The 54,046-nt window shown below is 71.5% G+C and carries 63 protein-coding genes and 1 pseudogene (2 of these 64 running past the window's edge); 40 read left to right on the forward strand and 24 right to left on the reverse strand.

The window, feature by feature from the left end; genetic code table 11:
- Positions 1–355, reverse strand: the 5' end (the start) of a protein-coding gene (locus tag L1857_RS09435) for a M16 family metallopeptidase (protein WP_249464863.1). Its footprint begins 1,151 nt before the window's first position; the window shows 355 of its 1,506 coding nt (coding positions 1–355); the start codon lies at positions 353–355; the stop codon falls past the left edge of the window.
- A gap of 152 nt (positions 356–507) precedes the next feature.
- Here L1857_RS09435 and murA point away from each other — a divergent pair, with 152 nt between their 5' ends.
- Together murA and L1857_RS09445 are read left to right on the forward strand one after the other, a co-directional pair.
- The gene (gene murA / locus L1857_RS09440; protein ID WP_094006637.1) at positions 508–1,782 is read left to right on the forward strand and encodes a UDP-N-acetylglucosamine 1-carboxyvinyltransferase; all 1,275 of its coding nucleotides are present in this window, start codon (positions 508–510) and stop codon (positions 1,780–1,782) included.
- A 74-nt stretch (positions 1,783–1,856) separates the two neighbouring features.
- Positions 1,857–2,432: a Uma2 family endonuclease gene (locus tag L1857_RS09445; RefSeq protein ID WP_094006573.1), complete on the forward strand. Its 576-nt coding sequence runs from the start codon at positions 1,857–1,859 to the stop codon at positions 2,430–2,432.
- Between the two features lies 1 nt (position 2,433).
- Here the strand turns inward: L1857_RS09445 and L1857_RS09450 are convergent, their stop codons facing one another.
- Positions 2,434–3,057 carry a LysE family translocator gene (locus L1857_RS09450; protein WP_167481468.1) on the reverse strand — a complete coding sequence of 208 codons (624 nt, stop codon included), beginning with the start codon at positions 3,055–3,057 and terminating at the stop codon, positions 2,434–2,436.
- 132 nt (positions 3,058–3,189) lie between these two features.
- Between L1857_RS09450 and L1857_RS09455 the strand changes: the two genes are divergently transcribed.
- From L1857_RS09455 to ehuA, 5 genes are all read left to right on the forward strand, one after another.
- A complete protein-coding gene (locus L1857_RS09455; RefSeq protein ID WP_094006571.1) occupies positions 3,190–5,211 on the forward strand; it encodes a protein meaA in 2,022 nt (673 codons plus the stop codon).
- A 154-nt stretch (positions 5,212–5,365) separates the two neighbouring features.
- Positions 5,366–6,259 carry an ectoine/hydroxyectoine ABC transporter substrate-binding protein EhuB gene (gene ehuB, locus L1857_RS09460; RefSeq protein ID WP_116112709.1) on the forward strand — a complete coding sequence of 298 codons (894 nt, stop codon included), beginning with the start codon at positions 5,366–5,368 and terminating at the stop codon, positions 6,257–6,259.
- Between the two features lie 22 nt (positions 6,260–6,281).
- Positions 6,282–6,989 carry an ectoine/hydroxyectoine ABC transporter permease subunit EhuC gene (gene ehuC / locus L1857_RS09465; RefSeq protein WP_094006569.1) on the forward strand — a complete coding sequence of 236 codons (708 nt, stop codon included), beginning with the start codon at positions 6,282–6,284 and terminating at the stop codon, positions 6,987–6,989.
- A complete protein-coding gene (ehuD, locus tag L1857_RS09470) occupies positions 6,989–7,645 on the forward strand; it encodes an ectoine/hydroxyectoine ABC transporter permease subunit EhuD (protein ID WP_094006568.1) in 657 nt (218 codons plus the stop codon). The genes ehuC and ehuD overlap by 1 nt, the downstream gene beginning before the upstream one ends.
- 1 nt (position 7,646) lies before the next feature.
- Entirely contained in the window at positions 7,647–8,411 is a 765-nt protein-coding gene (gene ehuA, locus L1857_RS09475; RefSeq protein ID WP_094006567.1) for an ectoine/hydroxyectoine ABC transporter ATP-binding protein EhuA, read from the forward strand.
- On the opposite strand, the gene L1857_RS09480 is transcribed toward ehuA, so the two are convergent.
- Positions 8,350–8,763, reverse strand: a complete 414-nt coding sequence (locus L1857_RS09480; protein ID WP_116112712.1) for a hypothetical protein — start codon at positions 8,761–8,763, stop codon at positions 8,350–8,352. The two genes, ehuA and L1857_RS09480, sit on opposite strands and share 62 nt — an antisense overlap.
- A 217-nt stretch (positions 8,764–8,980) precedes the next feature.
- Here L1857_RS09480 and L1857_RS09485 point away from each other — a divergent pair, with 217 nt between their 5' ends.
- Both L1857_RS09485 and L1857_RS09490 read left to right on the forward strand, forming a co-directional pair.
- On the forward strand, positions 8,981–9,754 hold the full coding sequence (locus tag L1857_RS09485; protein ID WP_249464865.1) for an enoyl-CoA hydratase-related protein: 774 nt from the start codon (positions 8,981–8,983) through the stop codon (positions 9,752–9,754).
- Positions 9,755–9,983: 229 nt separating this feature from the next.
- Complete coding sequence (locus tag L1857_RS09490) at positions 9,984–10,601, forward strand: DUF4190 domain-containing protein (protein ID WP_116112718.1); 618 nt, start codon at positions 9,984–9,986, stop codon at positions 10,599–10,601.
- A gap of 64 nt (positions 10,602–10,665) precedes the next feature.
- Here the strand turns inward: L1857_RS09490 and L1857_RS09495 are convergent, their stop codons facing one another.
- On the reverse strand, positions 10,666–11,202 hold the full coding sequence (locus tag L1857_RS09495) for an NUDIX domain-containing protein (RefSeq protein WP_094006563.1): 537 nt from the start codon (positions 11,200–11,202) through the stop codon (positions 10,666–10,668).
- Between the two features lie 37 nt (positions 11,203–11,239).
- Here L1857_RS09495 and nucS point away from each other — a divergent pair, with 37 nt between their 5' ends.
- The 7 genes from nucS (at position 11,240) to dhaM (ending at position 17,495) form a co-directional block, all read left to right on the forward strand.
- A complete protein-coding gene (nucS, locus tag L1857_RS09500; RefSeq protein WP_162830523.1) occupies positions 11,240–11,899 on the forward strand; it encodes an endonuclease NucS in 660 nt (219 codons plus the stop codon).
- A gap of 234 nt (positions 11,900–12,133) precedes the next feature.
- A complete protein-coding gene (locus L1857_RS09505) occupies positions 12,134–13,834 on the forward strand; it encodes a sodium:solute symporter family protein (RefSeq protein WP_094006561.1) in 1,701 nt (566 codons plus the stop codon).
- A gap of 13 nt (positions 13,835–13,847) precedes the next feature.
- The gene (locus L1857_RS09510) at positions 13,848–14,120 is read left to right on the forward strand and encodes a hypothetical protein (protein ID WP_094006560.1); all 273 of its coding nucleotides are present in this window, start codon (positions 13,848–13,850) and stop codon (positions 14,118–14,120) included.
- A 47-nt stretch (positions 14,121–14,167) separates the two neighbouring features.
- The gene (locus tag L1857_RS09515) at positions 14,168–15,160 is read left to right on the forward strand and encodes a DUF3558 domain-containing protein (protein ID WP_249464867.1); all 993 of its coding nucleotides are present in this window, start codon (positions 14,168–14,170) and stop codon (positions 15,158–15,160) included.
- Between the two features lie 34 nt (positions 15,161–15,194).
- Positions 15,195–16,196, forward strand: coding sequence for a dihydroxyacetone kinase subunit DhaK (dhaK, locus tag L1857_RS09520; RefSeq protein ID WP_249464870.1), 1,002 nt, complete (start codon positions 15,195–15,197; stop codon positions 16,194–16,196).
- Between the two features lie 4 nt (positions 16,197–16,200).
- Entirely contained in the window at positions 16,201–16,824 is a 624-nt protein-coding gene (gene dhaL, locus L1857_RS09525) for a dihydroxyacetone kinase subunit DhaL (protein WP_094006557.1), read from the forward strand.
- Complete coding sequence (gene dhaM / locus L1857_RS09530) at positions 16,821–17,495, forward strand: dihydroxyacetone kinase phosphoryl donor subunit DhaM (protein WP_094006556.1); 675 nt, start codon at positions 16,821–16,823, stop codon at positions 17,493–17,495. The genes dhaL and dhaM overlap by 4 nt, the downstream gene beginning before the upstream one ends.
- Before the next feature lie 444 nt (positions 17,496–17,939).
- Here the strand turns inward: dhaM and L1857_RS09535 are convergent, their stop codons facing one another.
- Positions 17,940–18,146 carry an FmdB family zinc ribbon protein gene (locus L1857_RS09535; protein WP_017987344.1) on the reverse strand — a complete coding sequence of 69 codons (207 nt, stop codon included), beginning with the start codon at positions 18,144–18,146 and terminating at the stop codon, positions 17,940–17,942.
- A 57-nt stretch (positions 18,147–18,203) separates the two neighbouring features.
- Here L1857_RS09535 and L1857_RS09540 point away from each other — a divergent pair, with 57 nt between their 5' ends.
- Entirely contained in the window at positions 18,204–19,328 is a 1,125-nt protein-coding gene (locus L1857_RS09540; RefSeq protein WP_116112728.1) for an alkaline phosphatase family protein, read from the forward strand.
- A 303-nt stretch (positions 19,329–19,631) separates the two neighbouring features.
- Here L1857_RS09540 and L1857_RS09545 read toward each other — a convergent pair whose 3' ends face one another.
- Positions 19,632–20,195, reverse strand: a complete 564-nt coding sequence (locus L1857_RS09545) for a TetR/AcrR family transcriptional regulator (RefSeq protein WP_094006554.1) — start codon at positions 20,193–20,195, stop codon at positions 19,632–19,634.
- Positions 20,196–20,322: 127 nt separating this feature from the next.
- Between L1857_RS09545 and L1857_RS09550 the strand changes: the two genes are divergently transcribed.
- Positions 20,323–21,756 carry an MFS transporter gene (locus tag L1857_RS09550; protein WP_233157352.1) on the forward strand — a complete coding sequence of 478 codons (1,434 nt, stop codon included), beginning with the start codon at positions 20,323–20,325 and terminating at the stop codon, positions 21,754–21,756.
- A 16-nt stretch (positions 21,757–21,772) separates the two neighbouring features.
- Positions 21,773–22,072: a hypothetical protein gene (locus L1857_RS09555; protein WP_094006552.1), complete on the forward strand. Its 300-nt coding sequence runs from the start codon at positions 21,773–21,775 to the stop codon at positions 22,070–22,072.
- 13 nt (positions 22,073–22,085) lie between these two features.
- Here L1857_RS09555 and L1857_RS09560 read toward each other — a convergent pair whose 3' ends face one another.
- The gene (locus L1857_RS09560; RefSeq protein ID WP_094009241.1) at positions 22,086–23,042 is read right to left on the reverse strand and encodes an IS481 family transposase; all 957 of its coding nucleotides are present in this window, start codon (positions 23,040–23,042) and stop codon (positions 22,086–22,088) included.
- A gap of 104 nt (positions 23,043–23,146) precedes the next feature.
- Entirely contained in the window at positions 23,147–23,656 is a 510-nt protein-coding gene (locus L1857_RS09565) for a GNAT family N-acetyltransferase (protein WP_094006551.1), read from the reverse strand.
- A 39-nt stretch (positions 23,657–23,695) separates the two neighbouring features.
- Here L1857_RS09565 and L1857_RS09570 point away from each other — a divergent pair, with 39 nt between their 5' ends.
- Positions 23,696–24,448 (forward strand): alpha/beta fold hydrolase, encoded by a 753-nt coding sequence (locus L1857_RS09570; RefSeq protein ID WP_116113520.1) that lies wholly within the window; start codon positions 23,696–23,698, stop codon positions 24,446–24,448.
- A 578-nt stretch (positions 24,449–25,026) separates the two neighbouring features.
- On the opposite strand, the gene L1857_RS09575 is transcribed toward L1857_RS09570, so the two are convergent.
- Together L1857_RS09575 and L1857_RS09580 are read right to left on the reverse strand one after the other, a co-directional pair.
- Entirely contained in the window at positions 25,027–25,737 is a 711-nt protein-coding gene (locus L1857_RS09575; RefSeq protein ID WP_116113517.1) for a maleylpyruvate isomerase family mycothiol-dependent enzyme, read from the reverse strand.
- Between the two features lie 10 nt (positions 25,738–25,747).
- Positions 25,748–26,581 (reverse strand): phosphotransferase, encoded by an 834-nt coding sequence (locus L1857_RS09580; RefSeq protein ID WP_162831203.1) that lies wholly within the window; start codon positions 26,579–26,581, stop codon positions 25,748–25,750.
- A gap of 110 nt (positions 26,582–26,691) precedes the next feature.
- On the opposite strand from L1857_RS09580, the gene ctaD reads away from it, so the two are divergent.
- The 4 genes from ctaD to L1857_RS09600 are packed head-to-tail and all read left to right on the forward strand — an operon-like array spanning position 26,692 to position 30,892.
- Positions 26,692–28,473, forward strand: a complete 1,782-nt coding sequence (gene ctaD / locus L1857_RS09585; RefSeq protein ID WP_116113512.1) for an aa3-type cytochrome oxidase subunit I — start codon at positions 26,692–26,694, stop codon at positions 28,471–28,473.
- A 28-nt stretch (positions 28,474–28,501) separates the two neighbouring features.
- On the forward strand, positions 28,502–29,725 hold the full coding sequence (serB, locus tag L1857_RS09590) for a phosphoserine phosphatase SerB (RefSeq protein WP_094008972.1): 1,224 nt from the start codon (positions 28,502–28,504) through the stop codon (positions 29,723–29,725).
- Positions 29,722–30,477, forward strand: coding sequence for a peptidyl-tRNA hydrolase (locus L1857_RS09595; RefSeq protein WP_249464872.1), 756 nt, complete (start codon positions 29,722–29,724; stop codon positions 30,475–30,477). Before serB ends, L1857_RS09595 begins: the two co-directional genes overlap by 4 nt.
- 19 nt (positions 30,478–30,496) lie before the next feature.
- Positions 30,497–30,892, forward strand: coding sequence for an OsmC family protein (locus tag L1857_RS09600; protein ID WP_249464874.1), 396 nt, complete (start codon positions 30,497–30,499; stop codon positions 30,890–30,892).
- Between the two features lie 274 nt (positions 30,893–31,166).
- On the opposite strand, the gene L1857_RS09605 is transcribed toward L1857_RS09600, so the two are convergent.
- Entirely contained in the window at positions 31,167–33,212 is a 2,046-nt protein-coding gene (locus L1857_RS09605) for an ATP-dependent DNA helicase (RefSeq protein WP_249464875.1), read from the reverse strand.
- A gap of 162 nt (positions 33,213–33,374) precedes the next feature.
- Between L1857_RS09605 and L1857_RS09610 the strand changes: the two genes are divergently transcribed.
- Positions 33,375–34,025 (forward strand): hypothetical protein, encoded by a 651-nt coding sequence (locus tag L1857_RS09610; protein ID WP_094008976.1) that lies wholly within the window; start codon positions 33,375–33,377, stop codon positions 34,023–34,025.
- 274 nt (positions 34,026–34,299) lie between these two features.
- Here the strand turns inward: L1857_RS09610 and L1857_RS09615 are convergent, their stop codons facing one another.
- The 3 genes from L1857_RS09615 to L1857_RS09625 are packed head-to-tail and all read right to left on the reverse strand — an operon-like array spanning position 34,300 to position 36,832.
- On the reverse strand, positions 34,300–34,959 hold the full coding sequence (locus L1857_RS09615) for a bifunctional 4-hydroxy-2-oxoglutarate aldolase/2-dehydro-3-deoxy-phosphogluconate aldolase (RefSeq protein WP_094008977.1): 660 nt from the start codon (positions 34,957–34,959) through the stop codon (positions 34,300–34,302).
- Entirely contained in the window at positions 34,959–35,528 is a 570-nt protein-coding gene (locus tag L1857_RS09620; protein ID WP_249464879.1) for an isochorismatase family protein, read from the reverse strand. Before L1857_RS09620 ends, L1857_RS09615 begins: the two co-directional genes overlap by 1 nt.
- Entirely contained in the window at positions 35,528–36,832 is a 1,305-nt protein-coding gene (locus L1857_RS09625; RefSeq protein ID WP_094008979.1) for a nicotinate phosphoribosyltransferase, read from the reverse strand. Before L1857_RS09625 ends, L1857_RS09620 begins: the two co-directional genes overlap by 1 nt.
- Positions 36,833–36,929: 97 nt before the next feature.
- On the opposite strand from L1857_RS09625, the gene clpS reads away from it, so the two are divergent.
- From clpS to L1857_RS09680, 11 genes are all read left to right on the forward strand, one after another.
- Positions 36,930–37,229, forward strand: coding sequence for an ATP-dependent Clp protease adapter ClpS (gene clpS / locus L1857_RS09630; RefSeq protein ID WP_115944692.1), 300 nt, complete (start codon positions 36,930–36,932; stop codon positions 37,227–37,229).
- Positions 37,226–37,783 (forward strand): DUF2017 domain-containing protein, encoded by a 558-nt coding sequence (locus L1857_RS09635; protein WP_094008981.1) that lies wholly within the window; start codon positions 37,226–37,228, stop codon positions 37,781–37,783. The genes clpS and L1857_RS09635 overlap by 4 nt, the downstream gene beginning before the upstream one ends.
- Positions 37,780–38,769 (forward strand): P1 family peptidase, encoded by a 990-nt coding sequence (locus tag L1857_RS09640; RefSeq protein ID WP_094008982.1) that lies wholly within the window; start codon positions 37,780–37,782, stop codon positions 38,767–38,769. The genes L1857_RS09635 and L1857_RS09640 overlap by 4 nt, the downstream gene beginning before the upstream one ends.
- A gap of 24 nt (positions 38,770–38,793) precedes the next feature.
- Positions 38,794–39,042, forward strand: a complete 249-nt coding sequence (locus L1857_RS09645) for an ATP-dependent Clp protease adaptor ClpS (protein WP_094008983.1) — start codon at positions 38,794–38,796, stop codon at positions 39,040–39,042.
- A 1-nt stretch (position 39,043) separates the two neighbouring features.
- The gene (locus tag L1857_RS09650; RefSeq protein ID WP_116113498.1) at positions 39,044–39,544 is read left to right on the forward strand and encodes a hypothetical protein; all 501 of its coding nucleotides are present in this window, start codon (positions 39,044–39,046) and stop codon (positions 39,542–39,544) included.
- Position 39,545: 1 nt separating this feature from the next.
- Positions 39,546–39,962 carry a M67 family metallopeptidase gene (locus L1857_RS09655; RefSeq protein WP_017987367.1) on the forward strand — a complete coding sequence of 139 codons (417 nt, stop codon included), beginning with the start codon at positions 39,546–39,548 and terminating at the stop codon, positions 39,960–39,962.
- 54 nt (positions 39,963–40,016) lie between these two features.
- Positions 40,017–40,295, forward strand: coding sequence for a MoaD/ThiS family protein (locus L1857_RS09660; protein WP_094008985.1), 279 nt, complete (start codon positions 40,017–40,019; stop codon positions 40,293–40,295).
- Between the two features lie 3 nt (positions 40,296–40,298).
- Entirely contained in the window at positions 40,299–41,249 is a 951-nt protein-coding gene (locus L1857_RS09665; RefSeq protein WP_094008986.1) for a PLP-dependent cysteine synthase family protein, read from the forward strand.
- 112 nt (positions 41,250–41,361) lie between these two features.
- Complete coding sequence (locus L1857_RS09670) at positions 41,362–41,985, forward strand: rhomboid family intramembrane serine protease (protein ID WP_094008987.1); 624 nt, start codon at positions 41,362–41,364, stop codon at positions 41,983–41,985.
- Complete coding sequence (gene murI, locus L1857_RS09675; RefSeq protein WP_116113495.1) at positions 41,982–42,782, forward strand: glutamate racemase; 801 nt, start codon at positions 41,982–41,984, stop codon at positions 42,780–42,782. Before L1857_RS09670 ends, murI begins: the two co-directional genes overlap by 4 nt.
- Positions 42,783–42,801: 19 nt before the next feature.
- Entirely contained in the window at positions 42,802–43,569 is a 768-nt protein-coding gene (locus L1857_RS09680) for an MBL fold metallo-hydrolase (protein ID WP_094008989.1), read from the forward strand.
- A 72-nt stretch (positions 43,570–43,641) separates the two neighbouring features.
- Here the strand turns inward: L1857_RS09680 and L1857_RS09685 are convergent.
- Positions 43,642–43,761, reverse strand: a pseudogene (locus tag L1857_RS09685) (UPF0104 family protein); the annotation flags it as partial.
- Between the two features lie 574 nt (positions 43,762–44,335).
- Positions 44,336–45,133 (reverse strand): hypothetical protein, encoded by a 798-nt coding sequence (locus L1857_RS09695; protein ID WP_094008990.1) that lies wholly within the window; start codon positions 45,131–45,133, stop codon positions 44,336–44,338.
- A 35-nt stretch (positions 45,134–45,168) separates the two neighbouring features.
- On the opposite strand from L1857_RS09695, the gene rph reads away from it, so the two are divergent.
- Together rph and rdgB are read left to right on the forward strand one after the other, a co-directional pair.
- The gene (rph, locus tag L1857_RS09700) at positions 45,169–45,945 is read left to right on the forward strand and encodes a ribonuclease PH (protein ID WP_094008991.1); all 777 of its coding nucleotides are present in this window, start codon (positions 45,169–45,171) and stop codon (positions 45,943–45,945) included.
- Complete coding sequence (gene rdgB / locus L1857_RS09705) at positions 45,942–46,559, forward strand: RdgB/HAM1 family non-canonical purine NTP pyrophosphatase (protein ID WP_249464882.1); 618 nt, start codon at positions 45,942–45,944, stop codon at positions 46,557–46,559. Before rph ends, rdgB begins: the two co-directional genes overlap by 4 nt.
- 258 nt (positions 46,560–46,817) lie before the next feature.
- Here the strand turns inward: rdgB and L1857_RS09710 are convergent, their stop codons facing one another.
- The 4 genes from L1857_RS09710 to L1857_RS09725 are packed head-to-tail and all read right to left on the reverse strand — an operon-like array spanning position 46,818 to position 50,420.
- Entirely contained in the window at positions 46,818–47,696 is an 879-nt protein-coding gene (locus L1857_RS09710; protein ID WP_094008993.1) for a 5-oxoprolinase subunit C family protein, read from the reverse strand.
- Positions 47,693–48,313: a 5-oxoprolinase subunit PxpB gene (pxpB, locus tag L1857_RS09715; RefSeq protein ID WP_094008994.1), complete on the reverse strand. Its 621-nt coding sequence runs from the start codon at positions 48,311–48,313 to the stop codon at positions 47,693–47,695. The genes L1857_RS09710 and pxpB overlap by 4 nt, the downstream gene beginning before the upstream one ends.
- Positions 48,310–49,086, reverse strand: a complete 777-nt coding sequence (locus L1857_RS09720) for a LamB/YcsF family protein (RefSeq protein ID WP_017987380.1) — start codon at positions 49,084–49,086, stop codon at positions 48,310–48,312. Before L1857_RS09720 ends, pxpB begins: the two co-directional genes overlap by 4 nt.
- A complete protein-coding gene (locus tag L1857_RS09725) occupies positions 49,083–50,420 on the reverse strand; it encodes an MFS transporter (protein WP_094008995.1) in 1,338 nt (445 codons plus the stop codon). Before L1857_RS09725 ends, L1857_RS09720 begins: the two co-directional genes overlap by 4 nt.
- A 196-nt stretch (positions 50,421–50,616) precedes the next feature.
- Between L1857_RS09725 and L1857_RS09730 the strand changes: the two genes are divergently transcribed.
- On the forward strand, positions 50,617–51,327 hold the full coding sequence (locus L1857_RS09730; RefSeq protein ID WP_116113491.1) for a GntR family transcriptional regulator: 711 nt from the start codon (positions 50,617–50,619) through the stop codon (positions 51,325–51,327).
- A 159-nt stretch (positions 51,328–51,486) separates the two neighbouring features.
- Here the strand turns inward: L1857_RS09730 and bcp are convergent, their stop codons facing one another.
- From bcp to L1857_RS09745, 3 genes are all read right to left on the reverse strand, one after another.
- Positions 51,487–51,966 carry a thioredoxin-dependent thiol peroxidase gene (gene bcp, locus L1857_RS09735; RefSeq protein ID WP_094008997.1) on the reverse strand — a complete coding sequence of 160 codons (480 nt, stop codon included), beginning with the start codon at positions 51,964–51,966 and terminating at the stop codon, positions 51,487–51,489.
- Between the two features lie 24 nt (positions 51,967–51,990).
- Entirely contained in the window at positions 51,991–52,518 is a 528-nt protein-coding gene (locus L1857_RS09740) for a hypothetical protein (protein WP_429727748.1), read from the reverse strand.
- 196 nt (positions 52,519–52,714) lie between these two features.
- A complete protein-coding gene (locus L1857_RS09745; RefSeq protein ID WP_116113528.1) occupies positions 52,715–52,897 on the reverse strand; it encodes a hypothetical protein in 183 nt (60 codons plus the stop codon).
- 179 nt (positions 52,898–53,076) lie between these two features.
- Between L1857_RS09745 and L1857_RS09750 the strand changes: the two genes are divergently transcribed.
- Positions 53,077–53,877 carry a hypothetical protein gene (locus tag L1857_RS09750; RefSeq protein ID WP_249464885.1) on the forward strand — a complete coding sequence of 267 codons (801 nt, stop codon included), beginning with the start codon at positions 53,077–53,079 and terminating at the stop codon, positions 53,875–53,877.
- Positions 53,878–53,928: 51 nt separating this feature from the next.
- On the opposite strand, the gene dprE2 is transcribed toward L1857_RS09750, so the two are convergent.
- Positions 53,929–54,046, reverse strand: partial view of a decaprenylphospho-beta-D-erythro-pentofuranosid-2-ulose 2-reductase gene (dprE2, locus tag L1857_RS09755; protein ID WP_094009000.1) — the final stretch only. 623 nt of this gene lie beyond the right edge of the window; the window shows 118 of its 741 coding nt (coding positions 624–741); the start codon falls outside the window, past its right edge — the gene reads right to left on this strand; its stop codon occupies positions 53,929–53,931.

A 54,046-nucleotide genomic window follows, 5' to 3' on the forward strand; every position in this document is an offset into this window, starting at 1 on the left:
CCAGCAGCACGCCCCGCTCCAGCCGCAGCGGCCCGGTGTCCAGGTCCGCCAGGGACTCGCACACGCGCCGCAGGTGCTCCGCGACGGTCTCCGGGGTGCTGGTGACGTCGAAACTGGTGTGCAGGACCTCGGTCGAGGCGTTGTTCTCGTAGCGGCTCGTGCGCACCCGCCGCATGGCCAGGTGCTCGACGAGGTGCGTGATCCCCGTCTCCAGGAACGACTCGTGGGCGAGGCCGACCCCGAACAGCAGGCTCGCGCTGAGCCGGCCGGGCTGGTCGGTCCAGAAGACCGGCACGCCGTCGATCTCCGCCCGGTGCACCTCGGGCAGGGACGGCGGCGCCGGTGGGGTCAACATTTCGCTCAAGGTTCCCCCAGTCAGTGGGCCATCCGGGCGCCTAATCGCCGTGAGAGGCCACAGTGTTTCACACGATAGTGCGAACTCGGTCGCCCTCTGTTATGTCCCGCCCCTCCGTTCGGGTGCCCGAACCGGAAGGCATGATGACGGCCATGAGCGAGCACTTCGACGTGCACGGTGGTGCGCGGCTGGTGGGCGAGGTCGAGGTCGTCGGAGCCAAGAACAGCGTTCTGAAGCTGATGGCGGCCGCGCTCCTCGCCGAGGGCACCACCACGATCACCAACTGCCCGCAGATCCTGGACGTCCCGCTGATGGCGGACGTGCTGCGCAGCGTCGGGTGCGAGGTGGTCCTGGACGGCGACACCGCGAAGATCACGACCCCGTCCGAGCTGTCCCACCGGGCCGACTCGCCCGCGATGGGCAAGCTGCGCGCGTCCGTGTGCGTGCTCGGGCCGCTGGTCGGGCGGCTCAAGCGGGCCGTCGTCGCGCTGCCGGGCGGGGACGCGATCGGTTCCCGGCCGCTGGACATGCACCAGAACGGGCTGCGCGCGCTCGGCGCGACGAGCACCATCGAGCACGGCTGCGTCGTCGCCAAGGCCGATCACCTCAAGGGCGCGCAGATCTGGCTGGACTTCCCGAGCGTCGGCGCGACCGAGAACATCCTGATGGCCGCGGTCCTGGCCGAGGGCACGACCGTGATCGACAACGCCGCGCGCGAGCCGGAGATCGTCGACATCTGCGTGATGCTGAACCAGATGGGCGCGCAGATCGAGGGCGCCGGCACGTCGACGCTGACCGTGCAGGGCGTGACCGAGCTCCACCCGACCGAGCACCGCGTGATCGGCGACCGGATCGTGGGGGCGACGTGGGCGTTCGCGGCGGCGATGACCCGCGGTGACCTGACGGTCAAGGGCGTCAACCCGCACCACCTGGACCTGGTGCTGGAGAAGCTGCGGATGGCCGGAGCCGAGATCACGACGTTCGACGAGAGCGGTTTCCGGGTGGTGCAGAACGACCGGCCCAAGGCGGTCGACTTCGTGACGCTGCCCTACCCGGGGTTCGCCACGGACCTGCAGCCGTTCGCCGTTGCGCTGTCCGCGGTGTCCGAGGGCACGTCGATGATCACGGAGAACGTGTACGAGGCGCGGTTCCGGTTCATCGAGGAGATGGTCCGCCTGGGCGCCGACGCCCGCACCGACGGCCACCACGCGGTGGTCCGCGGGGTCGAGAAGCTGTCCTCCGCGCCGGTCTGGGCATCCGACATCCGCGCCGGCGCGGGCCTGGTGCTGGCCGGCCTGTGCGCCGACGGGGTCACCGAGATCTGGGACGTGTTCCACATCGACCGCGGATACCCGTACTTCGTGGAGAATCTGAACCGGCTGGGCGCGCGCGTGGAGCGGGTCATCGGCGCGGCGGAGCGCGCCTGACCGCGCCTTTACTTCCAACGGTGTTGGAAGTCAAGTAGCCTCGAACTCAGGAACTCACAGAGGTTGGGGGTCGGATGACGGCGCTGCCCGAGTGGATGGTGCTCCCGCCCGACGGGTTGACGGCGGCAGACTACGAAGCCCTTCCGGAGGAAGTGTGCCGCAGTCTGGAAATCGTCGATGGAGCCATTGTCGTGAATCCGGCCCCCCGCAGGGTGCATCAGCGAATCATCCGCAACCTGTCCTACCTCCTCGCCGAGGCGAGCGGCCCGGGCTATGAGGCCGATTTCGATGTCGATCTGCGGCTCCGCGACGTGCCGCTGCTCAACCGCAGACCGGATCTCGTGGTGTACGACTCGTCGCTGGACGAGGACGCGGTGCTCCGTCCGGAACACTGCCTTCTCGTGGTCGAAGTCATGTCGCCCGGGTCGATGACGGCGGACCGGATCGACAAGCCGGGTGAGTACGCCGACGCGCGAATCCCGCACTTCTGGCGGGTTGAGAACCCGAACGACGACCCGCGGCTGATCCAGCTCTTCCGCTACCGGCTCGACCCCACCACTCGCGTCTACGCCTCCGCGGGTGTGGACACCGGCAAGGTCAGCCTGCACGACCCGTTCCCCGTCACGCTGGACCTCGCCGCGCTGCTCTGACTCACTCCACCGCCAGCCCGACGCCGAAGCCGATCAGCGCGGTGCCGGTGACCGCGTCCATCGTGCGGCGGACGCGGCGCCGGTTCAGCCAGGTCTTCGCCCAGCGCACCAGGAACAACAGCGTCAGCTGCCACACCGTGCCCACCACCAGCACCGTGTAGGCCAGCAGCAGCGCCTCGGCCGCCCCGGTCGTCGCCGGGTCGAGGAACTGCGGCAGCACCGACAGGTAGAAGGCCATCACCTTCGGGTTGGTGATGTTGGACAGGAACCCCTCGCGGAACCGCCGCAGCCCGTTGCCGCGCCGCCGGTCCAGCCCGGCGAGCGCCTCGTAGTTCCCGCGCCACGCGCCGCGCAGCGCCTGGAACCCCAGCCAGCACAGGTAGGCCACGCCGGCCCAGCGCACGGTCTCGAACAGCGGCCGCACCTGCACGATCAGCGTGCCCAGCCCGAGCCCGACCGCCGTCGCCTGCACGAAGTTGCCCAGCGCGATGCCCGAACACGTGAACAACCCGCCGCGTGCGCCGCCGGCCAGGGCGTTCTTCAGCACCACCATCGTGTCCGGCCCCGGCACCACGGCGATCAGCAGGGCGAACACCAGGTAACTCGCGTACAGGCTCCACGTCACACCCGACAGGCTAACCCGGGCGTCATCATGGGGTCAGGCCGATTTCGCACCCAGTGACGTGCGTCCTTGCGGGGCTGCGCGCGAAGTTACCGGCGAGTACGCTCTGTGTGTCGTTCATCTGGAGGTGCACCGATGCCCTACCCCACGGATCGCGAGCGGGACCGCCCCTGGGTCATGCGCACCTACGCGGGGCATTCGTCGGCGGCGGCCTCCAACGAGCTGTACCGCCGCAACCTCGCCAAGGGCCAGACCGGCCTCTCGGTGGCCTTCGACCTGCCCACCCAGACCGGCTACGACCCCGACCACCCGCTGGCCAAGGGCGAGGTCGGCAAGGTCGGCGTGCCCGTCTCCCACATCGGTGACATGCGCCGCCTGTTCACCGGCATCCCGCTGGCCGAGGCCAACACCTCGATGACGATCAACGCGCCGGCCATGTGGCTGCTCGCGCTCTACGTGACCGTCGCCCGGGAACAGGCCGACGCCGAGGGCCGCGACCGCGACGAGGTGCTCGCCAAGCTCACCGGCACCACCCAGAACGACATCATCAAGGAGTACCTCTCCCGCGGGACCTACATCTTCCCGCCCGCGCCGAGCCTGCGCCTGATCACCGACGTGATCGCCTGGACGGTGCACCACATCCCGAAGTGGAACCCGATCAACATCTGCAGCTACCACCTGCAGGAGGCCGGCGCGACGCCGACGCAGGAGGTCGCCTACGCGTTGTCCACCGCGATCGCCGTGCTGGACGCCGTCCGCGACTCCGGCCAGGTCGAGCAGGCCGACATGGCCAAGGTCGTCGGCCGGATCTCGTTCTTCGTCAACGCCGGCGTGCGGTTCGTCGAAGAGATGTGCAAGATGCGCGCGTTCGCCCGGCTCTGGGACGAGATCACGCGCGAGCGCTACGGCGTCGAGGACCCGAAGGCGCGCCGCCTGCGCTACGGCGTCCAGGTCAACTCGCTCGGCCTGACCGAGGCCCAGCCGGAGAACAACGTCCAGCGGATCGTGCTGGAGATGCTCGGCGTCGCGCTGTCGCGGGACGCCCGGGCCCGCGCGATCCAGCTGCCGGCCTGGAACGAGGCGCTCGGTCTGCCGCGGCCGTGGGACCAGCAGTGGGCGCTGCGCATGCAGCAGGTGCTGGCCTACGAGACCGATCTGCTGGAGTACGAGGACATCTTCGCCGGGTCGCACGTGATCGAGTCCAAAGTGGAGGAGATCGTGTCCGGCGCCCGCGCGGAGATCGAGCAGGTGGCCGATCTCGGCGGTGCGGTGGCCGCGGTGGAAAGCGGGTACATGAAGTCGCAGCTGGTCGCCTCGCTCGCCGAATACCGGCGCGAGGTCGAGGCCGGCGAGCGGATCATCGTCGGCGTCAACAGGTTCGAGACCACCGAGCCGAGCCCGCTGCAGGCCGAGGGCGCCAAGGCGATCGAGACCGTCGACCCGGCGGTGGAGAAGCAGGCAGTCACCGCGCTGGCGGAGTGGCGCCGGCAGCGCGACCAGACGGCGGTCGACGAGGCGCTGGCACGGCTGCGCGAGGTCGCGAAGACCTCGGAGAACCTGTTCGACGCCACGCTGGCGTGCGCGGCGGCCGGGGTGACCACCGGGGAGTGGGCCGGCGCGCTGCGCGAGGTGTTCGGCGAGTACCGGGCGCCGACCGGGGTGTCCGCGGCGGCCATGTCGGGGGACGCGGCCGAGCTGTCCCGCGTGCGCGACCGGGTGCGCTCGACCGGCGAGGAACTGGGCGAGAAGCTGCGGATCCTGGTCGGCAAGCCGGGCCTGGACGGGCACTCCAACGGCGCCGAGCAGGTCGCCGTGCGGGCTCGCGACGTCGGGTTCGAGGTCATTTACCAGGGCATCCGCCTCACGCCCGAGCAGATCGTGGCGGCCGCGGTGCAGGAGGGCGTGCACGTCGTCGGCCTGTCGGTGCTCTCCGGCTCGCACCTCGAGGTCGTGCCGCAGGTGGTCGACGGGCTCCGTGCGGCCGGTGCCGGGGACATCCCGGTGATCGTCGGCGGCATCATCCCGCCCGAGGACGCGCGGCTGCTCGTCGAGCGCGGCATCGCGCGCGTCTTCACGCCGAAGGACTACGAGCTGACCGGGATCATGGACGAGATCGTTTCGGTGGTGCGGGAACGTCACGGATTGCCCCAGGGCTGAGCCAGTTCTGTCACGTTCCGTGCGCATTGTCCACACGCAACGTTGATCTCTTTCCGATAACAGCGAGTGGCGATCTCGTTGCATCTTTTGACCCCATCGGACGCACCGCCTACGTTCGGTGAACCGGCTGAACCGAATAAGGGGTGCGACGAAGATGACGCACGGTCAGTGGACGCGACGGGACTTCTTCCGGCGATCGGCGGTCGTGGGCGCCGCGGCGGTGGCGGGGCCGACCCTGTTGGCGGCCTGCCAGAGCACCGAGAGCGGGAACACCCTCGACGCGGCGAGAAGTTCCAAGACGATCCGGATCGGCATCGCCAACGAGGCGCCCTACGGATTCGCCGACGCCTCGGGCAACACGACCGGTGAAGCGCCGGAGGTGGCGCGCGCGGTGTGCAAGGGGCTCGGGATCGACACCGTGCAGGCCAGCGTGGTGCCGTTCGACCAGTTGATTCCCGCGCTGAACGCGAAGCAGTTCGACATCGTCGCCGCGGGCATGAACATCACGCCGGTGCGCTGCAACGCGGCGCTGTTCTCCGATCCGGACTACTCGGCGCTGACCGCGTTGCTGGTCCCCAGCGGGAACCCGCAGGGCATCAACACCCTCGCCGACGTCGCCGCCAAGAAGGTCAAGGTCGCGGTGCTCTCCGCCGCGGTGGAGAAGGGTTTCGCCACCGCCGCCGGGGTGGCCGAGGACCAGATCGAAACCCTGGACACGCAGGACAACATGCTGCGCGCGGTGACCGCCGGGCGCGTGTACTGCGCCGCGCTCACCGACATCTCGCTGAAGTGGCTGGTGAAGCAGAACCCGAACTCCGGGGTCGAGGTCACGTCCGGCTTCCAGCCGACGGAGAACGGCCAGCCGGTGCAGACCGCGGGCGGTTTCGTGTTCCGCAAGGAGGACACGTCCCTGCGCGACGCCTTCAACCAGCAGCTGAAGACGTTGCACGACAACGGGGAATGGCTGCGGATCGCGTCGCCGTTCGGGTTCGACCAGAGCAACCTGCCCACAGCCGACCTGACCACCGACAAACTCTGCGCGGCCTGACGCTCGAGCCCGGGGACGCGTCGTGTCCGACTCGACATCCAACATCATCTCGACCATCCTCAGTGGACTCGGCGCGACGGTGGCCGCGGCCGCCGGCGGCATCGCGCTGACGATCGTGCTGGCGTTCGTCGCCGGGCTCGCGATGCTGTCGCGCTCCCGTGCGGTGCGGTTCGTCAGCCGGGTCTACGTCGAGGGCTTCCGCGGCACGTCGGAGGTCGTGCAGCTGTTCTGGCTGTACTTCGTGCTCCCGGCGATGGTCGGGTTCAAACTGGTCCCGTTGTTCGCCGGCATCATCGTGCTCGGGCTCAACCACGGCGCCTACGGTGCCGAAATCGTGCGCGGCGCGGTGCAGTCGGTGCCGCGGGCGCAGCGCGAGGGCGCGGTGGCGTTGTCGTTCAGCCCGGCGCAGCGGATGTTCCGGGTGATCCTGCCGCAGGCGGTGGTGGAGATGCTGCCACCGTTCAACAACCTCTTCATCCAGCTGATGAAGAGCACGGCGCTGCTGTACTTCATCTCGGCCGGCGAGATCACCGAAAAGGGCGAGCTGCTGCGGCCGCTCTACGGCAGCCAGCTGGTGCTGATCTACGGCGTCGAGCTGTTGTGCTACCTGGCGATCGCGGTGGTCATCACCACGGTCATGCGCCTGCTGGAACGGGTGCTCGCCAAGCGGCTCGGGCGTGAGCCACCGTCCCGGGAGAAGGCGTTCGCCAAGGCGGGGGTGATCACCTGATGGACTGGGACTGGGACTACTTCTGGGACTCCGTTCCGGTACTGCTGGAGGGGTTGCTGGTCACCGTCGAGCTGACGGTGCTCGGCTCGCTCGTCGCCTACCTGCTGGGTCTGGTGTTCGCCCTGGTGCGGCGGGCGCGGATCCCGGTGCTGAGCCAGGCGATGTACCTGTTCATCGAGCTGGTGCGCAGCACGCCGCTGCTGATCCAGGTGTTCATCGTCTTCTACCTGCTGTGGCCGGCACTGGACATCCGGCCGTCGGCGTTCCTCACCGGCGTGATCGCGCTGGGCATCCACTACGCGACCTACACCTCCGAGGTGTACCGCGCGGGCATCGACGCCGTCCCGAAAGGACAGTGGGAGGCCGCGACGGCGCTGAGCATCCCCCGTACGCGCGTGTGGACCGGGATCGTCCTGCCGCAGGCGGTGCCGCGGGTGCTGCCCGCGCTCGGCAACTACATGATCTCGATGTTCAAGGAAACACCGCTGCTGATCAGCATAGGTATTTTCGAGGTGCTGAACCAGGCGAAGGAGCAGGGCGCGGAGACCTTCCGGGTGATCGAGCCCTACACCCTGGCCGGCATCCTTTTCCTGCTGGTCAGTTACCCGTCGTCGATCCTGGTGCGAAGGTTGGAACGCCGTGTCGGACAGCTCTGAGATGATCCGGTTCGAGGGGGTCGTGAAGAAGTTCGGCGACCACGTGGTGTTGCGGGAGCTGGACTTCTCGGTCCGGCCGGGCGAGTTCGTGACCCTGATCGGGCCCAGCGGTTCGGGCAAGACCACGATCCTGCGGTTGCTGATGACGCTGGAGCAGGTGAACGAGGGACGGATCTTCGTCGGCGGCGAGTGCCTCTCGCACGTGGAGAAGAACGGGAAGTTCGTGCCGGCGGGCGAGAAGCACCAGCGGCGCATGCGCAGGCGGATCGGGATGGTGTTCCAGCAGTTCAACCTGTTCCCGAACATGAAGGTGCTGCAGAACGTCACCGAGGCGCCGATCCGGGCGCTGGGGCTGTCCCGCCAGGAGGCCGAGCAGCGCGGCCGGGAGCTGCTGGAGATGGTCGGGCTGAGCGAGAAGGCCGACGCCCACCCGTCCCAGCTGTCCGGCGGGCAGCAGCAGCGCGTGGCGATCGCGCGGGCGCTCGCGATGCGGCCGGAGGTGCTGCTGCTGGACGAGGTCACCTCCGCGCTGGACCCGGAACTGGTGGCCGGTGTGCTGAAGGTGCTCAAGGACATCGCGTCGACCACGGACATCACGTTCCTCTGCGTGACGCACGAGATGCAGTTCGCGCGGGACGTCTCGGACCGGGTCCTGATGTTCGACCACGGGCAGATCATCGAGGACGCGCCGCCGGAGAAGCTGTTCACGAACCCGGACCACGAACGAACGCGGGAGTTCCTGCAGGCCGTGCTCGACCGGGGCTGACCCCGCGGAACGCCGTCGAGCGCGCGACGAGCGCGGCCGCCTGGACCAGCGTCGCGGACGCGATCCAGTCGACGAGCGCCGGCGAGTAGTACGCGACCTGTTCGAACGTCAGGTCCCGCCCGCCGCCGACGACCGCACCCAGCAGGCCCGGCAGAGTCACGAGCACCACGACCGTCACCAGTCCCGGCGCCAGCTGGAGAACCACGCGCCACCACGGCCGCCCCGCCATCCGCGTCGCCCAGTGGCGAGCGCGTGCCACACCCCGGATTCCGAGCGCCAGAACGGCGAGTGTCAGCACACCCAGCACCAGGTCGATGACCAGCCGCAGGGTGGTCGTGGTCGTGGCGCGCATCCCGGCAGGCCCGAACACGTGCCGTCGCGGGTGTTCGTCGAACGGCTTCCCGGAGGCCGGCGTGCCCTGCCGTGCCCGCCTCCACCTGCTGCATCACCGCCAGCGCGAGGTGGACGATCCGGTGGATGTCCCGGCGAGCAGGACCCGAACGGCAGCGCACCACCCCGACCCTCGTCAGGGGGAGCACAACACGGCCGCCAAGAGGTAGCGTCGGAGTATGGCCGAGTACGAGCACATCCTGGTCAAGCGCGACGACGAGACGGTGACGATCACGATGAACCGCGCCGCGCGCCGCAACTCACTCTCCGAAGCCCACCTGGCCGAGCTGCTGGCGGCGTTCGAGGAGGCGGCGGCGACCGACGCGACGGGCATCGTGCTGGCGGGGGCTGGCCCGGTGTTCTCGGCGGGCCACGACTTCGGCGACGTGGCCGCGCGGGACCTGGACGGGGTGCGGCGCCTGCTCACCCTGTGCACGCGGCTGATGCGGACGATGGAGTCGGTGCCGCAGGTGGTGATCGCGCGGGTGCAGGGGCTGGCCACGGCGGCGGGGTGCCAGCTGGTGGCGTCGTGTGACCTGGCGGTCGCGGCCGAGTCGGCGGGCTTCGCGCTGCCCGGCGGCAAGGGCGGCTGGTTCTGCCACACGCCGGCGGTGCCGGTCGCGCGGTCGATCGGGCGCAAGCGGCTGATGGAGCTGGCGCTGACCGGAGACGTCATCGACGCGGCGACGGCGCTGGAGTGGGGCCTGGTGAACCGGGTGGTGCCGGACGCGGACCTGGACACCGCGGTGGCCGAGCTGCTGGGCCGGGCCACGCGCGGCAGCCGGGCCAGCAAGGCGCTCGGGAAGCAGACCCTGTACACCCAGCTGGACCGCCCGGAGGCCGACGCGTACGCGATCGCGGTCGAGGTGATGGCGGCGGCGTCGCAGACGCCCGCGGCGCGGGAGGGGATGGCGTCGTTCCTGGAGAAGCGGAAGCCGGAGTGGCCCGCCTGAGCCGTGGTTTTCGCTGCGCCGTTCGGGTGAACTGAAAGTTCAGTCACTGAGTTCCGTCGTGGCCGGAACGGTGATCATCCGTGCAGCTCAGTGCCACTGTGGACGGTCCCGGTCAAGATCCACTTCTGCCGGCTGGTCCGCTTGAACGCTGTTACAAGCGCGAGCGCGCGGCGATTGACGGTGTGACGCAGCGGGACGGCCCGCTGCGCGTGCCCGTCAAGGAACACTCGTGACTCATCCGCCCTACGCCTCGCCCGCGCCCACTCCCGCGCCGCCGAAGAACGGCCTCGGAACCGCGGGTTTCGTCCTCGGCCTCGTCGGCCTCGTGTTCGCCTTCATCCCGCTCGTCGGCGTCGTGGCGTGGCCGCTGGTCATCATCGGCCTGATCCTGTCGCTGGTCGGCCTGTCCCGCGCCACCAAGGGCGCCGCGACGAACAAGGGGCTCGCCATCGCCGGTGTCGTGTGCTCCGCGGTCGGCCTGGTGGTCTGCATCCTGTGGGCCGCCGTCTTCGGCGCCGCGGTCGACGAGGTCAACGACTCGACCCCGACCAGTGGCGACCCGGCCGCCGCAGCGCACCAGATCCTGCTCGAGGTGACCACTGGCCAGCGGAGCAACCTCAACTGGACCAGCGGGCTCAGCGTGAACAACCAGGAGATCGTCGAGGCCGGGCAGACCTGGTCCAGGACCCTGGGCGTCGAGGACCTCGGCTTCACGTCGATCACGGTCACCCCGGTGACCACCGACATCGACGCCCAGCCGAACAGCTGCAAGATCACCGTGGACGGCAAGCCGGTCGCCGAGAACTCGAACATCGTCGCCGCGATCTGCTCCTACCCGGGCGGCTGACCTGACGGGCGCGGCGGCGCGGGAAACGCCCTCGCCGCCGGCCCCGCTGCCGCGCGCGGCGCAGCTAGCGTTCGTGCAGCAGCAGGAGTCCGTACGCGGCGATCGACTGGGCGTCCGTGATCTCCCCGCGCGTGATCATCTTCTCGAACTCGTCCCGGCCGAACCACGCCGTGCGCATGTCCTGTTCTTCGTGCTCGCGCTCGTGCGGCCCCTCGGCCAGCTCCGTCGCCAGGTAGACCCGGCCGCGCTGGCTCGACATGCCCGGCGCGACGTCGAGCAGCCCGAGGTCGGTCAGCGAACCGGCCACCAGCCCGGTCTCCTCCCGCAGCTCCCGCGCCGCCAGCTCGAGCGGGTCCAGCTCGGCCAGCCCGGGCGCGGTGCCCTGCGGGAACTCCCACCGCCGCAGGCCCAGCGGGTACCGGTACTGCTCGACCAGGTGCAGCCGGTCGCCGTCGAGCGGGATCACCAGCGCGTAGGCGGGCTTGTCGACCACGCCGTAGATGCCGGGCGAGCCGTCCGGGCGGCGGATGGCGTCCTCGCGCACCGTCATCCAGTCGTTCCGGTACACCTCGCGCGAGCCGAGCCGTTCGATGGGATCCACGCGACCAGTCTGCCGAAGCATCTTCTACCCTCGCCGGGTGCGTCTCGTGATCGCTCGTTGCCAAGTGGACTACGCCGGCCGCCTGACGGCCCACCTCCCGATGGCCACCCGGTTGCTGCTCATCAAGGCCGACGGCTCGGTGTCGGTGCACTCCGACGACCGCGCCTACAAGCCGCTGAACTGGATGAGCCCACCGTGCTGGCTGATCGAGGACGATGACATCTGGACGGTGCAGAACAAGGCAGGCGAGAAGCTCGTCATCACGATCGAGGAGCGGATCGACGAGATCAGCCACGACCTCGGCGCCGAGCCGGGCCTGCAGAAGGACGGCGTCGAGGCGCACCTGCAGGAGCTGCTGGCCGAGCACATCACCACGCTCGGCGAGGGGTACACGCTGGTCCGCCGCGAGTACCCGACGGCGATCGGGCCGGTCGACATCCTCGCCCGCGACGCCGACGGCGGTTCGGTGGCGGTCGAGATCAAGCGCCGCGGCGAGATCGACGGCGTCGAGCAGCTGACCCGCTACCTGGAGCTGCTCAACCGCGACCCGCTGCTGGCGCCGGTGCAGGGCGTGTTCGCCGCGCAGCTGATCAAGCCGCAGGCCCGCACGCTCGCCGAGGACCGCGGCATCCGCTGCCTCACGCTGGACTACGACGCCCTGCGCGGCACCGAATCGGACGACCTCCGCCTGTTCTGACCTGCGACCGACGGCCCCCGCGCGGCGACCACGAGCCGCGCGGGGGCCGTCGTGCGTCCGGGGTCCGAGTTGCGCCGTGTGACGCTGCGCTGTTGGGTTGTCACCGGTTTGATCTCGACACGGTCAAGGCGTGCCTGCTGGCGTGCACAGCCGGGATACCGCGTAGTAATGTGCGCTCGTCACTCGATCGTGGTGATTTTTGTTCGGAGATGTTGGACTCCCGGAGGTGCATCGGTGCATGTCCTAGCCGCAGCGAACCTGCGACTTGATGCGCACGCGATCGACTACGTGTTGCTCGCGTTCTACTTCGTGCTGGTGCTCGGCATCGGCTACCTGGCCCGGAAACAGGTGTCGAGCAGCATCGACTTCTTCCTGTCCGGCCGTTCCCTGCCGGCCTGGGTCACCGGGCTCGCCTTCATCTCCGCCAACCTCGGCGCCATCGAAGTGATGGGGATGTCGGCCAACGGCGCGCAGTACGGCCTGCCGACCGCCCACTACTTCTGGATCGGCGCGATCCCCGCGATGCTGTTCCTCGGCATCGTGATGATGCCGTTCTACTACGGGTCGAAGGTCCGCAGCGTGCCGGAGTTCATGCGGCGCCGCTTCGGCACCGGCGCCCACCTGACCAACGGCATCAGCTTCGCCCTGGCGCAGATCCTCATCGCCGGGGCGAACCTGTACCTGCTGGCCAGCGTGGTGAACCTGCTGCTGGGCTGGCCGATCTGGTTCTCGATCGTCATCGCCGCGGTCATCGTGCTCGCCTACACCGCGCTCGGCGGCCTGTCCGCCGCCATCTACAACGAGGTGCTGCAGTTCTTCGTCATCGTCGCCGCGCTGGTGCCGCTGACGATCGTCGGCCTCTACAAGGTCGGCGGCTGGAACGGCCTGGTCGACAAGGTCACGAACAGCCCCGGCGGCGCGGAGCAGCTGAGCTCCTGGCCGGGCAACCAGCTGACCGGGTTCGGCAGCAACTTCCTGTCGGTGCTGGGCCTGGTGTTCGGTCTCGGCTTCGTGCTGTCCTTCGGCTACTGGACCACGAACTTCGTCGAGGTCCAGCGCGCTATGGCGTCGAAGAGCATGTCCGCGGCCCGCCGCACGCCGATCATCGGCGCGTTCCCGAAGATGCTGGTCCCGTTCATCGTGATCATCCCCGGCATGATCGCCGCGGTCACGGTCACCGAGCTGCAGGGCCAGAACAAGCAGGCCCTGCTCGACGGCGGGTCCGCCCCCAGCGGCGCGACCTTCAACGACGCGCTGCTGCTGCTCATGCGCGACCTGCTGCCCAACGGTGTGCTGGGTGTCGCGATCGCCGGTCTGCTGGCCTCGTTCATGGCCGGTATGGCGGCGAACCTGAGCTCGTTCAACACCGTGTTCACGTACGACATCTGGCAGGCCTACATCAAGAAGGACAAGCCGGACTCGTACTACCTGAACATGGGCCGCTGGGTCACCGCGGGCGCCACGATCCTCGCCATCGGCACGGCCGGGATCGCCTCGCAGTACTCGAACCTGATGGACTACCTGCAGCAGCTGTTCTCGTTCTTCAACGCGCCGCTGTTCGCCACGTTCATCCTGGGCATGTTCTGGAAGCGGATGACGCCCGCGGCGGCCTGGATCGGCCTGCTGTCCGGTACCGCGTCGGCGATCGTGGTGTTCCTGCTCGCCGAGACCGGGGTGTGGGACCTGCCCGGCCAGGGCGCCAGCTTCATCGGCGCCGGTGCGGCGTTCGTGGTCGACATCGTGGTCAGCGTCGCCGTGTCCTCGGTGACGCGGCCGCGCGAGGCTTCGGAGCTGACCGGGCTGGTCTACTCGCTGACCCCCAAGGAGTCGCGCCAGCACTCCACGACCGGCGAGGACGCGGGCTGGTACCGCAACCCGGGCCTGCTCGCGGGCATCGTCCTGGTCATCACGATCGCGCTGAACATCGCCTTCTAGGAGGTTGGCAGACATGGCTAGCGAAACCCCCGCCGGCACGCGCCGGGCAGGCGCGTTCGACATCCGGCTGATCATCGCGCTGCTGACCGGTGTCTACGGCGTGGTCCTGACGATCATGGGAATCGCGTTCACCGACGAGGCCGAGCTGCAGAAGGCGGCGGGGGTGAACATCAACCTGTGGGCCGGCATCGGCCTGCTGGTGTTCACCGCGCTGTTCGTGCTGTGGGCGCTCGTGCGGCCGATCCGGGTCCCGGTGTCGGAGGACGGCGAGACCCCGGCCGAATAGGAAGGTTCGGAACATCCCGGCGAGGCCGGGCGGCTACGGTGCTCTGCGTGCTCCGTGTCGCCCGGCCTCGCCGTTTCGTCCCCGTGGTCCTGCTCGCCCTGGCCGTTTCCGCGTGCGGCGGGCCCGATCTGGGCAAGCAGAACTTCCCGCGCACCACCGTCACGCAGACCAGCGCGGCGGCGGTCCCGGTCGACGACCCGGAGGTCGCGCTGGACGTGCAGCGCACCGTCGACCCGTGCGGCCTGCTGCGGGGTGACACCGTCAGCGGCGTCGGCACGCCGGTCGAGGACAGCCTCTACGACGACGAGCTGGACAGCTGCAGCGTCGGGGTCACCGACGCCGGCGGCAAGCAGGCCCGGCTGAGCCTCACGTTGGGCGACAACCTTGCCCTCTCCATGGCGCGCGAGGCCGGCGTCGTGGAAGGCCTGCCGGTCGTCGAGAACGACCTGGACAACCCGGACACCGCCGAGAACGAGGGCTGCGTCGTCTCGGCGGTCACCCACCGGACGTCCTCGCTGGGCATCTCCGTCCAGGTCACCTACGAGGGTGGGGACGCCTGCGGCGCCGGGATGACGGTGATCCGCGAGGTCGTGGCCAAGATGCACGCCGGGCCGCCCCGGCTCAGCCGTCCGGCGAACTCGGCGGTGCCGCTGGACCCGTGCGCGCTCGCCGACGACGCCGTGGTGGCCGAGGTCCTCGGCCGGGGCACCGAGAAGGGTGCCAGCGGTCTGCACGACTGCCACTGGTCCGGCGGCAACGCCGACGGGTACCTGCGGATCTCCGAGACCGTCGAGCCGTCCGAGGGCGACAACGGCACCCGCGTCGACCTCGGCGGCGGCGTCACCGGCTACCAGGAGAAACGGACCAACGCGGGCAACAGCTGCGTCATCGCCTGGACCCACCTGAAGACCGGCGACGGCGAGGGCGAGATCGTCAAGTTCACCTACGACAACTTCCACGACGACGCCGCCGGGGACGACTCGTGCGGAAAGGCCCGGCGCATCGTCGGCACGATCCTGCCGAAGCTGCCCAAGTCCTGATAGGAAGGGGCGACGACGGAGTCAGGAGGCGGGCATGAAGAAGATCATCAACGACCCGGCGGACGTGGTCACCGAATCGCTGCGCGGGCTGGCCGCCGCGCACGCGGACATCCTGCGTGTCCAGGAGGACCCGAACGTGGTGGTGCGCGCCGACGCGCCGGTGGCCGGCAAGGTCGCGGTGATCTCCGGCGGCGGGTCCGGGCACGAGCCGCTGCACGGCGGGTTCGTCGGCCTCGGCATGCTCGACGCGGCGGTGCCCGGCGCGGTGTTCACCTCGCCGACGCCGGACGCCGTGCAGGCCGCGATCAGCGCGACCACCGGCGAGGCCGGGGCGCTGCTGATCGTCAAGAACTACACCGGTGACGTGCTGAACTTCGAGACCGCGGGCGAGCTGGCCGCGGCCGAGGACCTGGACGTGCGCAGCGTGGTGATCGACGACGACGTCGCGGTCGCCGATTCGACCTACACGGCCGGGCGCCGGGGCGTCGGCGGCACGGTGCTGCTGGAGAAGATCGCCGGTGCCGCCGCCGAGCGGGGCGACTCGCTGGACGCGGTGGAGGCGCTGGCGCGCAAGGTCATCGGCCAGGTCCGCTCGATCGGGGTCGCGCTCACCGCACCGACCGTGCCGCACGTCGGCGAGCCCAGCTTCGACCTGGGCGCCGACGAGATCGAGTTCGGCATCGGCATCCACGGCGAGCCGGGCCGGGAGCGGATCCCGGCCGAGCCGGCCGGCGCGCTGGTGGCGCGCATGGTCGGGGCGATCGTGGAGGACCTGCCGTTCGGCGAGGGTGACCGGGTGCTGCTGTTCACCAACTCGATGGGCGCCACCCCGCTGGTCGAGCTGTACCTCGCGCACGGCATCGCCGAGCGGCTGCTGGCCGATCGCGGCATCATGGTCGAACGCCGGCTGGTGGGTCCCTACATCACCAGCCTGGAGATGCAGGGCATCAGCCTGACCCTGCTCAAGCTCGACGACGAGCTGACGGAACTGTGGGACGCGCCGGTGAACACCGCCGCACTGCGCTGGAAGGCCTGAGGACATGGGATGCACGCCGGAGGGCGTCGCGAACGCGTTGCGGGGTGCCGCGGCCGTGATCGCCGAGCACCGCGCCGAGCTGATCGAACTCGACCGGGCGATCGGGGACGGGGACCACGGGGAGAACATGAACCGCGGTTTCCAGGCCGTCGTGGCCGCGCTGGACGGCGCCGTGCCGGACACGCCGGGCGCGGTGCTCAAGCTCGCGGCGACGACGCTCATTTCGAAGGTCGGCGGCGCGGCGGGGCCGTTGTACGGCACGGCTTTCCTGCGGGCGTCGACGGTGGTGTCGAACCAGCCGGAGCTGGGCGCGGCGGAGGTCGTGGCCGCGCTGCGGGCGGGGCTGGAGGGCGTGCAGGCCCGCGGCAAGGCGGTGGAGGGCGACAAGACGATGGTCGACGCCCTGCTGCCCGCGGTCGCGGCGGCGGAGAAGGCGGGCGGCGCGGACGTCGCGGCGGTCCTGGCCGCGGCCGCGGAGGGCGCGGCGAGCGGTGCGCAGTCCACTGTGGACCTGGTCGCGCGGAAGGGCCGGGCGTCCTACCTGGGGGAGCGCAGCGCGGGACACCTCGACCCGGGTGCGCGATCGACGGCGCTGCTGCTCGAGGCGTTCGCGAAGGCGGCGCGATGAGCGTCGGACTGGTGCTGGTGTCGCACAGCGCGAAGCTCGCCGAAGGGGTCGCCGAGGTCGCCGCGCAGATGGCGCCCGACGTGACGATCGTGCCCGCGGGCGGGCTGCCCGACGGTGGAATCGGGACGGACTACGACTCGGTGGTCGCGGCCGTCCAGCGCGCCGATTCCGGGTCCGGCGTCGTGCTGCTCTACGACCTGGGCAGCGCGCAGATGACGGCGGAGCTGGCGGTCGAGTCGCTGGCCGACCCGGAGGCGGTCGTCGTCGCGGACGCGCCGCTGGTGGAGGGCACGATCGCGGCGGCGGTCGCGGCGCAGAACGGGGCGGACCGGGCGGGGGTCCTGGAGGCGGCGGCCGCGGCGGGCGCACCCCCGGAACTGGGCGCGGCGACCGAGCCGGCGGGGGACTCGGTGGAGCTGACGCTGACCAACGAGGTCGGCCTGCACGCCCGCCCCGCGGCGGTGCTGGCGCGCAGCCTGGCCGCGATCGAGGCCGAGGTGAGTGTGCGGTTGGGCGACCAGGAGGCGGACGCGCACAGCGTGCTGGCGCTGATGGCGCTGGGCGCGCGCAAGGGCGACCGGATCCAGGTGCGCGCGGGAGGCCCCCAGGCGGCCGAGGCGCTGCGCGTGGTGCAGGAGCTGGTGGAAGACAACTTCGGCGAACCCGCCTGAGCCCCACACCCCGGTACCCGCGAGCCCACTCGGCGCTGCGAGTCCCACGTTGCGATGCCGCGAGTCCCACGTTCGGGCGGGCGAGTCCCACCTCCCGACGCGCGAGTTCCACGTTCGCCCGTGCGAGTTCCACGTTCCGGCGCGCGAGTTCCACGTTCGCCCGTGCGAGTTCCACGTTCCGGCGCGCGAGTTCCACGCTCCAGCCCGCGAGTCCCACGTTTCGGCCCGCGAGTCTCACGTTCGGGCGGGCGAGTTCCACGTTGCGTTGCCGCGAGTCCCACACTCGGTGCCGCGAGTTCCGCGCTCCTGCCGCTACTCCCACATTCGCGCGCGAGTTCCGCGCTCCCGCGCCGTGAATCCGCGCGCTAGCCCGCGAGTTCCACACCGCGCGAGCCCGTCGCGCGCCGAACGGCTGACGGGGCAGGGCTTCGCGGACTACACCACTCAGTGACCGCAGCCGCAGGCGCCGCCGCAGCAGCCGCCGCCCGCGGGCGCGCCGGCGGCCGACCCGGTGAGCGCGACGGTCGTGAGCAGCTTGACCGTGTCCGTGTGTCCCTCGGGGCAGGTCGCGGGCGCGCTCGACTCGCTCATCGGCCGGTTCACCTCGAAGGTGCCGGTGCATTCGCGACAGCGGTAGGCGTAGGTCGGCATGTCGTCATTATCCGGCACGGCGTGCGTCCGGAGCCACCTTCCTGCCAAGCTGGTGCCGTGGAGCTGCCGACGCTGTCCGGCCAGGGGCATCTTGCCGACGTGGTGCCTTCCGTCCTCGCGACCTTGGGTGTGCGCGGGTGTGTCAACACGCTCGACCTGCCCGAGTCCGCGGGCGCCTGCGTCCTGCTGATCGACGGTCTGGGCGCCGAGCTGTTGCGTGACCACGCCGCCGACGCGCCGGTGCTGGCCGAGCTCGCGCGGGCGACGCTGACCGTGGGCTGCCCGTCGACGACGGTCGCCGGGCTGGCCGCGATCGGGACCGGGCTGGCGTCCGGTGAGCACGGCATGGCGGGGTACACGTTCGAGGTGCCGGGCTGCGGGGTGCTCAACGCCTTGCGGTGGCGCGAGCATCCGGGCGGTGGCGAGCTGGACCTGCGGCCGGAGGACGTGCAGCCGCTGCCCACGACCTTCGAGCGCGCGGCCGCGGCGGGCGTCGAGGCGGTGGTGGTGTCCGACGCCAAGTTCGCGAAGTCGCCACTGACCAGGGCGGTGCAGCGGGGCGGGACCTACCGCGGCGTGTACGCGATGGGCGACCTGGCCGCGGAGACGCTGCGGACCCTGCGCGAGTCGCCTGGTTTCTGCTACGCCTACCACAGCCAGCTCGACGAGCTCGGTCACCGCTACGGGCCGGGCTCGCCGGCGTGGGTGATGCAGCTGCGGCAGGTCGACCGGCTCGTCGAGTCGCTTGTGGACGGTCTGCCGCCCGGACGGCTGCTGGCGGTGGTGGCCGACCACGGGATGGTCGCGCTGGACGAGAACGTGATCGACTTCGACGCGACGCCCGAGTTGCAGGCGGGGGTGCGTGCGCTGGGCGGGGACCCGCGGGTGCGGAACGTGTACACCGAGCCCGGCGCGACGGAGGACGTGCTGGCTGCCTGGTGCGCGGTGCTGGGGGAGCGGGCCTGGGTGGCCCGCCGCGACGAGGCGATTGCCGCGGGCTGGCTGGGCCCACGCGTGAGCGGCCGGGTGCGCCCCCGTTTCGGCGACGTGATCGCCGCCGCCCGGGACGACTTCGGGATGCTGCGCCGGACCGCCGAGCCGCTGGAGTCCGCGCTGATCGGCCAGCACGGCTCCCTGACACCGGCCGAGCAGCTGGTCCCACTCGCGATCGCGCACCGCTGAGGTGCGTTGTGCTCGTCGTGGTGCGGTGGTGAGGCTGGGCCTGCTCGCGGTGGTGGGGTTTGGGCCCGGTGGCGATCGCGCATTGCTGAGGTGGTCGGGCTCGTGGTGGCGCAGTGGTGAGGTCGGGCTTGGCCGCGATCGTGCAGCGGAGGGGTTCGGGCCTGGTCGCGGTCCTGCGTGTGGGCTGGCCCGATCGCGGTGATGTGGTGGTGAAGTTGGTGCGGTCGCGGAGCGGTGGGGTTGGCCGTGCTCGCGGCCGCACAGTGGCGCGGTTCGGCCCGGTCGCGATCGTGCGCCGCCGGCTCAGGTTTTCGGCTGCCGGAGGCCGTCCAGCATCACCGTGAGCAGGCGCTCCGCCGTTTCGTCGTTGCCCTCCGCCGCTATGGACACCCCGTGGCCGAGCAGCAGCAGGTCTCGCGGCCGCACGTCCGCGCGCACGGCGCCCGTCTCCTGCGCCGGCTTGAGCACTGCCGCCGCGGCCTCGTTCATCATCGCCTTGCACAGGGCGAACGTGTCCGAATCCCGGTCCATCGCGGCCTTCAGCGTGGCCGCCAGCCCGCGCTTGTGCAGCACGAAGGCGACCTGCTCGCGCATCCACCGGTTCAGCGCTTCCGACGGCTCGTACTCCGCCAGCAACCGGTGCGCGGCCGCGCTGAGCCGCTCGATGTCGTCGCGGTAGACGGCCTCGACCAGTGTCTCCCGAGTCGGGAAGTGCCGGTAGAGGGTGCCCGCCCCGACGCCCGCCCGCCGCGCGATGTCGTCCAGCGGGGCGTCCGGCCCGTGCTCCAGGAACGCCTCGCGTGCGGTGTTCAGGATCCGCTCGTAGTTGCGCCGTGCGTCAGCCCGCATCGGCCGCGGTGCTGTCATGCGCCTCACCTCAAAACCGGACACATTCTCCGGATACTCTTGCGCAACCGGAGACCTTCTCCATATGCTAGCTCCATCGAAGCGGAGAGCTTGTCCGTTTCCTTCGCCCTCTTCCGATGGAGTCTTCTTGCCTGAGACAACGCTGCCCGCGTCCGGCACGGCTGTCGCCGCGACCGCGGCGCGGCCACGCCCCGGCGTGGTGCTGGCAACCCTGCTCACCTGCCAGCTGATGATCGTCCTCGACATCACCGTCATGAACGTCGCGCTGCCCCGCATCCAGGCGGACCTCGGGTTCACCGCGGCCTCGCTGAGCTGGGTGATGTCGAGCTACACCCTCGTCTTCGGTGGTCTGCTGCTGCTCGGCGGACGCGCCGGCGACCTGTTCGGCCGCAAACGGATGTTCATCGGCGGTGTGCTGCTGTTCACCGCCGCCTCGCTCGCCGGCGGTCTGGCCGGTTCGGCCGAATGGCTGATCGTCGCCCGGGTCGCGCAGGGCCTCGGCGCCGCCGCCGCGGGGCCGAGCACGCTGGCCCTGCTCACCACGACCATCACCGAACCCCGGGCCCGGGTGCGGGCGCTGGCCCTGTTCTCCGGCATGTCCAGCGCCGGGTTCGCGGTCGGTCTCATCCTCGGCGGGCTGCTCACCGAGTGGCTGTCGTGGCGGGCCGTGCTGTTCATCAACGTGCCGTTCGGGCTGGTCGTGGCCGCTCTGGCCGCCCGGTTCGTGGTGGAACCACCCCGGCAGCGACCACGGCTCGACCTGCCCGGCGCGGTGACCGGGACGGCCGGGGTCGCGGCACTGGTCTACGGATTCATCCGCGCCGCCGAATCGGGCTGGACGGGCACGCTGACGATGGTCTCGCTGATCACCGGTGTGGTCCTGATCGGCGTGTTCCTCGCCGTCGAGGCCCGCACCGCCGAGCCGTTGCTGCCGCTGCGGCTGTTCGCCGACCGCAACCGCGCCGCCGCCTACGCCAACTTCTTCCTCGGGCCGATGGCCGGCATGTCGATGTTCTTCTTCATGACCCAGTACCTGCAGGACGTGCGGGGGATGAACGCGCTCGGCACGGGCTTTGCGTTCCTGCCGATGGCGGTGCTGGTGTTCGCGCTGAGCCGGGCCATCCCGCGGCTGCTGCCCCGGTTCGGGCCCAAGCCCGTCGCGATCGCCGGGACCCTGTCGATGATCGCCGGGATGGCGTGGCTGACGCAGCTCGCCACCGGCACCACGTACCTGCCCGGCCTGCTCGGCCCCACGATCCTGATGGGACTGGGCATGGGGCTGGCGTTCTCACCGCTCAACGTGATCATCATGAGCAGCGTCCCGGCGCGGGACGCCGGTGCGGCGGGCGGTGTGCTGCAGACGATGCAGCAGACCGGCTCGACGCTCGGCCTGGCCATCGTGGTCACCATCTTCGGCACCGCGACGCGCACCGCGACCGGCTCGCCGCACGAGGTGCTCGTCACCGGGATGACCGCCGCCTTCACCGGCTCGATGGTGATCGCGTGCCTGGCCTTCGTGGTGGCACTCACCTTCCGCCGCAAGGCCGACGGCACCGCGTAGGCGATACCGTGGCCGGGTGCCGCGCCGCAACCGACAACACCGTGGCCGCCCCGACGCCGACCGCGCCGGGGCGGCTTCCGGTTGGGCGCGCGCCGAGTCCGGTCCGGACGGTGACTGGCTCGTGCGCAGCGTGCCGGGCAGCCACGCGACCAAGGTGTACCGCTGCCCGGGCTGCGACCACGAGATCCAGCCCGGCGTCCCGCACGTGGTGGCCTGGCCCGCCGGCGAACTGGGATCGATCACCGACCGCAGGCACTGGCACCGTGCCTGCTGGCAGGCCCGCGACCGCCGCGGCCCGACGCGGAAGCGGTTCTAGGTGTATCCGGCCGTTAGGTTGGTAGCCGGCTGATGGGCGGTCGTCCTCCGAGTGCGCTGTGGCGGCGTTCAGTGTTGTAGTGCTCGATCCAGGCTGCAAGTGCTGCTGCTCGTGCCTCGTTGCTGGTGAAGGCGTGCCGGTAGGCCCACTCGGCCTGGAGGGTGCGGTTGAGGCGCTCGACTTTCCCGTTCTGCCAGGGGCAGTGGGGCCGGATGAACTTGTGTGTTGCGCCGAGTGCTGCGACCGCGGCGGCCATGTCGCGTGATCGTCGGTAGCTGAGGTGGTTGTCGGTGATCACGCGCTCGATACGGGAGATCCCGTGATCGGCGAAGTAGGCGGCGGCACGCAGTAGGAACGCCGCGCAGGTCGAGCCCTTCTCGTCGGGCAGGATCTCGGAGTAGGCCAGGCGGGAGTGGTCGTCGACGAGTGAGTGGACGTAGTCGTAGCCGATGCCGCGAGCACGGACCTGTTCACTGCGGCCGTGGACACGCCAGCCACCGCCGTCGGGGATCTTGCCGAGCTTCTTGACGTCCATGTGGACCAGCTCGCCCGGTCGTTCGCGTTCGTAACGGACGCCGGTTGCGCGGGAGGCGCGAATGACGTCGCCGGTGATCGGGTCGCACTCGGCCAGGTAGGGCACCTCGTGGCGGCGCAGGATCCGCGACACGGTGCGGGGCGGGAGTCCGAGCTCGAGGCCGATCCAGTCCTGTCCGCGGCGTTCGCGGTGACGTAGGTCTAACACCCGCTGCTCGACCTCGTCGGGCGTGCGGTTGGGGCTCGTGTGTGGGCGTGAGGAGCGGGTGACCAGGCCAGACTCGCCTTCGGCGGCGTAGCGGTCGATCCAGGTCTTCACACACTTGCGGGACACGCCCATCGCTTCGGCGATGTGGGCCTGTTTCCAGCCGGCCTGGTGGCGTTGAACGATCAGTCGCCGACCGTGAACCGTCAGCCGGGCACTACCGTGGAACACGAGAACCTCCGGATCGGAGTGGGCCTTAGACAAGCCACATCCCAACCGGAGGTTCTCCTTTACTCAGCCAGACACGCCGCTACCAACGTCCTGACCGGATACATCTAGAGCTTCCGGAAGTGGCGGGACACCGCGCCGTCGTAGAACGTCTCGGTGTAGGCGGTGAACCCGAGCCGCTCGGCGACCCGCAGCGACGGCTCGTTCGCGATGTTCACGCTGATCTGCACCGGGAGTTCGGGCAGCTCCCGCTCGGCCCAGTCGATCACCGCCCGGGCCATCTCCGTCGCGTACCCGCGGCCCCACGCCTCGGGCCGGAACCGGTAGTAGAGGTTCAGCAGCCGGGCGCCGCCGAACTCCAGGTGCTGCAGCCCGCCGATGCCCGCCACTTCACCGGTGTCGAGCGGCACCACCGCCAGGTAGCCGAACCCGTGAGCCTTCCAGTGCTCGAGCCAGGCCGTGAGCTTGACCTCGGTCTCCTCCGGGCCGGGCGGCGCGGGGTGGTAGCGGTTGGTCCGCGGATCGGTCTGGATCTCGACGACGTCGTCCCGGTCCTGCGGGCCCAACGGCCGCAGCAAGAGGCGGTCCGTGCGGATCTCCCGCCACTCGACGCTCACCTGGCGACGGTATCGCGCTGGTCCAGCACAATCTCGGGTATGGCTGATCTTCCCCTGGTTCTCCTCCACGCCTTCCCGGTGGACGCGCGCATGTGGAACCCCATGCGTGACGGACTCACCACGCGGCACCGCCTGATCACGCCCGACCAGCGGGGCCTCGGACGGACGCCGCTGCCCGGCACCGACCGCGAACCCGGTCTGGAGGACGCGGCCCGGGACGTGATCGCCCTGCTGGACAAGCTCGACCTGGAGCAGGTCGTGCTCGGCGGCTGCTCCATGGGCGGCTACGTGACCATGGCCGTGCTGCGCGCCGCGCCCGAGCGCGTCGCCGGCCTGGTCCTCATCGACACGAAGGCGACCGCGGACTCGCCCGAGGCGGCCCAGGCCCGGCGGGACCTGGCGAAGCGCGCGGAGTCCGAGGGCGTCACCGGCTGGCTCGCCGAGTCGATGCTGCCGAACCTGCTCAGCGCCGAGACCCGGGAGACGCGCCCCGACGTGGTGGAGACGGTGCGCGACCTCGTCGACAGCCAGCAGGGGGTGGGCGTGGCGTGGGCCGCCCGCGCGATGGCCAACCGCCCGGATGCCACCGAGCTGCTGGCCGCCGCCGACGTGCCCGCGCTGGTCGTGGTGGGCGAGCAGGACGGCCTCACCCCACCGGATGCCGCCCAGGCCATGGCCGAGTCCCTGCCCAAGGGCGAGCTGGTGGTCGTGCCCCAGTCCGGGCACCTGACGCCGTTGGAGGCGCCGGCGATGGTGACCGAGGCGATCCTGGGGTGGTGGCCGTTCGCGTAGGCGCCGCTCGGCCCGGCGGGGTTGCTTCCGCCCCGGCTGGGGCGGGCCGCCGGCCTCACCGGTATCCGGACGCGCTGAGAAGCACACGGCACCGATGGGTGCCGCGCCGGCAGGGGAGCCGAGCTTCCCGGGGCGGCCCGGCGGAGGTCCCGGCTGGGCCGGGTCTGCTGTGGCGGGCAGCGCAGCGGCCATCGCCGGGCGGTGCTGGCTGACCAGGGGCGCCGGGTGGCCAGCGGTGCCAGCCCGGGCAGCCGTGCCGACCGGCCGCCCATGCCGGCCGACCGCGTGCGGTCGCGCAGTTGTACCCAGCGGGCTGGCCCCGGCTGAGCCGAGCCCGCTGTGGCGGGCAGCGCAGCCCCGGCCATCGCGGAACGGTGCCGGCCGGCCACCCGTGCCAGCCAGCCACTGGTGCCAGCCGGCCACCCGTACCGGCCGCCCTCCCGGGTCAGCCAACCACCCGGGCCGGCCGACGCGTGCAGCCGCAGCCGCAGTCGCCGGGGCGCCCGGCGACGTGCGCGCCAGGCCGAGCGAAGCCCGGCGCGCCCCCTTGCGCACGCCGGCTCGTCGCGGCAGCTTCGCTAATTCAGTTGAGAAACATCGACGAACTCCTCCAGCGCCCTGGCGTCGCCGAGTACCTCGACGTCTTCAGGGCCCTTCCGGCGCCACAGCAGGAGCAGCAGGTCCGACGCCGTGCCGCGCACCGCCGTCGTGGCCTTCGTGTGCTCGCTCGTCACCGACCAGCCCGCGCCGGACGGCCGGACCAGCCACTCGCCCGGACCGTCCGTCGCGTGCAGGTGCACGTCGGTCCGGAAGCCGGCCGGCGGGGCGTCTGGGAGGAAGAACCGGAGGAACTCGTCGATCCCGTCCACCGCGAGCTCCCGCTCGACCGGTTCGTCCCGCCCCGCCGCCGACAGCGCGTCCCAGCAGTGCACCGCCGTCTCCAGGGCCATCCGCCGCTGGATGAACCCGGCGTCCGGCCGGCCCCACGTCCACCTGGGCTCGGCCGGATCGAGCGCCGACAGGGTGCCCGCCAGCACCTCGACGCCCTCGGCGAACCAGGCCACCAGCTCGCCCTCCGCCGGCCGCGACGGCTCCCGGTAGTCGTCCGGACCGGAAACCGCCCCGGACGCGATCCGCTGCCAGAACCAGTGGACCTCGCCGGTGTGCCAGACCAGCTCGGCCACGTCCCAGCCCGGGCACGCCGGCACCGGCGCACGCAGGTCTCGCACCGCTTCCGCCAAGCGGCCGCCGTCCCTGCGCAACGCGGTCAGGTACCCGAGCTCTGCCATGCCCGAAAAGCTAGCGGGACCCACCGACAGTTTTGAATCGCCGCAGGTCAGCCTGCGCTTCCGGGAGCCGGTCGGGGAACCGGTGCGCGATCACGAACCGCCAGCACACCCCGAACAGATCACGCAGCCGCACCCACGGCGCCAGCTCGTCCGGATCGGGGCCGTCCGGGTACGCGGCGACCGCGGCGCGGCCGTTCATCCGGGAGGTCAGCGCCAGGCACGCCAGGTCCCAGAGGACCGGCCCGGCCCACGTGTCCTCGAAGTCGAGCCAGCGCGGCCCGCTCGCCGTGGCCAGCAGGTTGCCCGGATGCGCGTCGCCGTGCAGAGCCTGCGCCGGGCCGTCGGGCAGGACCGCCGCGAGCGCCTCGACCTCGTCCGCCAGTTCCGCGGGCAGGTCGAACCGCGCGATCCAGGACCGGGCCTCGGCCAGCGGGCCCGGCGCGTCCAGTTCGTCCGGGAAGCCGCGCAGGGCGGCGTGCAGCTCGGCCAGCGACCAGGCCACCTCGGCGGCGGAGAAGACGTGATCGGGGTCGTGACGTGTGAAACGCCACAGTGTCACCGGAAGGCCGTTCGCGAGGTGCGGACCGGGGCTTTCGAACGGCGGTATGACCGGAGAATCCCGCATCTCGAGGAACGACGAAAGTGCCACTTCGCGCGCCAGCGACTGGAGCACCCCGGGCCGCGCGACCAGCGTCGTTCCGGGCACCCTGGCCACGATCGCACCCAGTCTCACCAGCACGTTCGACCGCGTGGCCAGCACTTCCGGGTACTCGGCGGGCAGCTGGAACCTCTTGCCGACCTCGACCGCGGCCGCCACGGCGGCGGTCGTGTACCGGTCTCCCATGGCGTGATCTTCCCAGCCGGTGCGCACCGGTGTCGGGGGCGAGGGATACGATCCGGACTGGTCGCGTCGCCGCGGCCGCTGACACACCGAAGAGGACCTTGGAGGCAGGAGTGACAGCCGTAGCCCCGCAGCCGATTGTCACGCGTCCGTACCCGGCGCGACAGGAGGCCAAGGGTTCGTTGCTGCTGCGGTTGTTCCGCACGACGGACCACAAGCAGATCGGCATCATGTACCTGGTCACGTCGTTCGCCTTCTTCATGGTGGGCGGCGCGATGGCGATGCTGATCCGCACCGAGCTGGCGCGCCCGGGACAGCAGTTCCTGTCGCAGGAGCAGTACAACCAGCTGTTCACCATGCACGGCACGATCATGCTGCTGCTGTACGCGACGCCGATCCTGTTCGGGTTCGCGAACTTCGTCATGCCGCTGCAGATCGGCTCGCCGGACGTGGCGTTCCCGCGGCTGAACGCCTTCTCCTACTGGCTGTACCTCTTCGGCGGCATCATCACCGTCTCCGGCTTCCTGACCCCGGGTGGCGCCGCCGACTTCGGCTGGTTCGCCTACACCCCGCTGTCGGACGCCATCCACTCGCCGGGCATCGGCGCGGACATGTGGATCGCCGGCCTCGCGGTCTCCGGTCTGGGCACCATCCTCGGTGCGGTCAACATGGTCACCACGATCGTGTGCCTCCGCGCGCCCGGCATGACCATGTTCCGGATGCCGATCTTCACCTGGAACATCCTGGTCACCAGCATCCTGGTGCTGCTCGCCTTCCCGATCCTGACCGCGGCGCTGATGGGCCTGATGGCCGACCGGCACATCGGGGCGCACGTGTTCGACCCGGCCAACGGCGGGGTGATCCTCTGGCAGCACCTGTTCTGGTTCTTCGGGCACCCCGAGGTGTACATCGTCGCGCTGCCGTTCTTCGGCATCGTCTCCGAGATCATCCCGGTGTTCTCGCGCAAGCCGATCTTCGGCTACAAGGGCCTGGTCTTCGCGACGCTGGGCATCGCGGCGCTGTCGGTCGCGGTGTGGGCGCACCACATGTACGCCACGGGTGCCGTGCTGCTGCCGTTCTTCTCCTTCATGACCTTCCTGATCGCGGTCCCGACCGGTGTCAAGTTCTTCAACTGGATCGGCACCATGTGGAAGGGCCAGCTGAGCTTCGAGACGCCGATGATCTTCTCGGTCGGCTTCCTCGTCACCTTCCTCTTCGGTGGTCTGACCGGCATCCTGCTGGCCGCCCCGGCCATCGACTTCCACGTGTCGGACAGCTACTTCGTGGTGGCGCACTTCCACTACGTGCTCTACGGCACGATCGTGTTCGCGACCTTCGCCGGCATCTACTTCTGGTTCCCGAAGATCACCGGGCGGATGCTCGACGAGAAGCTGGGCAAGCTGCACTTCTGGACCACGTTCCTCGGCTTCCACGCCACGTTCCTGGTCCAGCACTGGCTGGGTGCGGAGGGCATGCCGCGCCGGTACGCCGACTACCTGGCCAGCGACGGCTTCACCACGCTGAACACGATCTCGACGATCGGCGCCTACATCCTGGGCGCGTCGACCCTGCCGTTCATCTACAACGTGTTCAAGTGCTACCGCTACGGCGAGCTCGTCACGGTGGACGACCCGTGGGGCTACGGCAACTCGCTGGAGTGGGCCACCTCGTGCCCGCCGCCGCGGCACAACTTCACCGAGCTGCCCCGGATCCGTTCCGAGCGGCCGGCGTTCGAGCTGCACTACCCGCACATGGTCGAGCGGATGCACCACGAGGGTGAGATCGGCTTTTTCGGCAAGCCGAAGGTCCACGCCGGGGTCAAGGCCCCGTCGCAGGCCCTCACCGACGCGGTCATCCCGGGCGACCACGACAAGGACAACGCGAGCGAGCAGTGATCCGCGGCGTCCGGGTAGGAACGAGACCATGACCCCGGTGCTGATCACGACGACCGGGCCGGACAAGCCGGGTGTCACCTCGGTCCTCTTCGCCGCCCTCACGCGGCACGGGGTCGAGATGCTCGACGTCGAACAGGTCGTCATCCGCGGCCGGCTCACCCTCGGTGTGCTGGTCGCGGTGGCTGACGACCCGGAGGGCCTGCAGGAGTCCGTCGAGCAGGCGATGGCCACCGTCGCCATGCACGTCGACGTCCGGGTCGGGGACGAGATCGGGGAGGACCCGTTCGCCCCCGCCCGGCAGGGCTCGACACACGTCGCCGTGATCCTCGGGCGGCCGCTGACCGCCCGCGCGTTCACCGACTTCGCCGGACGGCTGGCCGCGCTCGGCGCCAACATCGACGCGATCCGCCGCATCGCCGACTACCCGGTCACCGGGCTCGAGGTGCACCTGTCGGTCGCGGAGGACACCGAGCAGGCCGACACCGAGCTGCGTGCCGCGGTCGCGGACGTCGCGTCCGCCGGTGGCGTGGACATCGCCATCGAGCGCGGCGGGCTCGCGCGGCGGGCCAAGCGGCTGATCGTGTTCGACGTGGACTCGACCCTCATCCAGGGCGAGGTCATCGAGATGCTGGCCGCGCACGCGGGGGTCGAGCCGAAGGTCCGCGAGATCACCGAGGCCGCCATGCGTGGCGAGCTGAACTTCACCGAATCACTCGAACGGCGCGTCGGGCTGCTGGCGGGGCTCCCCGAATCGGTGCTCGACGAGGTGGGCGAGCAGATCCAGCTGACCCCGGGCGCGCGCACCACGGTCCGCACGCTCAAGCGGCTCGGGTTCCGCTGCGGTGTCGTGTCCGGTGGGTTCACGCGGATCATCCAGCCGATCGCCGACCAGCTCGGGCTCGACTTCGTCGCGGCCAACGAGCTGGAGGTCGTGGGCGGCAAGCTGACCGGGCGGGTCGTCGGCGAGATCATCGACCGCGCCGGGAAGGCGACCGCGCTTCGCCGGTTCGCCGACCACTACGGCATCCCGCTGGCCCAGTGCGTCGCGGTCGGCGACGGCGCCAACGACATCGACATGCTCAAGGCGGCCGGAATGGGCGTCGCGTTCAACGCGAAGCCCGCGCTGCGCGAGGTCGCGGACACCGCGCTGTCCCACCCGTACCTCGACGCCGTGCTGTTCGTCCTCGGAGTCAGCCGGGCGGAGGTCGAGGCCGCGGACGCGGCCGACGGCCTCTCGCTCGCCCGGCCATGAGCGTGCTCGGCCCGCTGGCCGCCCGGTACGCCACCTGGCTCGGGCTGCCGGCGGAGGAGACCGCGCTGCCGGAGGCCGCGCCCGAAGAGGTCCGGGCGATGCCGGTCATCCTGCGGCTGGAGAAGGCTGAACCGCCGTCGCGCACTCCGTTGCTCGAAGCCGCCGCCACCGCGGCGCTCGCGGTCTGCCTGGACGAGCGCGCGCGGCCGGGCGGGGAGTGGCACGAGCCGGTGCACGACTGGGTGTCCGGGCACATCCGCAAGGTCGCCCGGCGGGCTCGCGGTGCGCACTGGGTCGCGGCGCAGGACTTCCCCGGGGTGACCGTGTCGGTCGGCGGGGCCGAGGTGCGGGCGCTGGTGCCGGGCCGGGTCGTCGACGTGCCGAAGGAGATCAGCCGCCTGCAGATCTCGGGCAGCGACCTGCCCGCCGACGAGCCTGGTCCCGCGCCGGACGACCTGCCGTTGATGCTGCTCAACCCCGAGGTGTCGATGACCGTCGGCAAGGCGGCCGCGCAGGTCGGGCACGGCACGATGATCCTCGCGTCGATGCTCCGCGACGACGAGCTGGCCGCGTGGGCCGAGCGGGGCTACGCGTGCGCGGTGCGGACCGCGACGGTGGCCCAGTGGAAGCAACTGCACCCGGGCGACGATCCCGCGGGCGCCTGGCGTGAGCGGCGCGTCGTCGCCGTGCGGGACGCCGGGTTCACCGAGGTCGACCCCGGAACCGTCACGGTCCTCGCCCAGTGGCGCTGACCCCGACCGAGGAGAGCGTGTGAGCCTGGACGTCCGCCGCGAAGGCGAGCACGAGTTCGTCGGGCGCAACGAGCGTGGTGCGTCGGTGCGGATCGGCCGGAAGGGGGCGCCCGGGGCGTTCTCGCCGGCGGAGCTGCTGCAGATCGCGGCGGCCGGATGCGCGGCGGTGACGGCCGAGGAGCTGATCACGCGCCGGACGGACGCGCCGCTGCGCGTGGCGGTGAGCGCTGATCGGCGGGAGGGCGCGTCCGAACTGGACGCGGTGCACGTGCTCTTCGACGTCGACCTGTCGACCCTGCCGGCCGACGAGCGCGACAAGCTGGTGGCGGCGGTGGACCGGGCGATCGAGCGGTTGTGCACGGTGTCGCGGACGCTGAAGAAGGGGATCCCGGTGACGGAGGAGTTCGCCGGGTAGGAGCGCCTCGTGGCCGGCGCGTTCAGGGTGGGGAAGCGTGACCGCCGGAGGCGGAGCCCCTGGGGGTGAGCTCGGAACCCGCGGGGCGCGCGCATGGGCGCGGTTCGCAGCCAGGGAAGTGGCTCGCTGCGCGAGCGTGGGACTCGCGGGCGTGAGTGTGGGACTCGCGGCCGCGAATGTGGGACTCGCGGGCGTGAGTGTGGGACTCGCGGGCGTGAGTGTGGGACTCGCGGGTGTGGGTCGGAGCTTGTGAGTTGTCCGCGGTGGTCTCTCGTCAGCTGGCGGCGGCGTCCAGGCGTTTGAGCGCCGCTTTGGCTACCTCTGGGTCGTAGGTCGGCCAGAACGGGGGGAGCGAGGAGCGCAGGAAGCCGCCGTAGCGGGCCGTTGCCAGGCGTGAGTCCAGCACCGCCACCACGCCCCTGTCGCCGACCGAGCGGTGCAGCCGGCCCGTGCCCTGCGCCAGCAGCAGCGCCGCGTGGGTGGCCGCCACCGTCAGGAAACCGTTGCCGCCGCGGGCTTCCACCGCCCGCTGGCGCGCGGACGACACCGGGTCGTCCGGGCGCGGGAACGGGATCCGGTCGACGATCACCAGTTGCAGCGACGGCCCGGGCACGTCCACGCCCTGCCACAGCGACAATGTCCCGAACAGGCACGTCCGCGCATCCTCCGCGAACTTCGTCACCAGCAACGACGTCGCGTCCTCGCCCTGGCACAGGATCGGGAACTCGATCCGGTCCCGCAGCGCCTCGGTCGCCTGCTTCGCCGCGCGCATCGACGAGAACAGGCCCAGCGTCCGCCCACCGGCGGCCTCGATCAGCGACGCGATCTCGTCCAGCGTCCGCTCACCGAGACCGTCGCGGCCCGGCGGCGGCAGGTGCTTCGCCACGTACAGGATTCCGTTGCGCCGGTGGTCGAACGGCGAACCGACGTCCAAACCGGACCACTTCAGCTCCTCGTCGTCCGCCGGGGCGGCCTTGTCCGTCGCCGCGCCCTCGGCCTTCACCACCCGAGCCTGCGACGGCGGCAGCCCCCACTGCCGCGCCAGCGTGTCGAACGCGCCGCCCAGCGCCAGCGTCGCCGACGTCAGCACCGTCGTCTTCTGCGCGAACACCCGCTCCCGCAGCAGACCGGCCACCGACAGCGGAGCCACGTGCAGCATCGGCGGGCGGTTGGCGAACGAGAACTTGTCGTTGGACAGCCACACCACGTCCCGCTGGTGCGCGGTGTCCTCGGCGAACGCCTCCAGCAGCCGCACCGCGGTGTCGTGCACCTCCTCCAGCTGCGAGCGCGCAAGCTTGCGGGCCGTGGCCTCCTCGACGTCCTCCTTGCGGTCCGAACCCAGCGCGGTCAGGCACGCGTGCGCCCCGTCCCGCACCGCGGCGACCGCACCGCCCAGCGCCTTCGGCAGCGTGTCCATCCGCCCGGCCGGCAGGTCCTCCAGGATCATCGCCAGACCTTCGGAAGCCTCCTGCAGCCGGTCGGCCGTGTCGGCGTCGATCAGCTTCCCGCAGCGCCGCACCGCCACCGCGACCGCCGACGAGGTCAGCTCGCCGGTCGCGACCGACGTGACCCGGTCGACCAGCTCGTGCGCCTCGTCGATGATCACCAGGTCGTGCTCCGGCAGCACCTGGTAGCCCTGCAGCGCGTCGATCGCCAGCAGCGCGTGGTTGGTGACCACCACGTCCGCCTTGCCCGCCTCGCCGCGCGCCCGCTCCGCGAAGCAGTCCTGGCCGATCGGGCACCGCGCCACGCCCAGGCACTCCTTGGCGGTGACCGACACCTGCCGCCACGCCTGCTCGGACACGCCCGGCACCAGCTCGTCGCGGTCACCGGTCTCGGTGTCGGAGGCCCACTCGCGCAGCCGCGTGACCTCCTTGCCCAGCCGCGACACCGCGAACGGGTCGAACAGCGCCGGGTCCTCCGGCTCCTCCGGCGCGCCCGAGTCGAGCCGGTGCAGGCACAGGTAGTTGCGGCGGCCCTTGAGGATCGCGAACGTGGGCAGGCGGCCCAGCGGCTTCTTCAACGCCTTCGCCAGGCGGGGCAGGTCGCGGTCGACGAGCTGGCGCTGCAGCGCGATCGTCGCCGTCGACACGACCACCGTGGTGTCCTTCTCGACCGCGTGCCGGATGGCCGGGACCAGGTACGCCAGCGACTTCCCGGTGCCGGTGCCCGCCTGCACGGCCAGGTGCTCGCCGGTGCGGATCGCGCGGCCGACCGCCTCGGCCATCTTGACCTGCCCCGGGCGCTCCGCACCGCCGAGCGCCTCGACAGCGGTCGTGAGGAGCTCGTTGACACCGGGGAACGCAGTACGGACGGCCACCAGGACACGGTACCGGGGGCCACCGTCAGGAACGGGCCACCGCCCCGCTCCCGGAAAGATCGAGATCCACTCGTCCGGGTGGCATCCGGCCGGGTGGGTCACGCCGGCCGGGTGTCCTGCCGATTGTCGAGGAGGGATTTCCTCAGGCGAAAGGAGCGGCTCATGCAGCGGGCCAGGCGAATCGTGGTGGTGGCGGCCCTCCTCGGGGCGGCGGTGGCCGTGCCGGCGAGCGCGCAGGCGCAGCCGGAGGCGACCGGCGCCGGTTCGGTGGGGGCGGTCGACATCACGGTCGACGGCGTGTCGGCGCACTCGGACCCGATCGCGCCGTGCGTCGTGGACGCCACCGCGGAGGGCCGCACCGACCCGATCACCGTCGGCACGCGCACGAAGTACGGCCTGAGCAGCACCACGTGCACCCGCAACCCGGACGGCACCGCGAGTGTGAAGGTGACCGGCCAGCGGTTCGAGACGAGCGTGCTGCAGCAGTTCGGCGGCCCGGTGATCAAGGCCAGGACGTTCGGCGCGGGGTGCAACACCACGGCCAACGGCAGCAACGGCTACATGCAGCTGGGCACCGTCACCGGCATCACGGTGCCGCAGAACATCCCGACGAACCACGTGATCACCATCCCGGGCACGACGCCGGGCGCGCCGCCGATGGCGGAGGTCGTGCTGAACGAGCTGATCGTGCCGGTGCCGGCGGACGGCAGCCTGACCACGAACGCGATGCACATCAAGCTGTTCCCGCAGGGCGGCCCGGCTTCCGGGGACATCCTGGTCGGATCGGCGAGCTGCGCGCCGTTCGGGCTCTGACGCGCGCGCCGGGGGGACGGCGGTAGTCGGCGCGGCGGGCCGCAGCGTTGTGGGTTGGTGGCCGGCCGGGCTGCGATGGTGGGGACCGGTGGCGTGGGGCCCGCGCCTGCCGGTCGCGATGCGGCGGGGATGGGGGACCGTTGGCGCTGAGCGCACCCGTGTGGGGTGGAGGCGCCGGGCGCGCCGGAGGCCGCCGGCGCGATGGGGCGCTGGGCCTGCGGCCGGCCGCGTTGCGGCGGTGCCGGAAACCTGCGGCGCCGCCTGCCGGTGCTCGCTAGGCGTAGCGGTCAGCGGTGGTCGCCACCTGTGATGCCCGCTTGGCCAGCTCGTCCAGCCTGCCGCCGTCGAGGGCGTCGCCGAGGAGGGCCGAGCCGACGCCGACCGCGAGGGCGCCCGCGGCCAGGTAGCCGTCTACATCGGACAGCGACACGCCGCCCGCGGGCACCAGCGGCACCTCCGGCAGCGTGGACTGGACCTCCTCCAGGTACCGCACCCCGCCGGAGGTGGCCGCCGGGTACAGCTTCACCGCGGCCGGCCCGTACCGCCAGGCCGCGTCGACCTCCGTGGGCGTCAGCGCGCCGCACACGATCGGCAGCGCGTACTCCTGCGCGCGCCACAGCACGTCGGGCGAGAACGTCGCGCTCGCGATGAAGTCCACGCCCGCCGCGGCGCACCGGTCCACCGCGGACACCGTGCGCACCCCGCCCGCGCCGATCAACGCGTCCTGCCCCAGTTCGACCTGCAGCACCCCGATCGCATCCAGCGCGCCCGGCGTCGCCAGATCGACCTCCAGCACACCGAGACCCGCCTCGTAGAGGACCTGGCCCGCGTCGGCGAACCAGGCCGACGAGTCCGCCCGCAGGATCCCCATGACGCGGCTGGTCGCCAGCCGCTCCCGGAAGCGGTTGTTGTGCTTCCGCAGCACGGTGCGCATCAGCCGACCCGCGGGGTGCCGACGAGGTCCACACCCACCGCGCGCAGTTGCTCCAGCGCCGCGTCCACGGTCTCCCGCGCGACACCCGCGGTGAGGTCCAGCAGGACCCGCACCGAGAACCCGGCCGCCGCCGCGTCCAGCGCGCTCGCCCGCACGCAGTGGTCGGTCGCGATGCCGGCCACCTCGACCTCGGTGATCCGCCGCTCGCGCAACCAGTCGGCCAGCTTCTCGCCGGCGTCGGTGTGGCCCTCGAACCCGGAGTAGCCGTCGCTGTACTGGCCCTTGGAGAACACCGCCGTGATCGGGCCGACGTCGAGCGCGGGGTGGAACGACGCGCCCGGCGTCCCGGCCTCGCAGTGGCGCGGCCAGGACCGCACGTAGTCCGGGTTGTCGCTGAAGTGCGCGCCCGGGTCGATGTGGTAGTCGCGGGTCGCGGCCACCGCCGAGTAGCCGCCGCGCGCGAGGTGCTCGCTGATCTTCGCGGCCACCTCGGCCCCGCCGGCCACGGCGAGCGAACCGCCCTCGCAGAAGTCGTTCTGCACGTCGACGACGATCAGTGCCTTGCTCATCACGCCTCCTGGGGGAAGACGGTGGGGATCGCGGGTTCGCCGCTGGAGAGCTTGAGCCCCTCCCACGGCAGGCTGACCAGCCCCTCGCGCAGCCGCTGCCTGCTGTCCTCCAGCGTGGGCAGGTCGTCCACCGGCTTGCCACCGCGCACCAGCGGGATCGGCAGCTCGCGGTCGTACTCCCCGGCCTCGGGCCGCTGGCCGGCCGCGTAGACGACCTCCTCCAGCGCCGTCCCGGTCGGCTTGTGCCGGCGCAGCGCGGACTTCTCGCCACCGCGCGAGGCCTTGTTCTCGCTGCGCTTGGCGACCGGGCGGCCGTCGACCTCGACCAGCTTGTAGACCATCCCCGCGGTCGGCGCGCCGGACCCGGTGACCACCGAGGTGCCCACCCCGTAGGCGTCGACCGGCTCCGCGCGCAGGGCCGCGATCGCGTGCTCGTCGAGGTCGCCGGACACCACGATCCGGGTGTCCTTCGCGCCCAGCGAGTCCAGCTGCTCGCGCGCCTTGCGGGCCAGCACGCCCACGTCGCCGGAGTCGATGCGGATCGCGCCCAGCTCGGTGCCGGCCACGCGCACCGCGGTCTCGATGCCGCGGGTGATGTCGTAGGTGTCGACCAGAAGGGTGGTGTCGGTGCCCATCTTCTCGACCTGGGCGCGGAAGGCGTCCTCTTCGCTGTCGTGCAGCAGCATGAACGCGTGCGCCACGGTGCCGCGGGTCGGGATGCCGTAGCGGCGCCCGGCCTCCAGGTTCGAGGTGGTCGCGAACCCGCCGATGTAGGCGGCGCGCGCGGCGGCGACCGCGGCCATCTCGTGGGTGCGCCGGCCGCCCATCTCGATGATCGGCCTGCCGTGCGCGGCCGAGGACATGCGCGCCGCGGCGGAGGCGATGGCGCTGTCGTGGTTGAGGATGGACAACGCGACGGTCTCCAGCAGGACCGCCTCGGCGAAGGTCCCCCGTACGGTGAGGATCGGCGAGCCGGGGAAGTACAGCTCGCCCTCGGGGTATCCGTCGATGTCACCGCCGAACCGGTAGTCCGCCAGCCAGGACAGCGTGTCGTCGTCCACCACGGCGGTGGCCGCGAGCTGGTCGATCTCGGCGTCGGTGAACCGGAAGTCGGCGATCGCCTCCAGCACCCGGCCGGTGCCGGCGACCACGCCGTAGCGCCGTCCGGCCGGCAGCCGCCGGGCGAACACCTCGAACACGCACTGGCGGTCGCCGGTGCCGTCGGCGAGGGCGCTGCCCAGCATCGTGAGCTCGTAGTGGTCGGTCAGCAGGGCGGTGCTGCCGTGCGTCTCGGGGAAACCCATGGGATCAGACTATGAGGTACTTGCGCGTTCGGCCGAATCACCCGAACAGACCCACCACCGGTCCACGTCATGCCGGTTCCGTGACACCATGGGTCGCATGACCACGCCTGTCGCATCCGAACAGACGCAGGTTGAACCACTCGGCACCGAGGCGGGCGCCGAAGACCAGCCGTGGCAGACGATCGTCTGGAACGACCCGGTGAACCTGATGTCGTACGTGACGTACGTCTTCCAGAAGCTGTTCGGCTACAGCCGCGACCACGCGACCAAGCTGATGCTGGACGTGCACCACAAGGGGCGCGCGGTGGTGTCCTCGGGTACCAAGGAGAAGGTCGAGGCGGACGTGACGAAACTGCACGCCGCGGGGTTGTGGGCGACGATGGAGCACGCTTCGTGAGGGGCTGGCAGCGCAAGGGCGGCCGCGTGCACGCCGGGTTCGAGCAGCAGGAGGCCGCGGTGCTGCGCGGCCTGGTGAGCCAGCTCGAGGACATGCTGCGGGCGCGCGCCGAGGAGGCTCCGCAGGACCCGCTGGCCGAGCTGACCGGCATCCGCACCGGCCCGTCGCAGTCGCCGGACGACCCGGTGCTGTCCCGCCTGCTGCCGGACTACCACAAGATCGACCCGGACACGCCCAGCCAGGAGGTCCTGGACTCGGCGAGCGCGCTGCGGTCGCTGCACGAGCCCGAGCTGGTCGACGCGAAGGTCGGCGTCGCCACGGTGGTCCTGGAGACCCTGCCGCGCGACGGCGGTGACGTGAAGCTGACCTACGAGCAGGCCGACGCGTGGCTGTCCGCGCTCAACGACGTCCGCCTGGCGCTGGGCACCGCGCTCGACGTCACCGAGGACATGCCCGACGAGCTGCCCGAGGACGATCCGCGGGCGCCGCACCTCGGGGTCTACCACTGGCTGACCTGGGTGCAGGAGAGCCTCGTCCAGGCGCTGACCGCGTGATCACGGACGTGCCCGGGGTGCTCGTGGGGCACCACCACCGGATCGGGGACGGCTGGGCGACCGGGACCACCGTCGTCCTCACGCCGCCGGGCACGACCGGCGCGGTCGACCAGCGCGGCGGCGCGCCCGGCACCCGCGAGACCAACCTGCTGGAGCCGGAGAACCTGGTCCGCCACGTCGACGCGATCTGCCTGTCCGGCGGCAGCGCCTACGGGCTCGCGGCCGCCGACGGGGTGATGCGGTGGCTCGGGGAGCAGGACCGCGGGTTTCCGGTCGGCACCGAACCGCACGAGGTGGTGCCGATCGTGCCCGGCGCGGTGATCTTCGACCTGCCGCGCGGCGAGTGGGGCAACCGGCCGGACGCCTCCTTCGGCTACGCCGCGTGCGAGGCGGCGGGTGTCGCGGTCGAGCAGGGCAGTGTCGGCGCGGGCGCCGGGGCGGTGGTCGGGTCGCTCAAGGGCGGGGTCGGCACGGCGAGCGAGCGCGTGGGCGGCTTCGTGGTCGGCGCGCTGGCGGTGGTCAACGCGCGCGGCGAGGCGGTGTCGTTCGAGACCGGGCGCCCCTTCGCGGCCGACCACGAGGTGGCGGGCGAGTTCGGGGCGCGCTGGCCGGACCGGGCGGCCTCGGTGCCCGGGCGGGAGACGGACCTGAACACCACGATCGGCGTGGTGGCGGTCGACGCGGACCTGTCGAAGGCCGAGTGCCGTCGCCTCGCGGTGGCGGCGCAGGACGGCCTGGCGCGCGCGGTGCGCCCGGCGCACTCGATGTTCGACGGCGACACCGTGTTCGCCCTGGCCACGGGCGCGCGGGACCTGCCGGCGGCCGAAGGGCCCTTCGGGGTGACGACACGCGCGGCCGGGCTGGACGAGCTGTGCGCCGCCGCGGCGCGGGTGTTCGCGCGGGCCTGCGTGCACGGGCTGGTGAGCGCCCGCGGCGTGGCCGGGGTGCCCGCCTACCGGGACGTGTGGCCGGAGGCGTTCGAGTAACGCGGCTGCCGTGGGGGCGATCTGATGGCCGTGAAGCGGGAACGGGAGTGGGCGGTCGTGGTGCACAACGACCACGTGAACTCCTACCAGTCGGTGGTCTACGCACTGCACGGCACGCTCGGGATGCCGGTCGAGCGGGGCATGGAGTTCGCCGGCGTCGTGCACCACCAGGGGATCGCCGAACTGACCCGGTTCGCCTCCCGCGACCAGGCCGAGGCGCTGGTCGCCGAACTGCAGGTGCTCGGTCTGCACGCGACGTTGCAGGGTGTCTGACGTGGACTTCCTGAACGCGCACGCGCTGCCGGACGGCCAGGTCCTGGTCGAGATGTCCCCGAACGTTGCCCAGTGCCTCTACGCGATCGCCGGGGAGCTGCTGACGGCGCTGGAAACCGGCCACCGCGGCCGGCGTCCGCTGCGCGACGAGGACCTCTTCCCCGACGCCTACCTGCTCATCCGCGAGGCCAGGGGGTTCCGCGAGCGGCACGGCGCGGCGATGCGCGAGCGCGTGACCACCGCCGTGCGGGCGATCGTGCGTGGCTGGCCGGGCACCCCGGCGTTCACGCTCGACCCGGCCTCGCTGCGGGCCTGGATGATCACCTTCGGCCACGCCCAGGTGCTCTACCTGCGGAAACCCCGGTGGCGGGACGGCCGTGCCTGGGACCGCTTCCCGGTCAGCGAGCGGGACGTCACCCTCGGGTGGCTCGCGCACGCCCAGGACGCCGTGGCGCTGGCGTGCGCAGTCTCACTCTGTGAACCCCCGGTGTCCGGCACGTAAGATGTCCGTCGTGCTTCGGATCCGCCGTGAACTCGTCGACGAGATCGTCGCCCACGCCCGCCGGGACCACCCGGACGAGGCGTGCGGGGTGATCGCCGGTCCCGAGGGCTCCGACCGCCCCGAGCGGTTCATCCCGATGCTGAACGCGGCGCGCTCGCCGACGTTCTACGAGTTCGACTCCGGTGACCTGCTCAAGCTCTACCGCGAGATGGACGCGAACGACGAGGTCCCGGTCGTGATCTACCACTCGCACACCGCGACCGAGGCCTACCCGTCACGCACCGACGTGTCCTACGCCTCCGAGCCCGACGCGCACTACGTGCTGGTCTCCACCCGCGACCCGGAAACCCACGAGTTCCGGTCGTACCGGATCGTGGACGGGGTCGTCACCGAGGAGCCCGTGGAGATCACGGAATAACGCCGGGCAGCCCGACGTCTGTCCTGGAAGAAACCCAAGCGGAGGTAGTTACCCATGGCCGTGACCGTGTCCATCCCCACCATCCTGCGTACGCACACGGGTGGTCAGAAGTCGGTCGAGGCGTCCGGCAAGACCGTGGCCGAGGTGATCGACGACATCGAGTCCCGGCACGGCGGCCTCAAGGCCCGCCTGGTCAAGGAGGACAAGCTCCACCGCTTCGTGAACGTCTACGTCAACGACGAGGACGTGCGCTTCGCCGGCGGCTTGGACGCCGAGGTCAAGGACGGCGACACGGTCACCATCCTGCCCGCGGTGGCCGGCGGCGCCAGCTAGGTCATGGCCCGGTACGAATCGCTGCTCGAAGCCCTCGGCGGCACGCCGCTGGTGGGGTTGCCCCGGCTGTCCCCGACGCACGACGTGCGCCTGTGGGCCAAGCTCGAGGACCGCAACCCGACCGGCTCGATCAAGGACCGGCCCGCGCTGGCCATGATCGAGGCCGCCGAGCGCGACGGCAGGCTGCGCCGTGGGTCCACGATCCTCGAGCCGACCTCGGGCAACACCGGCATCTCGCTCGCGATGGCCGCCAAGCTCAAGGGCTACGGCCTGGTGTGCGTGATGCCGGAGAACACCTCGGCCGAGCGCAAGCAGCTGCTCCAGGCCTACGGCGCGCGGATCGTGTTCTCGCCGGCGGCGGGCGGCTCGAACGAGGCCGTGCGGCGCGCCAAGGAGCTGGCCGAGAAGAACCCGGACTGGGTGATGCTCTACCAGTACGGCAACCCGGCCAACCCGGACGCGCACTACCGCGGCACCGGTCCCGAGCTGCTCAAGGACCTGCCGACGATCACCCACTTCGTCGGTGGCCTGGGCACCACGGGCACGCTGGTCGGCGTCGGCCGGTACCTGCACGAGCAGAAGCCGGACGTGCAGATCATCGCTGCCGAGCCGCGCTACGGCGAGCTGGTGTACGGGCTGCGCAACCTCGACGAGGGGTTCGTGCCGGAGCTGTACGACCCGGACGTGCTCAACGGCCGCTACTCGGTGGGCGCCTACGACGCGCTGCGCCGCACGCGTGAGCTGCTGGAGCACGAGGGCATCTTCGCCGGCATCTCGACCGGCGCGGTGCTGCACGCCGCGCTCGGGGTGGCCGAGAAGGCCGCCGCGAAGGGCGAGAAGGCCGACATCGCGTTCATCGTCGCCGACGCCGGCTGGAAGTACCTGTCCACCGGCGCCTACAGCGGCACGCTGGACGAGGCCGCCGAGCGCCTCGACGGGCAGCTCTGGGCCTGAGCGAGACCGGGGAACGCCCCTCTTCCGCCTCGGGAGAGGGGCGTTTCGCTGCTCGGCCAATTCAGGGTTTTCACCCGATTCCGCGGGTCCGCGCCGCTTGTACCGTGGAGTCATGAGCACGTTGCCCGCACCTCAGGCCGACCAGGCGAAGCGCGTCCTGCCGGCGAAGCCGAAGACCGCCGCGCTGGTGGTGCTGGCGTTCACCGCGCTGCTGTACCTCGTCGAGGGTCTCGACGTCGTGCTGAACAACCGGCTCGACGCCGAGGGCATCGCGCCGCGCTCGCTCGGCGGGCTGGACGGCGTGGTGTGGGCGCCGCTGCTGCACGGCAGCTGGGCGCACCTGCTGGCCAACACGCTGCCGGTCGTGGTGTTCGCCTTCCTCGCGATGGCGAGCGGAATCGCCCGCTGGGCGCTGGTGACCGCGACGATCTGGCTGGTCAGCGGGCTGGCCGTGTGGCTGACCGCGGAGCCGGGCACGATCACCATCGGCGCGTCCGGCCTCGCCTTCGGGTGGCTGGCGTACCTGCTGGTCCGCGGCCTGTTCAACCGCGCGTTCTGGCAGATCGTGCTCGCCGCGGTGCTGATCATCGGCTGGGGCGGGATGCTGTGGGGCGTGCTGCCCGGCCAGCCCGGCATCTCGTGGCAGGCGCACCTGTTCGGTGCGCTCGGCGGGGTACTGGCCGCCTGGTTCGCCGCGCGATCCGGGCGGAAGCGGGCGGTACCCTCGACTCCGTGAGCAGTCGTGAGGCCCCGATCGGTGTGTTCGATTCCGGCGTCGGGGGCCTGACGGTCGCCCGCGCGATCCTCGGCCAGCTGCCGCCCGAGCAGCTGCGGTACGTCGGGGACACCGCGCACAACCCGTACGGTCCGCTGCCGATCGCGCGGGCGCGGGAACTCGCACTCCAAGCGCTGGACAAGCTCGTCCAGGACGGGGTGAAGGCCCTGGTCATCGCGTGCAACACGGCGTCGGCGGCGTGCCTGCGGGACGCGCGGGAGCGCTACGACGTGCCGGTGATCGAGGTCGTGCTGCCCGCGGTGCGGCGGGCCGTCGCCGCCACCCACACCGGCCGGGTCGGCGTGATCGGCACCGAGGGCACCATCCGGTCCCGCGCCTACGAGGACGCCTTCGCCGCCGCGCGGGACGTGTCGGTCACCAGCGTCGCGTGTCCCCGGTTCGTGGACTTCGTCGAGCGCGGGGTCACGTCCGGGCGCCAGGTGCTCGGCCTCGCCCAGGGGTACCTCGAACCGCTGCTGCGCGCTGAGGTCGACACGCTCGTGCTGGGCTGCACGCACTACCCGTTGCTGACCGGGGTCCTGCAGATCGTCATGGGCCCGGACGTCACGCTCGTGTCCAGTGCCGAGGAGACCGCCAAGGACGTCGTCCGCGTGCTCACCGAACGGGACATGCTGGCCGAACGGGACACCCCGCCCCGGCACGAGTTCATCGCCACCGGCTCGCCGGAGCCGTTCGTCCGGCTCGCGCAGCGTTTCATGGGATTCGCGCCCGGCGTGCTCTCGCCCCTCAGCGCCTGAGCTGGCAGGGTGTTCTTCCGTGCGACTGACGATCCTCGGTTGCTCGGGCAGCGTTCCCGGCCCGGGCCAGCCCGCGTCCGGGTACCTGCTCGAAGCGGACGGCTTCCTGCTCGGCCTCGAGTTCGGCAACGGCGTGTTCGCCGAGCTGCAGAAGTGGTGTGACCCGTTCGACCTGGACGCGCTCGTGCTGTCGCACCTGCACCCGGATCACTGCGCGGATTTCAGCGCGCTCACCGTGCTGCGCCGCTACCACCCGGCCCCGCCCCACGACACCACCGCGCGCCGGCTGCCGGTGCACGGCCCGGCGAACGCGCCGGTGCGGCTGGCGATGGCGTACGCGCCGAACGAGGCGGAACTGGCCGAGACCGACCTGTCCGACGTCTACGAGTTCCACGCGCTGTCCGCCGAGCCGGTGAAGATCGGACCGTTCGAGGTGACCGCGGTCCCGGTCGACCACCCGACCGAGGCGTTCGGGCTACGGGTGCGCCACGCCGGCCGGACGCTGGCCTACACCGGCGACACCGGGCCCTGCGACACCCTCGCCGACCTGGTCCGCGACGTCGACGTGCTGCTCGCCGAGGCGTCCTGGACCGACGCCGCGGACCGGCCGCCGGGCGTGCACCTGTCCGGCAAGCAGGCGGGCGAGCTGGCGCGGGACGCGGGGGTGGCGCGGCTGCTCATCACGCACGTCGCGCCGTGGAGCGACTCCGACGCCATCCTCGCCGAGGCGCGGGCGGTGTTCCCGGGCGCGACGCTCGTCGAGCGGGGCGCGGTCTACGACATCTGAGGCCCGCCGCAGCGCCGCCCAGCAGGCCAGGCCGATCGGGATGATCAGCCAGCAGGACAGCAGCCGGTAGATCAGCGCGGCCGCGGCGGCGGCCGGTTCCGTGGCACCCGCCGCGACCAGGCCGGTGAGCAGGCTGACCTCGATGACGCCGATGCCGCCCGGCGTGAGCGGGATCTGCCGCACGAGCTGCACCGCGAGGTAGAGCGTCGCCAGTTCGAGCGGGCCGAGGCCGATGCCGGCGGCGCGGGCAGGCCGCGATCAGGCAGACCAGGTCGCCGAGCCAGTTCGCGGTCGCCGCGGCCAGCGCGAGCGCCGACAGGACGCCGGAGAGGACCATCACCGCGGCCGCCGCCTTCCGGTCCGCGCCACCGGCCCGGAACTGCTGGAAGGCGTACGCGGCGGACACGGCCGACCCGGCGGGGAGGCTGATCGAGATGGCGGAGCGGCTGTAGGTCAGGGCCAGCACGCGCCGGCGTCGCAGGGTCACGCCGAACGCGGTGAGCAGCCGTCGCTGCTGGCGGGCGAACATGCCCATCGACACGAACTCGGCGGCCGCCGCGACGGCCAGCCAGCGGGGGTCCGCCTCGCGCAGCGCGGCGCCGACCGCCGACGGCGAGGGAAGGCGGTCGCGCAGGGGCAGGACCACGATCGCCAGGACGGCCACCAGCCCGAGGCCGGTCCAGAGTCCGCGCCGCATCACGCACCCCCCTAATTCACTATACGATGAATTCTCCTCTCGTGCGCGAGTTTGTCAACGGGCGATGAATTACGCCGGGAGGTAGTCCTCGGCCAGGGCATCCGCGTAGGCGGCGAACAGCGCCAGGAAGTTCAGCGTCCCGCCGGGCACGTCGAACTCGGCGAGGTCGTAGGCCAGGTGCGAGCCGCGGTGGGCGGGGACGTCGTTGGTGACGTCGGTGAACCAGTCGAGGAAGGTCAGCTGCCGCTGGTCGCCGGGGCCGACCGGCGGGGTCAGCAGGTCGAGCAGCATCGGGCGGTTGCGCAGCGTCCAGCGGTAGAACTCGGAGAACTGGTAGAAGCGCTCCTCGACCGGCGTCGCCGCGACGCCGTGCACCCGTTCGGCCAGCGCCACGCCGTACTCGGTGGAAGCCTGCTCGGCCTCGCTCCACGCGCGGTCGTGCACCGACCGCAGGGACAGGCGTCCGTCACGCAGGCGGGTGAGATAGCTCGCCCACAAGGACGCACCGGGGTTGCCGAAGGTGTCCGTGCTGTCCCCGCGGGCCAGCGCGATGCCCCGTTCGATGCCCTCCAGGATCCCGGCATCCACATAGGACACCCAGGTGCCCGGTTCGCCCAGCTCGCGGTCGGCGAAGAACCGCAGCACGCCCTCGATGTTGCGCCAGCGCGGCGCGTAGCCCGGCACGATGTCGGCCGCCGGGCCGGCCGAGAGCGCGCGCACGAACGCCAGCCGCTGCGCGATCGTCATGCCGTTGATGTCCTCGGCGGTGCAGGTCAGCGTGTTCGCGCAGGTGGTCGTGGCCGCGGTGGCCGGCGCGGCGGTCAGGCACAGCAGGCAGGCGAGCAGGGTCGCGAAGGCGGCGCGCATGAACAGGCACAGTAGCGGGGTTCTACGCTGCACGCGTGGTGCGAAAAGACGGCAGGAACGACGACCAGCTCCGCGACGTGAAGATCACGCGGGGATTCCAGCAGTGGCCGGCCGGCTCGGTGCTCATCGAGTTCGGCAACACGAAGGTGCTCTGCGCGGCGAGCGTCAGCGAGGGTGTGCCGCGGTGGCGGACCGGATCAGGCCTGGGCTGGGTCACGGCCGAGTACGCCATGCTGCCCTCGGCCACGCACGACCGCAGCGACCGCGAGTCGGTCAAGGGGCGCATCGGCGGGCGGACCCACGAGATCAGCAGGCTCATCGGCCGCTCCCTGCGGGCCTGCATCGACCTGGCCGCGCTCGGCGAGAACACGATCCAGCTCGACTGCGACGTGATCCAGGCCGACGGCGGCACCCGCACGGCCGCGATCACCGGCGCCTACGTGGCGCTGGCCGACGCCGTCACCTGGCTCGCGGCGGCCGGGCGGCTGGCCGACCCGCAACCGCTTTCGGCGATGGTGTCCGCGGTCAGCGTCGGCGTGGTGGACGGGCGCGTGCGCCTGGACCTGCCCTACGAGGAGGACTCGCGGGCCGAGGTGGACATGAACGTCGTGGCCACCGACGCCGGGACGCTGATCGAGGTGCAGGGCACCGGCGAGGGCGCCACCTTCACCCGTTCCACTTTGGACAAGATGCTGGACCTGGCGCAGACCGGGTGCGCGGAGCTGACCCGGTTGCAGTCGGCGGCGCTGGCCGAGCCGTACCCGTACGAGCTGCCGGAGCCGGTGGCGGGCAAGAAGAAGGGCTCGAAGTGACCCGGGTCCTGCTCGCCACGCGCAACGCCAAGAAGCTCGGCGAGCTGCGGCGCATCCTCGCCGCGGAGGGCCTTGACGGTGCTGCGGGGCTCGAAGTGGTCGGCCTGTCCGACGTGCCGGAGTTCCCCGAGGCGCCGGAAACCGGCGCGACGTTCGAGGAGAACGCGGTCGCCAAGGCCAGGGACGCCGTCGCGGCCACCGGGCTGCCCGCGATCGCGGACGACTCCGGCCTGGCGGTCGACGCGCTGAACGGGATGCCCGGTGTGCTGTCCGCCCGCTGGGCCGGCCGGCACGGCGACGACCAGGCGAACCTGGACCTGGTGCTCGCGCAGCTCATCGACACGCCGGACGAGCGCCGGGGCGCGGGCTTCGTGTGCGCGGCCGCGCTGGTGCTGCCGGGCGGGGAGGAGACGGTCGTCCGCGGCGAGTGGCGCGGGCGGCTGGTGCGGAAGCCGCGCGGTAGCAACGGCTTCGGGTACGACCCGGTCTTCGTGCCGGAGGGGGAGACCCGCACGTCGGCGGAGATGGCACCGGCGGAGAAGGACGCGGCCTCCCACCGCGGCCGCGCGCTGCGAGCGCTGCTGCCCGCGTTGCGCGAGCTGGCCGGAAGCTGAGGTTGGAGCCCGGGAGCTACGTGGCTCGGGTGGCTCCCGGGGAGTTCGCGGGTTGCGCGCGGTGCTGCCCGCGGTGCGAAGTCGCTGGACGCTGAAGTTCGAGCCTGGCAGCCACCTGGCCCGGGTGCTCGGGGGAGTTTGCGGGTTGCGCGTGTTGGCGGCGCCGTGCGGGCCGCGCCCGCTATAGCGCCTGCGAGCCGGCCGGACGCTGAGCAGTGGAGCCCCGGAGGCCACCCAGCGCAGGTGGCCTCCGGGAGTTCAGGCGGCCGCCGGGAGATCGGCGGGCACGAGGCGGAACGAGACGGTCTGCCCCGGCCGCGCCTGGGCCATCACCGGCAGGTCGTCGGTCAGCACGACGCCGATCACCGGGTACCCACCGGTCACCGGGTGGTCGGCGAGGAACACCAGCGGCAGCCCCGAGGGCGGCACCTGGATCGCGCCCGGCACCATGCCCTCGCTGAGCAGCTCGCCCTCCCGGGACCGTTCCAGCGCCGGACCGGTGAGCCGGACGCCGACGCGGTTGCTCTCCGACGTCACCTCGTAGGTCGCCGTCGAAAAGGTCTTCAGCGCCTCCGGGGTGAACCAGTCGTCCCGCGGGCCGGGCATCACCCGCACCGTCAGCGCGAACCCGGCCGGATCGGGCACCGGCGCGACCTCGACCGACGGCAGCGGGCCGCACTCGTCGGTGCCGATGGGCAGCACGTCGCCCTCGCTCAGCGCCGCCGGGCCGAGCCCGGCCAGCAGATCCGTCGAGCGGGACTCCAGCACCTTGTCCACCCCGATCCCGCCGCGCACCGCGAGGTAGGTGCGCAGCCCGGAGGTCGGCGCACCCAGCGTCAGCTCCTCGCCCGGCCACACGGTGAACGGCGCGTTCATCGCCTCTCCGCGGCTGCCGCGCCGGATCGGGCACGGCGCGCCGGTCACCACGACCCGCGCGACCTGCCGGAACCGCAGCACCAGACCGCCGAAGGTGGTCTCCAGCACCGCGGCGCCGTCCAGGTTGCCGACGAGCCGGTTGGCCAGCGCGGCCGACCGCCGGTCGGCCGCCCCGGACCGGCCGACCCCCAAGGCGGCCAGTCCGGGACGTCCCAGGTCCTGCACCGTGGTCAGCGGACCCGGCCGCACCACCTCGATCATCGAACCTCCCGGAAGCGGATGCGGGTGCCCGGCCGCAGCAGGGCGGGCGGCCTGCGGGCCGGGTCCCACAGCGGGACCTCGGTCCGGCCGACCAGCTGCCAGCCACCGGGCGACGACCGCGGGTAGATGCCGGTGAACTCACCGGCGATGGCGACCGCCCCGGCCGGCACGTGCGTCCGCGGCGTGGCCCGCCGCGGCAGGTGCAGCTTCGGGTGCAGCCCGGTCAGGTAACCGAAACCGGGCGCGAACCCGCCGAACGCCACCGTGTACTCGGCGGCGGTGTGCATCTCGACGACACCGTCCGCGCCGAGGCCGGTGTGCTTGCCGACCTCGGCCAGGTCGGCGCCGTCGTAGTACACGGGGATCTCCACCAGCTCGCCGCGCATCGCCTGGGCGGGCACCGGTTCGGTGCCCGCCAGCAGCTCCGCCAGCTCGCCGGCGCCGATCACGGCCGGGTCGAAGCGCACCAGGAGGGTGCGCGCCGCCGGCACCAGTTCCGTCACGCCGTCGGGACGAGGGTCGGACAGCGCGGAGTACAGGCCGAGCACCGCGTCGATCCCGCCGGTGTCCCCGACGTCCACCAGCAGCGCCTGGTCCCCGCATCGCCGGATGTTCATGCGAAGCTCCGCACCTCGACCCCGGCCGACACCAGCGCGGTCCGGGCCGCGGTGGCCAGTTCCACCGCGCCCGGGGTGTCGCTGTGCACGCACAGCGAGCCCGCCTGGAGGGGGATGACCGTGCCGTCCACGGCCACCACCTCGCCGTCCCGCACCAGCCGCACGCACCGCCGCGCCACCTCGTCCGCGTCGGTCAGCACCGCCCCCGGCTCGCGCCGGGGGAGGAGCCGCCCGTCGGGCGAGTAACCGCGGTCGGCGAACGCCTCGGCGATGGTGGTCAGCCCGGCCTCGGCGGCCCGCGCCAGCCACCGGGACCCCGGCTGCCCGAGCACGGGCAGCGTCGGGTCGTACTGCCACACCGCCTCGGCCACCGCGCCCGCCTGCTTCTCGTGCGTGGCGATGGCGTTGTACAGCGCGCCGTGCGGCTTGACGTAGGCGATCTCGCCGCCCGACGCGCCGGCCAGCGCGTCGAGCGCGCCCAGCTGGTAGAGGATCTCGTCGATCAGTTCGACGGGGTCCACGTCGAGGAACCGGCGGCCGAAGCCGGCCAGGTCCCGGTACCCGACGTGGGCTCCGATGGTGACCCCGCGCTTCACCGCCGCCTCGCACACGTGCCGCATGGTCGAGGGGTCACCGGCGTGGAAGCCGCAGGCCACGTTGGCGCCGGTCACGACGTCCAGCAGGGCTTCGTCATCGGCGATCCGCCAGGCGCCGAACCCTTCGCCCACGTCGCAGTTCAAATCGATGGTGGCGGTGGTCGCGGGGGCGCTCATCGTGCGACTTCCACCGTCTCGGCCGTGGTCACGACCGGCTCCTCCTCGGGCGCCTGGCGGGACAGCGCGATGCCGATCCCGGTCAGGACCGCGGTCGCCACCAGGTACAGCGCCACCGCGAACCACGAGTCGTAGGCGGCCAGCAGGGCGGTGAAGATCAGCGGGGCCACGGCGCCACCGATCGGGCCGGCCAGCGTGTAGGCCAGCGAGCTGCCGGTGTAGCGCAGCCGGGCGGTGAACTGCTCGGTGATGAGCGCGGCCTGCGGGCCGTACAGCAGGGCGTGGATGGCCAGCGCGATCACCATGCCGACCGCGACGGCGAGGAACGACCCGGTGCTCGCCATCGGGAAGAAGATGAACGGCCACACGGCCGCGGCGATCGTGCCCACCGTGTAGAGCGTGCGCCGGTTGATGCGGTCGGACAGCGCGCCCGCGGCCGGCATCAGGAACAGCTGGAAGGCCGAACCGATCATCACCGCGGTGAGGCCCTCGCTGCGGCTCATGCCGAGCTCGGTGGTCATGTAGGTGAGGACGAAGACGGTGAACAGGGAGTAGAGGACGTCCGGGCAGACGCGGACCAGGATGCCGGCGATCAGGGCCCGCGGCTCCTTGGTGAAGACCTCCTTCAGCGGGGCCGTCGGCGCCTCGCCCTTCTCGGCGATCTTCTTGAAGACCGGGGTCTCCTCGAGCTTCATCCGCAGCCACAGGCCGAAGATGACCAGAACACCGGACAGCAGGAACGCGATGCGCCAGCCCCAGGACTCGAACGCCGCCTTCGACATCACCGCAGCCAGCAGCGCGATCACACCGTTGGCCAGCAGGTTGCCCGCCGGCGGGCCGATCTGGGCGGCGGAGGCCCAGAAGCCGCGCTTCTTCGGATCGCCGAACTCACTGGACAGCAGCACCGCGCCGCCCCACTCGCCACCGACACCGACACCCTGCGCGAACCGCAGCAGCACCAGGATCACGGCGGCCCAGCCGCCGATGGAGGCGTGGGTCGGCAGGATGCCGATCAGGAAGGTGGCGATACCGGTCAGCAGCAGGGTGAACACCAGGACCTGCTTGCGGCCCAGCTTGTCGCCGAGGCGGCCGAAGATGAACCCACCGAGCGGCCGGGCCAGGTAACCGACGGCGTAGGTCGAGAACGCGGCCATCGTGCCGACGAGGGCGTCGCCCGACGGGAAAAACAGCGTGCCGAACAACGTCGCGGCCGCCACCGAGTAGGCCGCGAAGTCGTAGTACTCGAGAGTGGTGCCGGACAGGCTAGCCACGAACGCGCGGCGCAGTGAGCGCTTGTCCGTGGGCTCAGTCGAAGCGGTCATCACGATGTCCATCCATCGAAGGGGAGTGAGGTAGGTCATGAAGTTAGGGATTGTTGAACGATCCGTCAATACTTTCGAGGAACATCGATCTGGCTTCGAAGCGTCTGGATAGACTTTTCGTAGAACAAGTCGCAGGTTGGACCGTCCTTCGATGGACTGGTTAAGTTTCCGTTACACGGTCCGACCCCTGAAAACACGGAGGCCCCGCGTGACCACCGACGCCGAGTCCACGGGCTCGATCCCCAGCACCGGGCTCGAGGCCGATCGCCTGCTGCTGGGGCGCACCAGCACGGCCGAACGGCTGGCGGACATCCTGCGGGGGCGCATCACCGAGGGCTTCTTCGAGCCCGGCAGCCGCCTGTCCGAGGAGGCGATCGGCGGGGCGCTGGGCGTCTCGCGGAACACGCTGCGTGAGGCGTTCCGGCTGCTCACGCACGAGAAGCTGCTGGTGCACGAGCTGAACCGGGGCGTCTTCGTGCGGCGGCTGTCGGTCGAGGACGTGATCGACCTGTACAAGGTGCGCAAGCTCGTGCAGTGCGCCGTGCTGCGGGAGATCACCAGCCCGCCGGGGGACAAGCTGCAGGCGGTGGAGGCCGCGGTGGCCGACGGCGAGGACGCCAAGAAGCGTCAGGCCTGGCGCGAGCTCGGCACCGCCAACATCCACTTCCACCAGGCGCTGATCACGCTCGCCGGCAGCCCCCGGGTGGACGAGCTGGTCCGCGGGCTGCTCGCCGAGCTGCGGCTGGTGTTCCACGTGATGGCCGACCCGCAGCCCTTCCACGAGCCTTACCTGGAGCGGAACCGGGAGATCCTGGAGACGCTGCGCACCGGCGACGGCGCCACGGCGGAGCGCCAGCTGGCCGCTTACCTGGACGACGCGGAGAAGCAGCTGGTGGAGGCCTACCGCCGGGTGATGTGAGCGCAGAACTCGCACTCCCGAGTGCAGAACTCACGCTCCCGAGCGTGGGACTCGCGTGCGGGAGCGTGGGACTCGCGGCCGCCGCGAGTCCCACGTTCGGGGCGGTGAGTCCCACGCTCCGAGTGGCGAGTTCTGCGTTCGGGGTGGCGAGTTCCGCGGTCAGGCGGAGATCTTCAGGTCCTTCAGCAGCTTGGCGACGTGGCCGGTCGCCCGGACGTTGTACATCGCCTTGACGATCGTGCCCTCGGGGTCGATCACGAACGTCGAGCGGATCACGCCCTGCACGATCCGGCCGTAGTTCTTCTTCTCGCCGAACGCGCCCCACTCCGTGAGCACCGTCTTGTCCGGATCGGACAGCAGCGGGAACGTCAGCCGCTCCGCCTCGGCGAACTTCGCCAGCTTCTCCGGCTTGTCCGGCGACACGCCGAGCACCTGGTAGCCGGCGCCGTCGAGCTCGCCGAGGTTGTCCCGGAAGTCGCAGGCCTGCTTGGTGCACCCGGGCGTGCCCGCCGCGGGGTAGAAGTACACGACGACGTGCCTGCCCCGGAAGTCCGACAGCGAGACCTGCGTGCCCGTGCTGTCGGGAAGGGTGAAGTCGGGGGCCTTGTCGCCGGCGGTGAGACGCTGCGGGTCAGTCATGCCCCGAGCGTATCCGGGCGCCGGTCAGGCGGGCCCGCAGTACACGGCGATCACCGGGCTGGTCGCGGTCGGCCGCAGGGTCAGCCGCATCTCGGCGGGCTCGGGCGGCGCGGCGAAGGCCAGGTTCACCCGCACGTCGCGCCCGGGTTGCACGTCCTTGCCCGCGTCGACGATTCCGCTGTACCCCTGCGTCGAGTCCACCACCTGCTTCGACGGCACGTCCCCGACGGTCGCCGTCACGCTCAGCCCGGACAGCCGGTACGGCTGGTCGCCGTCGTTGCGGATGATGATCTCGAACGCCACCGCCCGGTCGCTGCGTGGATACGCGCTCTCGCTGGGCTTGAACGGCTTCGGCGCGGACACCGACACCGCGACCCCGTCGCCGAACCGGAACTGGCCGCCGAAGTCCAGGGTGTGCAGCGCGGGAACCGCCTGCGGGATGGCCACGTCACCACCGGTGCTCGTCGACCCGCCCTCGACCTGCGCCGGCGCACCGCAAGCGGTCACCGCCACCAGGACGAGCGCGGCCATCGCGTGCCTCGGGGTGCGCACAGGGGCCACTTCCTCACTTCTTCAGCCGCCCGGCTGGTCCGTTCGGGGTAGGTATTTCCGCCGGGCGCGCTCCACTCTGTCCCTACTCGCGAGTGCGTGCGAGTCACCGCGCGGGGTTGACGCGGACCTGGTGTCGGGATGTGGCCGATCCGTGACCGGAGCGGCACCAGCCGTGATCGCGCTCACCCCGGCGGGTTCAGACCGCCATCGCGAGGAAGAGGATGAAGGTGCCGCAGCCGACCAGCCACGCCACGATCAGCCAGCCGAAATCGCGCCACGGGTCGACCGTGTGGTTGTCCTCGCCGGGCACGTAGACGCCGCGTTGCTCGAACCAGTCCGCCACGCTGCTCACCCACTTCAAGGGGTTGCGGCCCGCCACGTTCACCTCCGCCTGCTGCGCGATCACGGTCACAGTAACGGGCCGTCTGAGCTATCGGTTTGTCACCGTGCGTACGACATTTGGCCTATCGGATGTGAGCTCGATCACGACCTGAGGCAACGAACTGATAACAACAGTAATCATGTCGCGGGCAGTAAGCGGCTTCGGAGAGGTTCAGCGTGACGAGCGACGACAAAGACACTCGGGCGAGTGCCACGACGCGGCAGATCAGTGTCGCGGAGTTGCTGCGCCGGGAAGGCGTCACGCAGGAGTTCACCGCGATCAAGCTGCCGAAGGAGCCCGTGGACGACTCCGGCATCACGCCCGAGATGGCCGAGGCGCCCACCGTGCGCATCCCGGCGGCCAGCATCCTGCGCCGGGAGAGCGAGCCGGGCAGCCGGTGGGACAAGCGCAAGGCCGGCCGCATCGGCGCGCTCGCCGCGGGCGTGGCGGCCCTGGCCGGTGTTGCGGTCAGCACCCTGACCACCGGCCAGCTGCACGACGCGGCCGCGCCGGGCGGAGCGGGCGGCGGCCCGGACACCAGGACCGGCCACACCCCGACGAGCACGATCGCCGCTCCCCAGCAGCAGTTGCTGGCCAGCAGCACGCCGACCTCGACCAGCAGCGCCGAGCTGCCGCCGTCGGGCAGCGCGTCCTCGCAGGCCCAGCCGCAGGCGGCCCAGCAGGGCGGCGCCGCCGGCGCGAGCGGCCAGGCGCGCACCGGCCAGTCGACGAGCAGCCGTGGCACGACGGCCGCGCCGACGACCACCTCGGCCGCCCCGGCGCCCGCCGCGGGCACGAGCCGGACCCAGCCCCAGACCACCACTCCGCGGACGACCACGACGACGCCGACCACGACCGAGCCGACCTCGGAGCAGCCGAGCAGCTCGCCGGGAACGACGACCCAGCCGACCAGCAAGAGGAACGGCGGCCTGCTGGGCACCGTGGGCGGCCTGGTCGGCGGTCTGCTCGGCGGCTGACCCCTCGACGCGAACCGAAGGCCACTCCCGCGGGAGTGGCCTTCGGCGTGTTCAGCGGGGCATGCGCCGCCAGATCGCGCGCGGCAGCAGGCGCATCAGGAAGAACACCGGGCGCAGCACGGGCGGCACCCAGACCTCCCCGCGTCCCCGCCGCAGCGCGCGCACGGTC

The organism is Amycolatopsis thermalba, from assembly GCF_023376025.1.
Taxonomy (GTDB): Bacteria; Actinomycetota; Actinomycetes; order Mycobacteriales; family Pseudonocardiaceae; genus Amycolatopsis_E; species Amycolatopsis_E thermalba.

Coding starts and splice junctions, on each gene's coding strand:
- L1857_RS09535 (WP_017987344.1), bottom strand. CDS start 18,146: ATGCCGACCTACGCCTACCGCTGTCGCGAATGCACCGGCACCTTCGAG.
- L1857_RS09660 (WP_094008985.1), top strand. CDS start 40,017: ATGGCCGTGACCGTGTCCATCCCCACCATCCTGCGTACGCACACGGGT.
- L1857_RS09615 (WP_094008977.1), bottom strand. CDS start 34,959: ATGCGCACCGTGCTGCGGAAGCACAACAACCGCTTCCGGGAGCGGCTG.
- dhaK (WP_249464870.1), top strand. CDS start 15,195: ATGAAGAAGATCATCAACGACCCGGCGGACGTGGTCACCGAATCGCTG.
- murA (WP_094006637.1), top strand. CDS start 508: ATGAGCGAGCACTTCGACGTGCACGGTGGTGCGCGGCTGGTGGGCGAG.
- serB (WP_094008972.1), top strand. CDS start 28,502: ATGACCCCGGTGCTGATCACGACGACCGGGCCGGACAAGCCGGGTGTC.
- L1857_RS09595 (WP_249464872.1), top strand. CDS start 29,722: ATGAGCGTGCTCGGCCCGCTGGCCGCCCGGTACGCCACCTGGCTCGGG.
- ehuB (WP_116112709.1), top strand. CDS start 5,366: ATGACGCACGGTCAGTGGACGCGACGGGACTTCTTCCGGCGATCGGCG.
- L1857_RS09655 (WP_017987367.1), top strand. CDS start 39,546: ATGTCCGTCGTGCTTCGGATCCGCCGTGAACTCGTCGACGAGATCGTC.
- L1857_RS09625 (WP_094008979.1), bottom strand. CDS start 36,832: ATGGGTTTCCCCGAGACGCACGGCAGCACCGCCCTGCTGACCGACCAC.
- L1857_RS09580 (WP_162831203.1), bottom strand. CDS start 26,581: ATGGGAGACCGGTACACGACCGCCGCCGTGGCGGCCGCGGTCGAGGTC.
- L1857_RS09725 (WP_094008995.1), bottom strand. CDS start 50,420: ATGGACATCGTGATGACCGCTTCGACTGAGCCCACGGACAAGCGCTCA.
- L1857_RS09645 (WP_094008983.1), top strand. CDS start 38,794: ATGGCCGTGAAGCGGGAACGGGAGTGGGCGGTCGTGGTGCACAACGAC.
- L1857_RS09610 (WP_094008976.1), top strand. CDS start 33,375: ATGCAGCGGGCCAGGCGAATCGTGGTGGTGGCGGCCCTCCTCGGGGCG.
- L1857_RS09620 (WP_249464879.1), bottom strand. CDS start 35,528: ATGAGCAAGGCACTGATCGTCGTCGACGTGCAGAACGACTTCTGCGAG.
- dhaM (WP_094006556.1), top strand. CDS start 16,821: ATGAGCGTCGGACTGGTGCTGGTGTCGCACAGCGCGAAGCTCGCCGAA.
- L1857_RS09575 (WP_116113517.1), bottom strand. CDS start 25,737: ATGGCAGAGCTCGGGTACCTGACCGCGTTGCGCAGGGACGGCGGCCGC.
- L1857_RS09720 (WP_017987380.1), bottom strand. CDS start 49,086: ATGAGCGCCCCCGCGACCACCGCCACCATCGATTTGAACTGCGACGTG.
- L1857_RS09670 (WP_094008987.1), top strand. CDS start 41,362: ATGAGCACGTTGCCCGCACCTCAGGCCGACCAGGCGAAGCGCGTCCTG.
- L1857_RS09480 (WP_116112712.1), bottom strand. CDS start 8,763: ATGCGCGCCACGACCACGACCACCCTGCGGCTGGTCATCGACCTGGTG.
- L1857_RS09510 (WP_094006560.1), top strand. CDS start 13,848: ATGGCTAGCGAAACCCCCGCCGGCACGCGCCGGGCAGGCGCGTTCGAC.
- ehuD (WP_094006568.1), top strand. CDS start 6,989: ATGGACTGGGACTGGGACTACTTCTGGGACTCCGTTCCGGTACTGCTG.
- L1857_RS09545 (WP_094006554.1), bottom strand. CDS start 20,195: ATGACAGCACCGCGGCCGATGCGGGCTGACGCACGGCGCAACTACGAG.
- L1857_RS09710 (WP_094008993.1), bottom strand. CDS start 47,696: ATGATCGAGGTGGTGCGGCCGGGTCCGCTGACCACGGTGCAGGACCTG.
- L1857_RS09665 (WP_094008986.1), top strand. CDS start 40,299: ATGGCCCGGTACGAATCGCTGCTCGAAGCCCTCGGCGGCACGCCGCTG.
- L1857_RS09455 (WP_094006571.1), top strand. CDS start 3,190: ATGCCCTACCCCACGGATCGCGAGCGGGACCGCCCCTGGGTCATGCGC.
- L1857_RS09695 (WP_094008990.1), bottom strand. CDS start 45,133: ATGCGCGCCGCCTTCGCGACCCTGCTCGCCTGCCTGCTGTGCCTGACC.
- pxpB (WP_094008994.1), bottom strand. CDS start 48,313: ATGAACATCCGGCGATGCGGGGACCAGGCGCTGCTGGTGGACGTCGGG.
- L1857_RS09445 (WP_094006573.1), top strand. CDS start 1,857: ATGACGGCGCTGCCCGAGTGGATGGTGCTCCCGCCCGACGGGTTGACG.
- dhaL (WP_094006557.1), top strand. CDS start 16,201: ATGGGATGCACGCCGGAGGGCGTCGCGAACGCGTTGCGGGGTGCCGCG.
- clpS (WP_115944692.1), top strand. CDS start 36,930: ATGACCACGCCTGTCGCATCCGAACAGACGCAGGTTGAACCACTCGGC.
- L1857_RS09570 (WP_116113520.1), top strand. CDS start 23,696: ATGGCTGATCTTCCCCTGGTTCTCCTCCACGCCTTCCCGGTGGACGCG.
- L1857_RS09485 (WP_249464865.1), top strand. CDS start 8,981: ATGGCCGAGTACGAGCACATCCTGGTCAAGCGCGACGACGAGACGGTG.
- bcp (WP_094008997.1), bottom strand. CDS start 51,966: ATGACTGACCCGCAGCGTCTCACCGCCGGCGACAAGGCCCCCGACTTC.
- ehuA (WP_094006567.1), top strand. CDS start 7,647: ATGATCCGGTTCGAGGGGGTCGTGAAGAAGTTCGGCGACCACGTGGTG.